At 39.5% G+C, this 57,671-nt stretch carries 47 protein-coding genes and 1 tRNA gene (1 of these 48 running past the window's edge); 37 read left to right on the top strand and 11 right to left on the bottom strand.

Annotation, left to right across the window (positions count from 1 at the left end; all coding sequences use genetic code 11):
* From GSF09_RS13795 to GSF09_RS10130, 21 genes are all read left to right on the top strand, one after another.
* A protein-coding gene (locus GSF09_RS13795) for a quinol:cytochrome C oxidoreductase (protein ID WP_236564879.1) crosses the window boundary here: on the top strand, nucleotides 1–978 show its 3' portion. The gene continues 549 nt to the left of window position 1, outside the view; 978 of the gene's 1,527 nt are visible here — the last part of the coding sequence; its start codon lies off the left edge, out of view; it ends in the stop codon at nucleotides 976–978.
* 19 nt (nucleotides 979–997) lie between these two features.
* The gene (locus GSF09_RS10225) at nucleotides 998–2,194 is read left to right on the top strand and encodes a cytochrome c oxidase subunit II (protein ID WP_159801026.1); all 1,197 of its coding nucleotides are present in this window, start codon (nucleotides 998–1,000) and stop codon (nucleotides 2,192–2,194) included.
* Nucleotides 2,195–2,225: 31 nt separating this feature from the next.
* Nucleotides 2,226–4,040 carry a cbb3-type cytochrome c oxidase subunit I gene (locus tag GSF09_RS10220; RefSeq protein ID WP_159801024.1) on the top strand — a complete coding sequence of 605 codons (1,815 nt, stop codon included), beginning with the start codon at nucleotides 2,226–2,228 and terminating at the stop codon, nucleotides 4,038–4,040.
* Between the two features lie 109 nt (nucleotides 4,041–4,149).
* Entirely contained in the window at nucleotides 4,150–4,446 is a 297-nt protein-coding gene (locus GSF09_RS10215) for a GNAT family N-acetyltransferase (protein ID WP_159801022.1), read from the top strand.
* Nucleotides 4,447–4,475: 29 nt separating this feature from the next.
* The gene (gene ruvB, locus GSF09_RS10210; RefSeq protein ID WP_159801020.1) at nucleotides 4,476–5,501 is read left to right on the top strand and encodes a Holliday junction branch migration DNA helicase RuvB; all 1,026 of its coding nucleotides are present in this window, start codon (nucleotides 4,476–4,478) and stop codon (nucleotides 5,499–5,501) included.
* A gap of 37 nt (nucleotides 5,502–5,538) precedes the next feature.
* Nucleotides 5,539–5,892, top strand: a complete 354-nt coding sequence (locus GSF09_RS10205) for a four helix bundle protein (RefSeq protein ID WP_159801018.1) — start codon at nucleotides 5,539–5,541, stop codon at nucleotides 5,890–5,892.
* Nucleotides 5,893–5,905: 13 nt separating this feature from the next.
* The gene (gene queG, locus GSF09_RS10200; protein WP_159801040.1) at nucleotides 5,906–6,832 is read left to right on the top strand and encodes a tRNA epoxyqueuosine(34) reductase QueG; all 927 of its coding nucleotides are present in this window, start codon (nucleotides 5,906–5,908) and stop codon (nucleotides 6,830–6,832) included.
* A 136-nt stretch (nucleotides 6,833–6,968) separates the two neighbouring features.
* Nucleotides 6,969–9,257 (top strand): NADP-dependent malic enzyme, encoded by a 2,289-nt coding sequence (locus tag GSF09_RS10195; RefSeq protein ID WP_159801016.1) that lies wholly within the window; start codon nucleotides 6,969–6,971, stop codon nucleotides 9,255–9,257.
* Nucleotides 9,258–9,313: 56 nt separating this feature from the next.
* A complete protein-coding gene (gene ruvA, locus GSF09_RS10190) occupies nucleotides 9,314–9,895 on the top strand; it encodes a Holliday junction branch migration protein RuvA (protein ID WP_159801014.1) in 582 nt (193 codons plus the stop codon).
* 87 nt (nucleotides 9,896–9,982) lie between these two features.
* Nucleotides 9,983–17,248 (top strand): cell surface protein SprA, encoded by a 7,266-nt coding sequence (sprA, locus tag GSF09_RS10185; protein ID WP_159801038.1) that lies wholly within the window; start codon nucleotides 9,983–9,985, stop codon nucleotides 17,246–17,248.
* A gap of 58 nt (nucleotides 17,249–17,306) precedes the next feature.
* Nucleotides 17,307–17,687, top strand: coding sequence for a glycine cleavage system protein GcvH (gene gcvH / locus GSF09_RS10180; protein ID WP_159801012.1), 381 nt, complete (start codon nucleotides 17,307–17,309; stop codon nucleotides 17,685–17,687).
* A complete protein-coding gene (locus GSF09_RS10175) occupies nucleotides 17,680–18,066 on the top strand; it encodes a VanZ family protein (RefSeq protein WP_159801010.1) in 387 nt (128 codons plus the stop codon). Before gcvH ends, GSF09_RS10175 begins: the two co-directional genes overlap by 8 nt.
* A gap of 41 nt (nucleotides 18,067–18,107) precedes the next feature.
* Entirely contained in the window at nucleotides 18,108–18,851 is a 744-nt protein-coding gene (gene deoC, locus GSF09_RS10170; RefSeq protein ID WP_159801008.1) for a deoxyribose-phosphate aldolase, read from the top strand.
* Nucleotides 18,852–19,116: 265 nt separating this feature from the next.
* Nucleotides 19,117–20,019: a heme o synthase gene (gene cyoE, locus GSF09_RS10165; protein ID WP_201309350.1), complete on the top strand. Its 903-nt coding sequence runs from the start codon at nucleotides 19,117–19,119 to the stop codon at nucleotides 20,017–20,019.
* A gap of 3 nt (nucleotides 20,020–20,022) precedes the next feature.
* A complete protein-coding gene (locus tag GSF09_RS10160) occupies nucleotides 20,023–20,601 on the top strand; it encodes a heme-copper oxidase subunit III (protein ID WP_159801004.1) in 579 nt (192 codons plus the stop codon).
* 45 nt (nucleotides 20,602–20,646) lie between these two features.
* Nucleotides 20,647–21,630: a cytochrome c oxidase subunit 3 gene (locus GSF09_RS10155; RefSeq protein ID WP_159801002.1), complete on the top strand. Its 984-nt coding sequence runs from the start codon at nucleotides 20,647–20,649 to the stop codon at nucleotides 21,628–21,630.
* Between the two features lie 24 nt (nucleotides 21,631–21,654).
* Entirely contained in the window at nucleotides 21,655–22,005 is a 351-nt protein-coding gene (locus GSF09_RS10150; protein WP_159801000.1) for a cytochrome C oxidase subunit IV family protein, read from the top strand.
* Between the two features lie 71 nt (nucleotides 22,006–22,076).
* Nucleotides 22,077–22,730 (top strand): hypothetical protein, encoded by a 654-nt coding sequence (locus GSF09_RS10145; protein ID WP_159800998.1) that lies wholly within the window; start codon nucleotides 22,077–22,079, stop codon nucleotides 22,728–22,730.
* A complete protein-coding gene (locus GSF09_RS10140) occupies nucleotides 22,730–23,356 on the top strand; it encodes an SCO family protein (protein ID WP_159800996.1) in 627 nt (208 codons plus the stop codon). The genes GSF09_RS10145 and GSF09_RS10140 overlap by 1 nt, the downstream gene beginning before the upstream one ends.
* Nucleotides 23,356–23,910 carry a DUF420 domain-containing protein gene (locus tag GSF09_RS10135; protein WP_236564878.1) on the top strand — a complete coding sequence of 185 codons (555 nt, stop codon included), beginning with the start codon at nucleotides 23,356–23,358 and terminating at the stop codon, nucleotides 23,908–23,910. The genes GSF09_RS10140 and GSF09_RS10135 overlap by 1 nt, the downstream gene beginning before the upstream one ends.
* A 25-nt stretch (nucleotides 23,911–23,935) precedes the next feature.
* On the top strand, nucleotides 23,936–24,172 hold the full coding sequence (locus GSF09_RS10130; RefSeq protein WP_159800994.1) for a hypothetical protein: 237 nt from the start codon (nucleotides 23,936–23,938) through the stop codon (nucleotides 24,170–24,172).
* Here the strand turns inward: GSF09_RS10130 and GSF09_RS10125 are convergent, their stop codons facing one another.
* Nucleotides 24,173–25,573, bottom strand: coding sequence for a DUF4403 family protein (locus tag GSF09_RS10125; protein WP_159800992.1), 1,401 nt, complete (start codon nucleotides 25,571–25,573; stop codon nucleotides 24,173–24,175).
* Nucleotides 25,574–25,712: 139 nt separating this feature from the next.
* Here GSF09_RS10125 and GSF09_RS10120 point away from each other — a divergent pair, with 139 nt between their 5' ends.
* The 3 genes from GSF09_RS10120 to tsaB are packed head-to-tail and all read left to right on the top strand — an operon-like array spanning nucleotide 25,713 to nucleotide 29,017.
* On the top strand, nucleotides 25,713–27,047 hold the full coding sequence (locus GSF09_RS10120) for a TolC family protein (protein WP_159800990.1): 1,335 nt from the start codon (nucleotides 25,713–25,715) through the stop codon (nucleotides 27,045–27,047).
* A gap of 2 nt (nucleotides 27,048–27,049) precedes the next feature.
* Complete coding sequence (locus tag GSF09_RS10115; protein ID WP_159800988.1) at nucleotides 27,050–28,333, top strand: efflux RND transporter periplasmic adaptor subunit; 1,284 nt, start codon at nucleotides 27,050–27,052, stop codon at nucleotides 28,331–28,333.
* 24 nt (nucleotides 28,334–28,357) lie between these two features.
* Nucleotides 28,358–29,017: a tRNA (adenosine(37)-N6)-threonylcarbamoyltransferase complex dimerization subunit type 1 TsaB gene (tsaB, locus tag GSF09_RS10110; protein ID WP_159800986.1), complete on the top strand. Its 660-nt coding sequence runs from the start codon at nucleotides 28,358–28,360 to the stop codon at nucleotides 29,015–29,017.
* 11 nt (nucleotides 29,018–29,028) lie between these two features.
* On the opposite strand, the gene GSF09_RS10105 is transcribed toward tsaB, so the two are convergent.
* Together GSF09_RS10105 and GSF09_RS10100 are read right to left on the bottom strand one after the other, a co-directional pair.
* On the bottom strand, nucleotides 29,029–29,871 hold the full coding sequence (locus GSF09_RS10105) for a mechanosensitive ion channel family protein (RefSeq protein ID WP_159800984.1): 843 nt from the start codon (nucleotides 29,869–29,871) through the stop codon (nucleotides 29,029–29,031).
* The gene (locus tag GSF09_RS10100) at nucleotides 29,861–31,900 is read right to left on the bottom strand and encodes a thioredoxin domain-containing protein (protein WP_159800982.1); all 2,040 of its coding nucleotides are present in this window, start codon (nucleotides 31,898–31,900) and stop codon (nucleotides 29,861–29,863) included. Before GSF09_RS10100 ends, GSF09_RS10105 begins: the two co-directional genes overlap by 11 nt.
* Before the next feature lie 177 nt (nucleotides 31,901–32,077).
* Here GSF09_RS10100 and GSF09_RS10095 point away from each other — a divergent pair, with 177 nt between their 5' ends.
* Nucleotides 32,078–33,178: a fatty acid desaturase gene (locus GSF09_RS10095; protein ID WP_159800980.1), complete on the top strand. Its 1,101-nt coding sequence runs from the start codon at nucleotides 32,078–32,080 to the stop codon at nucleotides 33,176–33,178.
* Between the two features lie 54 nt (nucleotides 33,179–33,232).
* Here GSF09_RS10095 and GSF09_RS10090 read toward each other — a convergent pair.
* Nucleotides 33,233–33,305, bottom strand: a tRNA-Phe gene (locus tag GSF09_RS10090).
* 99 nt (nucleotides 33,306–33,404) lie between these two features.
* Here GSF09_RS10090 and GSF09_RS10085 point away from each other — a divergent pair.
* The 7 genes from GSF09_RS10085 to GSF09_RS10055 all read left to right on the top strand — a co-directional run bounded on the left by GSF09_RS10085 (nucleotide 33,405) and on the right by GSF09_RS10055 (nucleotide 41,033).
* Complete coding sequence (locus tag GSF09_RS10085) at nucleotides 33,405–34,136, top strand: type III pantothenate kinase (protein WP_159800978.1); 732 nt, start codon at nucleotides 33,405–33,407, stop codon at nucleotides 34,134–34,136.
* Nucleotides 34,133–35,395: a hypothetical protein gene (locus GSF09_RS10080; protein WP_159800976.1), complete on the top strand. Its 1,263-nt coding sequence runs from the start codon at nucleotides 34,133–34,135 to the stop codon at nucleotides 35,393–35,395. The genes GSF09_RS10085 and GSF09_RS10080 overlap by 4 nt, the downstream gene beginning before the upstream one ends.
* A 17-nt stretch (nucleotides 35,396–35,412) precedes the next feature.
* Nucleotides 35,413–36,792 carry a lipopolysaccharide assembly protein LapB gene (locus tag GSF09_RS10075; RefSeq protein WP_159800974.1) on the top strand — a complete coding sequence of 460 codons (1,380 nt, stop codon included), beginning with the start codon at nucleotides 35,413–35,415 and terminating at the stop codon, nucleotides 36,790–36,792.
* Nucleotide 36,793: 1 nt separating this feature from the next.
* A complete protein-coding gene (gene lptC, locus GSF09_RS10070; RefSeq protein WP_159800971.1) occupies nucleotides 36,794–37,354 on the top strand; it encodes an LPS export ABC transporter periplasmic protein LptC in 561 nt (186 codons plus the stop codon).
* A 6-nt stretch (nucleotides 37,355–37,360) separates the two neighbouring features.
* A complete protein-coding gene (locus GSF09_RS10065) occupies nucleotides 37,361–37,552 on the top strand; it encodes a hypothetical protein (RefSeq protein WP_159800969.1) in 192 nt (63 codons plus the stop codon).
* 5 nt (nucleotides 37,553–37,557) lie between these two features.
* A complete protein-coding gene (locus GSF09_RS10060) occupies nucleotides 37,558–38,823 on the top strand; it encodes a hemolysin family protein (RefSeq protein WP_159800967.1) in 1,266 nt (421 codons plus the stop codon).
* A gap of 101 nt (nucleotides 38,824–38,924) precedes the next feature.
* On the top strand, nucleotides 38,925–41,033 hold the full coding sequence (locus GSF09_RS10055) for a peptidylprolyl isomerase (protein WP_159800965.1): 2,109 nt from the start codon (nucleotides 38,925–38,927) through the stop codon (nucleotides 41,031–41,033).
* A gap of 47 nt (nucleotides 41,034–41,080) precedes the next feature.
* Here GSF09_RS10055 and GSF09_RS10050 read toward each other — a convergent pair whose 3' ends face one another.
* Nucleotides 41,081–41,989: a GYDIA family GHMP kinase gene (locus GSF09_RS10050; protein WP_159800963.1), complete on the bottom strand. Its 909-nt coding sequence runs from the start codon at nucleotides 41,987–41,989 to the stop codon at nucleotides 41,081–41,083.
* Nucleotides 41,990–43,321 (bottom strand): hydroxymethylglutaryl-CoA reductase, degradative, encoded by a 1,332-nt coding sequence (locus GSF09_RS10045; RefSeq protein WP_159800961.1) that lies wholly within the window; start codon nucleotides 43,319–43,321, stop codon nucleotides 41,990–41,992.
* Nucleotides 43,322–43,484: 163 nt separating this feature from the next.
* Here GSF09_RS10045 and GSF09_RS10040 point away from each other — a divergent pair, with 163 nt between their 5' ends.
* From GSF09_RS10040 to GSF09_RS10025, 4 genes are read left to right on the top strand one after another with little or no spacing between them, the layout of a single operon-like run.
* Nucleotides 43,485–45,659 carry a S9 family peptidase gene (locus tag GSF09_RS10040; RefSeq protein WP_159800959.1) on the top strand — a complete coding sequence of 725 codons (2,175 nt, stop codon included), beginning with the start codon at nucleotides 43,485–43,487 and terminating at the stop codon, nucleotides 45,657–45,659.
* Entirely contained in the window at nucleotides 45,659–47,281 is a 1,623-nt protein-coding gene (locus GSF09_RS10035; RefSeq protein WP_159800957.1) for a peptide MFS transporter, read from the top strand. The genes GSF09_RS10040 and GSF09_RS10035 overlap by 1 nt, the downstream gene beginning before the upstream one ends.
* Nucleotides 47,282–47,309: 28 nt before the next feature.
* The gene (locus GSF09_RS10030; RefSeq protein WP_159800955.1) at nucleotides 47,310–49,067 is read left to right on the top strand and encodes a peptide MFS transporter; all 1,758 of its coding nucleotides are present in this window, start codon (nucleotides 47,310–47,312) and stop codon (nucleotides 49,065–49,067) included.
* Nucleotides 49,068–49,112: 45 nt separating this feature from the next.
* Entirely contained in the window at nucleotides 49,113–49,580 is a 468-nt protein-coding gene (locus GSF09_RS10025) for a thioredoxin fold domain-containing protein (protein WP_159800953.1), read from the top strand.
* 8 nt (nucleotides 49,581–49,588) lie between these two features.
* Here the strand turns inward: GSF09_RS10025 and GSF09_RS10020 are convergent, their stop codons facing one another.
* The 5 genes from GSF09_RS10020 to surE all read right to left on the bottom strand — a co-directional run bounded on the left by GSF09_RS10020 (nucleotide 49,589) and on the right by surE (nucleotide 55,197).
* The gene (locus GSF09_RS10020; RefSeq protein ID WP_159800951.1) at nucleotides 49,589–51,613 is read right to left on the bottom strand and encodes a ComEC/Rec2 family competence protein; all 2,025 of its coding nucleotides are present in this window, start codon (nucleotides 51,611–51,613) and stop codon (nucleotides 49,589–49,591) included.
* A 37-nt stretch (nucleotides 51,614–51,650) separates the two neighbouring features.
* Entirely contained in the window at nucleotides 51,651–52,346 is a 696-nt protein-coding gene (locus tag GSF09_RS10015) for a C40 family peptidase (RefSeq protein WP_159800949.1), read from the bottom strand.
* A gap of 70 nt (nucleotides 52,347–52,416) precedes the next feature.
* Nucleotides 52,417–53,529, bottom strand: a complete 1,113-nt coding sequence (gene lpxB / locus GSF09_RS10010) for a lipid-A-disaccharide synthase (RefSeq protein ID WP_159800947.1) — start codon at nucleotides 53,527–53,529, stop codon at nucleotides 52,417–52,419.
* 54 nt (nucleotides 53,530–53,583) lie between these two features.
* The gene (locus tag GSF09_RS10005; RefSeq protein WP_159800945.1) at nucleotides 53,584–54,354 is read right to left on the bottom strand and encodes a DUF2490 domain-containing protein; all 771 of its coding nucleotides are present in this window, start codon (nucleotides 54,352–54,354) and stop codon (nucleotides 53,584–53,586) included.
* 66 nt (nucleotides 54,355–54,420) lie between these two features.
* The gene (gene surE, locus GSF09_RS10000; protein WP_159800943.1) at nucleotides 54,421–55,197 is read right to left on the bottom strand and encodes a 5'/3'-nucleotidase SurE; all 777 of its coding nucleotides are present in this window, start codon (nucleotides 55,195–55,197) and stop codon (nucleotides 54,421–54,423) included.
* 138 nt (nucleotides 55,198–55,335) lie between these two features.
* Between surE and GSF09_RS09995 the strand changes: the two genes are divergently transcribed.
* Nucleotides 55,336–57,591: a carboxy terminal-processing peptidase gene (locus GSF09_RS09995; protein WP_159800941.1), complete on the top strand. Its 2,256-nt coding sequence runs from the start codon at nucleotides 55,336–55,338 to the stop codon at nucleotides 57,589–57,591.
* The last annotated feature ends 80 nt before the right edge of the window (nucleotides 57,592–57,671 follow it).

Raw genomic sequence — 57,671 nt, 5'->3', positions numbered from 1 at the left:
CAGGCAGGATGGTCTCCTGTATTGTTCAGGGTTATGGAAGGTATATCGGCCTACCTTATACCAGGAGCAATAATTTTCTTTGTATTGCTGCTACTGGGTGTTTTCCATGTTCACCACCTGTTTATATGGATGGATCCTGAAGTTGTGGCGGAAGACCACCTTATACAAGGAAAATCGGGCTATCTTAATGCAACGTTCTTTATTATAAGGGCTGTTATATTTTTAGGTGGCTGGATTTTATACCGCCAGTATGCAAGGAAAAACTCATTATTGCAGGATGACGCTAATGATAACCTATACTACAAGAAAAACTTTAAGGCTGCTGCCACTTTCCTTGTATTCTTTATTGTATCCGAATCTATAATGTCATGGGACTGGATAATGTCTGTTGACCCACACTGGTACAGTACATTATTCGGCTGGTATGTGTTTGCAAGTTTCTTTGTAAGCGGTATTACAGCTATTGCTATGGTTACTTTATACCTTAAGGCAAAAGGATATCTTGAGTTTGTAAACACAAGCCACATACACGATTTAGCTAAATTTATGTTTGGTATAAGTGTATTCTGGACATACTTATGGTTCTCTCAGTTCATGCTTATGTGGTATGCCGATATACCGGAAGAAGTAACCTACTTTGTTACACGTATAGAGCATTATAACCTGCCTTTCTTCGGCATGGTAGTTATGAACTTTGTATTGCCGGTTATAATCCTTATAAATACTGACTTTAAACGCCTTTCATGGATAGTTGTACTTGCAGGTATCATTATACTTTGCGGACACTATATTGATTTTTATAACATGATTATGCCGGCAACCGTGGGCGACCAGTGGTTTATTGGCGCAGGCGAAATAGGTGCAATACTATTCTTCTTTGGGTTATTTATATTCGTTGTGTTTACATCATTAACTAAAGCACCGCTACTTGCTAAGCATAACCCGTATATTGAGGAAAGTAAGCATTTTCATTATTAATATTTAAAGAAATAAACAAATGACAAGTTTATTGATAATTATAGTTTTAGTTTTATTAGGCATTGCAATATGGCAATTAACTAAAATATTCCACCTTACACAGATAGGTGCATCACAGCATGCTGATGACCATCAGGAGGTTGCAAATGACAGGGATAATAATGTTAATGGTTACCTAATGTTTGCATTTGTGGGCTTTATTTACCTGTTTACCATATACTCTTTATGGAAATGGGGTAAGGTTGCACTTGGCACACCAGCTTCAGAACACGGGCCGCAGTATGATAACCTAATGGCTACATCGCTTTGGCTTATATTTATAGTACAAACAATAACACAGTTTTTGTTACACTTTTTTGCATACAAATACAGGGGCAAAAAAGGTAGGGTTGCTTTTTACTATGCCGATAACGACAAACTTGAATTTATCTGGACAATTATACCGGTTATAGTACTTGCAGGTTTAATTCTTTACGGATTATATGCATGGACTAACATTATGTTTATTGATGAGGATAAAGAGGATGTAATGTATGTTGAAGTTTATGCCAAGCAGTTTAGCTGGGAAGTAAGGTATGCCGGTGAAGATGGTGTGCTTGGAAAGGCTAACGTTAGGTATATAGAAGGTGTAAATACTTTGGGTGTTGATATGTCTGACCCTAATGCACAGGACGATATTGCTTCAACAGAGCTTCACCTGCCAAAAGGGAAAAAAGTAATTTTTAAATTCCGTTCGCAGGATGTTTTGCACTCTGCATACTTTCCTCACTTCAGGGCTCAAATGAACGTTGTTCCCGGTATGGTTACGCAGTTCGGCTTTACACCAACCCTAACAACAGAAGAAATGCGCCAGGATCCGCAAATCATGGAAAAGGTTGCGAACATCAACACTATCAGGTCTAAGAAAAGCGCTGACCTTGTAGCTAAAGGTGAATCTGCTTTAGAGCCTTATACTTTTGACTATCTTTTGCTTTGTAATAAAATTTGCGGTGCTTCGCACTACAACATGCAGATGAAAGTAATAGTTGAAGATGAAGCAGACTTTAATAAATGGCTGGGCGAAAGGAAAACAATGGCTGCCGCTGTTAAAGAGTCTAAAGAGCAGGCTGCTGAGGCTGCCGCTGAGACAAAATCATCTGAAGTAATTGAGCCGGTTGCTGATTCAACTGCAACTGCTGCGCAAAACGCAGCCCAGGCCAACGTAGATAAAAAATAACATTGTTTAGTATATTTCAAATTAAAAAAATATGTCAGCAGTAGGACACGAAATACACGGTCACGAAGAACACGGTCATCACGATGCACATGATCACCACCATAAAGATACCTTCATTACAAAGTATATCTTTAGTATAGATCATAAGATGATTGCCAAGCAATACCTTTTAACAGGTGTTGTAATGGGTATTATTGGTATTATGATGTCAATATTATTCCGTATGCAGATTGCATGGCCTGAAGAGTCTTTCACTATTTTTAAAGTTTTATTAGGCGAAAAATTTGCTCCAAACGGAGTGATGCGTAATGATATATACCTTGCTTTGGTTACCATTCATGGTACTATAATGGTATTCTTTGTTCTTACGGCAGGTTTAAGTGGTACTTTTAGTAACCTGCTTATTCCGCTGCAAATTGGTGCCAGGGATATGGCATCCGGGTTTATGAATATGCTTTCTTACTGGCTGTTTTTCCTTTCGTCAGTAATTATGGTTATTTCACTATTTGTAGAGGCAGGCCCTGCTTCTGCCGGATGGACTATATACCCGCCATTAAGTGCATTGCCACAGGCAATTCCGGGCTCTGGTGCAGGTATGACGCTTTGGCTGGTTTCAATGGCCATATTCATTGCGTCATCGCTTATGGGGTCACTTAACTATGTGGTTACCGTAATTAATTTAAGGACAAAAGGTATGTCTATGACAAGGCTGCCGTTAACAATATGGGCTTTCTTTATTACTGCCGTTATTGGTATAGTATCATTCCCTGTATTACTTTCTGCTGCACTGCTTCTTTTGTTTGACCGTAGCTTTGGTACTTCGTTCTTCCTTTCGGATATTTTTATTGCAGGCGAAGTATTGCACTATCAGGGAGGTTCTCCGGTATTGTTTGAGCACCTTTTCTGGTTCCTTGGTCACCCTGAGGTTTACATTGTACTTTTACCGGCACTTGGTATTACTTCTGAAATTATTGCAACCAACTCACGCAAGCCTATCTTTGGTTACCGTGCGATGATTGCTTCTATATTAGCTATCGCATTCCTTTCAACAATTGTATGGGGGCACCACATGTTCGTTTCAGGTATGAACCCTTTCCTTGGTTCTGTATTTACCTTTACAACGCTTCTTATTGCAATACCATCGGCAGTTAAGGCATTCAACTACATTACTACATTGTGGAGGGGTAACCTGCAGATGAATCCTGCAATGCTTTTCTCTATAGGCCTTGTTTCTACCTTCATCACTGGTGGTTTAACAGGTATTATTTTAGGTGACAGTACACTTGATATCAACGTTCACGATACTTACTTTGTTGTAGCCCACTTCCACCTTGTAATGGGTATATCTGCCCTTTACGGTATGTTTGCGGGTATTTACCACTGGTTCCCGAAAATGTTCGGAAGAATGATGAACAAAACACTGGGATATGTACACTTTTGGGTAACTGCAGTTTGTGCTTATGGGGTATTCTTCCCAATGCACTTTTTAGGTATGGCAGGCTTACCGCGCCGTTATTATACCAACACTGCATTCCCTTTATTTGATGACCTTCAGGATGTAAACGTGTTGGTTACAATGTTCGCCATAATCGGTGCAGCATTCCAGTTGGTATTCCTTTGGAACTTCTTCTACAGCATATTTAAAGGTAAGAGGGCTCCAATGAACCCATGGAAATCTAATACGCTTGAATGGACAGCACCTGTGGAGCATATACACGGTAACTGGCCGGGTGAAATACCGGAAGTTTACAGGTGGCCTTATGACTACAGCAAGCCTGGGCATGAAGAGGACTTTGTTCCTCAAAATGTGCCAATGAAGGAAAATGAAGAACAATTACACCATTAATATTGGTTTTAAATACAAAAGCCCCTCACCAGAGGGGCTTTTTTGTTAATATTGCCTTAGTTTATTCACTGCTTTACTGCCTTTTAGTATCTTTAATAAAAATAGGATAATGAGCAGAGAAAGTAATTTTGAGATTAATGAATCGGAAAGCCAGTTTGAACTTCATTTAAATGATGGGCTGGCTTTTTTAGAATATCACAGAGAGGAAAATAAAATATTCCTTACGCACACAGAGGTGCCTGAGCAGTTAAGAGGTAAGGGTATTGCGGCTGAACTTGTAAAGCACACGCTGCAGTATTGCAGGCAAAATAATTTAATTGTGGTGCCTGCCTGCGCCTATGTTGCAAAATACATTGATAAAAATCCGGAGTGGAGGGATATCCTGTCTGAAGGTTATCAAATGTAATTATTGCTAAATTCAGTTATCTTTGCCAGATGAATGAAAACTTAAATCCTACTAACCAAAATTATAATGCCGAAGAGCTTGACCTTGAAAAAAAGCTCAGGCCATTATCATTTGAGGATTTTACAGGGCAGGACCAGGTGCTGGAAAACCTTCAGATTTTTGTGCAGGCAGCTAATTTAAGGGGTGAGGCGTTAGACCATACCCTTTTTCATGGCCCGCCCGGACTTGGTAAAACAACACTTGCCAATATCTTGGCTAATGAACTGGGTGTAGGTATCAAAATTACATCTGGGCCTGTACTGGATAAGCCCGGTGACCTTGCCGGCCTGCTGACCAACCTTGAAGAGCGGGACATTCTTTTTATAGACGAGATACACAGGCTTAGCCCAATTGTGGAAGAATACCTTTATTCTGCAATGGAGGATTTCCGTATAGATATAATGATAGAGTCAGGGCCCAATGCCCGTTCCGTACAAATAGGATTAAATCCTTTTACACTGGTAGGCGCAACTACACGTTCAGGGTTGCTTACTGCCCCAATGCGTGCCCGTTTTGGTATATCCAGCAGGCTGCAGTATTACACTACCGAATTACTTACCACTATTGTACAACGAAGTTCTGCAATACTAAAAATGCCCATTACCATGGAGGCGGCTATAGAAATTGCTGGTAGAAGCCGTGGCACACCACGTATAGCTAATGCTTTATTGCGCAGGGTTAGGGACTTCGCTCAGATAAAAGGCAATGGAAAAATAGATATAGAAATAGCAAGGTTCTCATTAAGGGCGCTCCATGTAGATGCGCATGGGCTTGATGAAATGGATAATAAAATATTAACCACCATTATAGATAAGTTTAAGGGTGGCCCGGTTGGGCTTTCTACATTGGCCACTGCGGTATCGGAAAGTGGGGAAACCATAGAGGAAGTATATGAACCCTTTTTAATACAGGAAGGCTTTATTATCCGCACACCACGAGGACGGGAAGTAACAGAAAAGGCTTATAAACATTTAGGCAGGGTAAAATCAGGTAATCAGGGAGGCTTGTTTGATTAATAAGTTAGAAGTCAGTAATTAGAAAGCAGATCAATTTATGGCTCAGGAATTAAAAGACAGGACTATGCAGTATGCATTATCCATTCTAAGCATTGTAGAGCAGTTATCTTTTAGTACATCCTCTAAAGTTGTGGCTTATCAACTTGCTAAAAGTGGTACTTCAGTAGGGGCTAATTACAGGGCAGCCTGCAGGTCAAGAAGTGATCGGGAATTTATTGCTAAAATGGAAATTGTATTGGAAGAAGCGGATGAAACGTTATATTGGCTTGAAATAATTGAAGCGAAAAATTGGCTTTCAGCTAATATAGTTAATACAGTTTGGAAAGAAGGTAATCAGTTAACCGCAATTTTTGTAACTTCACTAAAAACCGCTAAAGCGAAATTAAATTAGTTCTAACTTCTGAATTCTGAACTCCAAAATTAAATACTCGCAATTTATAAAAAGCGAAGCAAAACGCCTCGGCTTTTTATCATGTGGCATAGCAAAGGCCGGATTTCTTGAAGAAGAAGCCCCACGGCTTGAAAAATGGCTTAATGAAAGCAGGCATGGTAAAATGCAGTATATGGAGAATCATTTTGATAAGCGCCTTGACCCTACATTGCTTGTTGATGGAGCCAAAAGTGTTATATCGCTGCTGCTTAATTATTATCCTACCCACAAGCAGGTATCGGATAGCTACAAAATATCAAAATATGCCTACGGTCAGGATTATCATTTTGTTATAAAGAGTAAACTAAAGGAGTTACTTTATTCTGTAAACGAAAATATAGGTGAGGTAAACGGTAGGGCATTTGTTGACAGCGCACCTGTTCTGGATAAGGCATGGGCTGCCCGGAGTGGGTTGGGCTGGATAGGAAAAAACAGCAACCTGCTTAGTAAGCAGGTGGGCTCTTTCTTTTTTATAGCGGAATTGATTGTAGATATTGAATTGGAATATGACCTTCCGGTAACAGATCATTGCGGAAGCTGCACGGCCTGTATAGATGCCTGCCCCACACAGGCTATAGTACAACCTTATATAGTTGACGGTAGCAAATGCATATCATATTTTACTATTGAACTAAAAGATAATTTACCGCAGGAATTGAAGGGCAGTTTTAATGACTGGGCTTTTGGTTGTGATGTATGCCAGGATGTTTGCCCCTGGAACCGTTTTTCAAAACCTCATAGCGAACCGCTTTTCAGCCCAAACCCCGACCTGCTCTCCATGACAAAGAAAGATTGGGAAGAAATAACAGGGGATACTTTCAGCAAAGTTTTTAAAAACTCGGCTGTAAAGAGAACAAAATTTGAGGGGCTGAAAAGGAACATCAATTTTTTAAAAGAATAAATCCGCCCCGGGCACTATTGCTAACATTTTTCAAAATACTATTTACAAGCAACTACGCTTAATAAATAGTATTAAAAATTTCTTAATTACATTCATAGGTTTACCTTTGTAAACTTGTTATTTAATAATAATAAACATGAACAAGTATAGCAAAAGGCGTGAAGCACTGCTTTATCATGCCAAGCCGCATCCCGGGAAAATCCAGGTTATACCCACAAAAAAATATGCTACCCAAAGGGATTTGTCGCTGGCTTACTCGCCAGGAGTAGCCGAACCCTGCCTTGAAATAGCCAAAGATGTAAATAATGTTTATAAATATACTACTAAAGGAAACCTTGTTGCCGTAATATCTAATGGTACTGCTGTATTGGGGCTTGGGGATATAGGGCCTGAGGCATCAAAACCTGTGATGGAAGGTAAAGGCCTTCTGTTTAAAATATTTGCGGATATTGACGTTTTTGATATTGAGGTAGATACCAAGGATGTAGATAAGTTTATTGAAACAGTAAAAAATATTGCCCCCACATTTGGCGGTATCAACCTTGAGGATATTAAAGCACCGGAGTCTTTTGAAATTGAAAGAAGGCTGGTAGAGGAGCTTAATATACCGGTAATGCATGATGACCAGCATGGTACTGCAATTATCTCTTCGGCGGCATTGCTTAATGCAGTTGAACTGGCGGAAAAAGAAATAGATAAAGTTAAAGTGGTAGTGTCCGGCGCCGGTTCGGCGGCACTTGCATGTGCCAACCTTTACCTGCTTTTAGGTGTTAAGGTGGAAAATATTGTAATGTTTGATAAGGATGGTATGCTGACGCTGGAAAGGACAGACCTTTCGGAAGTGCAGCGCAGGTATGCAAAACCGGATAAACAATCACTAAGCGAAGCCATAAAAGGAGCCGATGTATTTTTGGGGCTTTCAGTAGGCAATATACTTACACCCGAAATGCTGCTGGCAATGAATGCAAATCCAATTGTATTCGCAATGGCCAATCCTGTACCTGAAATAGATTATGACCTGGCGGTTGCCACGCGTGATGATATTATTATGGCAACGGGCCGTTCAGACCATCCTAACCAGGTAAATAACGTATTAGGTTTCCCGTATATATTTCGTGGTGCGCTTGATGTAAGGGCTGCTAAAATAAATGAAGCCATGAAAATGGCGGCAGTAAGGGCACTGGCCGAACTTGCAAAGGCCCCTGTGCCTGAACAGGTAAATATAGCCTATGGTGAAACAAAACTAAATTTTGGCAGGGAGTATATTATACCCAAGCCTTTTGACCCACGTCTTATAGCCGTTGTAGCCCCGGCAGTTGCCAAGGCGGCTATGGAATCGGGTGTTGCACAGCAGCCGATAGCCGACTGGGATAAATATACAGAGGAGCTTTTAGAGCGTTTGGGTAATGATAATAAAATGGTTCGCCTATTAACCAACCGTGCCAAAACCGACCCCAAAAGGATTGTATTTGCAGAAGCTGACCACCTTGACGTACTAAAAGCCGCGCAGATTGTAATGGAAGAGAGGATAGGTATACCTATACTTTTGGGTAATAAGGAAATTATTACCGAATTGATGCAGGAAATAGATTTTGACGGCGAGGTTGAAATTATAGACCCCAAGATAAATGAGGAAAATGAGCGCCGTAACCGTTATGCCGATGTGTTTTGGAAGGCAAGGCAGAGAAGGGGCGTGAGCTACCTTGATGCCCAGAAATGGATGCGGGAACGCAACTATTTTGCCGCAATGATGGTTAATGAGGGCGAAGCTGATGCTATGGTAACAGGTTATTCAAGGAGCTATCCATCGGTGGTTAAGCCGGTAATGCAGCTTATAGGCAAAGCACAGGGCGTAACCAAAATTGCCACGACTAACATGATGCTCACCAAAAGAGGGCCTATTTTCCTTTCGGACACGGCAATAAATCCTGACCCTTCTGCAGATGACCTTGCAAAAATAGCACTTATGACAGCCCGTACGGTGCGAATGTTTGGTATGGAGCCTGTACTGGCAATGGTGTCATTTTCAAATTTTGGCTCATCGGAAGATAAAAGCGCAAGCAAGGTAAGGGAGGCTGTATCGTTTTTACATAAAAATTACCCTGACCTTATAGTAGATGGTGAAGTCCAGGCTGATTTTGCGCTGAACCCGGAAATGCTTAAAGATAAATTCCCGTTCTCCAAACTTGCAGGGAAAAAGGTTAATACCCTTATTTTTCCTAATCTTGAGGCAGCCAACATAACTTATAAGCTTTTAAAAGAGCTCAATAAGGTAGTGTCAATAGGGCCTATCATGCTGGGTATGGATAAGCCTGTGCATATTTTCCAGCTTGGTGCAAGTGTTGAAGAAATGGTAAACATGGCTGCTGTTGCCGTAGTAGATGCGCAGGAAAAGGAAAAGCGCTTTAAAATGGCTAAAAAGTAGATTTTAACTCAACTTTAAAGAATTTTACTATTTTTGAAAACGATTAATTTACAGCTATGATAGCACATCTTCAGGGAAGATTAGCAGAAAAATTGCCGACTGAGGTGGTGATAGATTGCAATGGGGTAGGATACCAGTTACACATATCACTGCATACCTATTCGCTGCTGCCGGATTCTGAAAATATAAAACTGTACACATTCCTGCAGGTTAAGGAAGATGCGCATACTTTATTCGGTTTTGTTGAAAAATCAGAGCGGGAGCTTTTCAAGCTGCTGATATCGGTTTCGGGCATAGGTGCGGGCACAGCACGTACAATGCTTTCCTCTATGGCCCCAAAGCAGGTTATACAGGCCATAGCGTCGGGAGATATTGCAACAATACAGTCAATAAAAGGAATAGGTAATAAAACGGCACAGCGCGTAATACTGGACTTAAAGGATAAAGTGTTAAAACTGTATGATTTGGAAGAAGTTTCTGTTTCTGCTTACAATACAAATAAAGATGAAGCGTTATCTGCGTTGGAGGTGTTAGGTTTTAATAAAAAGCTGGCAGAAAAAGCCATTGATAAAATTATTAAAGAAACCCCTGAAGCCAATGTGGAAACTATTATAAAACAAGCATTAAAAAATTTATAGTCCTTGAGAACAGAATACTCCAAGAATTTTATTTGCAATAAATTAAAATACGTTATTTCTGTATTGTTCCTGTTTTTTGGTTTTGCCATGCAGGCACAGGTGGACGAAGAAGATGAGGAATCACGCGATACTATAAAGGGATATGATGCAGGCAGGGTGGAAATACCCAATCCTAAAAGCATTGTAGAGGCGTATACCTATGACCCTGTAACCAACAGGTATGTATATACCAATAAAGTTGATGGCTTTAATATAAACTACCCTATTATACTTACACCCCAGGAGTATGAGGAACTGGTGCTTAGGGAATCAATGCGGGAATATTACCGCCAAAAATCAAAAGCTATAGATGGCAAGGGAACCGAAGAGGAACAAAAAAACCTATTGCCACGCTATTATGTAAATTCAAGCTTTTTTGAAACCATATTTGGCAGCAATACTATAGATATTAAACCCCAGGGTTCGGTTGAACTTGATTTGGGGGTTCGTTATACCAAGCAGGATAACCCTGCCCTTTCGCCACGCAACAGGAGTACCTTTACTTTTGATTTTGACCAGCGTATAAGCATGAGCCTGCAGGGTAAAGTAGGTACAAGGCTGGCGGTTAATGCCAACTATGATACTGAATCTACCTTTGCCTTTCAAAACCTTATAAAGCTGGAATATACCCCAACGGAGGATGATATACTCCAAAAAATTGAGGTGGGTAATGTTAGTTTCCCATTATCCAATTCACTTGTGCGTGGGGCGCAAAGCCTTTTTGGTGTAAAAATGCAGCTTCAGTTTGGTAAAACTACTTTTACCGGTATTTTCTCAGAACAAAAATCACAGACAAAAACAATTACGGCGCAGGGCGGCGGTGCGCTTCAGGACTTTGAGCTTTTTGCTCTTGAGTATGATAGCGACAGGCATTTTTTCCTTTCGCAGTATTTCAGGAACCTGTATGATTATTCCCTGCGTAACTACCCTTTGATTGACAGCAGGGTACAAATTACCCGGATTGAGGTTTGGGTTACCAACAGGCAGAACAGGATTAACCCGACCGAGAACAATTCAAGGAATATTTTGGCAATACAGGATTTAGGGGAAGGCCCGCTGACAAGATATACTGTTTCAGGTATAACAAGTGAGGACATAACTCCTGAAGCTGTAGGTTTTGCCAGTCCCGGCGGTGCACCTTCGGGATTTTTTAATGTAACACAAAACCAGCCACCGGATAACAGTAATAATAAACTTGACCCTACCCTAATTGGTACAGGTACAGGGTGGCTTGACCCTTCTGTTAGGGAAATAGTTACTGTTACCAACGGTAGTTTTACCAACGGGCTTGATGCTAATGAAGGGCGCGACTATTCCAAGCTTGAAAATGCACGTAAACTTTCGCCCAGCGAATATACTTTCCATACACAGTTAGGTTATATATCCCTTAACCAAAGGCTTAATAATGATGAAGTCCTTGCCGTAGCCTATCAGTACACCATAGGCGACCAGGTTTACCAGGTGGGTGAGTTTGGTACTGACGGTGTAGATGCAACGGTGGTTACTAATCCCGGGGATACCGGCACACAGCCTGCTGTTTCTACAAAAAGCCTTATACTGAAGCTATTAAAAGGTACTTTGGTTAACGTTAATGAACCTACATGGGACCTGATGATGAAAAACATCTACCAGATACCTAATGCGTACCAGCTTAGCCAGGAAGATTTCCGTTTCAATATTTTATATACCGATCCTTCACCGTTAAACTATATAACCCCCGCAGGTGGCGTGCCATTACCTGAGGATGTGGCGGATACCCCATTGTTGCGGGTGTTTAATGTTGACAGGCTTAATTACACCAATGACCCGCAAGAGGGCGGAGACGGTTTTTTTGACTTTGTACCCAACCTTACTATTGATACCCAGAATGGGCGTATAATATTTACAACCGCAGAGCCTTTTGGTGAGTACCTGTTTGACAAACTCTCCACATCGCCTACCGAGAATTATGACGACCAGAATGAAACCACTTATAATGCCAACCAAAAACGCTATGTGTACCGCAGTATGTACCAAAGCACACAGGCTGCAGCTTTGCAAAACAGCGAGAAAAACAAATTCCAGCTGCGCGGGCGTTTTAAATCAAGTGGTGGCGATGGTATATCATTAAATGCATTTAATATACCACAGGGCTCCGTTGTGGTTAAGGCCGGAGGGCGTGTTCTTGTGGAAGGTGTTGATTATACAGTTAACTATCAGATAGGCCGCGTGTATATATCAGACCCGTCACTGCAAAATACACCGATTGATGTTTCCCTTGAAAACAATAACGTATTCGGGCAGCAGACAAGGCGTTTTGCAGGTTTTAATATAGAGCATAAGTTTAACGACAAATTCCTTGTAGGGGCAACATTGCTCAATATGTCCGAAAGGCCATACACAAGCAAAACCAATTATGGGCAGGAGTCGGTTAACAATACTATTTTCGGCCTGAATACTATTTATTCTACAGAGGTTCCTTTCTTTACAAGATTGGTTAACAAACTACCTAATATAGATACTGACGCCCCTTCTAACTTCTCCTTCAGGGGTGAGGTGGCTTACCTTTTGCCGGGAGCTTCCAAAGCCGACCAGTTTAACGGTGAGGCTACTACCTATGTAGATGATTTTGAGGGTTCACAAACTAATATAGATGTCCGCGGCGCGCAATCCTGGTATTTATCCAGTGCTCCGGCAAGCCTATTTCCTGCAGATACCCCGCCCACTAATGACCTTTCGTATGGGTATAACAGGGCAAAGCTGGCATGGTACAGTATAGACCCTACATTTTATACCAGCCAAAGGCCGTCAGGCATTACAGACGGAGACTTAAGGTCTAACCGTACAAGGCGTATTTATTATGAAGAACTTTACCCTGTAACCGATGTTCCACCGGGGCAGTCAAGGGTAGTAAATACGCTTGACCTTTCCTACTATCCGCAGGAAAGGGGGCCTTATAACTTTAACCCTGTACTGGCTGGTGGTACCACTTTTACCGAAGCACAGGCTCCGGATAACTGGGGAGGTATAATGAGGGCAATAAACTCTACCAACTTTGAGCAGACAAATGTTGAATACATACAATTCTGGATGCTTGACCCTTATTATGGAAATGCTGATGATGTAACAGGTTCGGACAATACAGGCTTCCTTGAAATAAACCTTGGTGAAATATCGGAAGATATATTAAAGGATGGCCGTAAGCAATATGAAAACGGATTGCCGGAAGCTGGGGGCAACCAGCCTGTTTTTACTACAGCATGGGGAGATGTCCCTGTTTCGCAGTCGCTTATTTATGCTTTTGATACCAATACTGCCAACAGGAATGTGCAGGATGTGGGTCTTGATGGTTATACCGATGCGGAAGAAGCTATTGCTTTTCCTGAATTTGCAGGGCTTTCTGACCCTGCGGGGGATAACTACCAGTTTTTCCTGAGCGCAAGCGGAAATGTGCTTGACAGGTACAAGAATTATAACGGCATGGATGGTAACTCTCCTGTAGATGTAGGCAATACCAACAGGGGGGCAACCACATTGCCTGATACTGAAGATATAAACAGGGATAATACCATGAACACCATTGATGCCTATTTCAGGTATCGGGTGGCTATAGAACCGGGAGTACAGCCGGGGCAGGGGTACGTGGTTGACGAAAGGGAAGTACAGGGGCAGGTTCCCGGTGGGGGCACAACACCCGCAAGGTGGCTTTTATATAAAATACCGGTTGATTCGCCCAATATGCCAGAAGTAGGCGGTATTGCAGATTTCCGTTCCATAAGGTTTATGAGGGTATTTTTAACGGGTTTCCGCAGGGATGTAACATTACGTTTTGGTGCGTTTGACCTTGTTAGGGGAGAATGGAGGCGTTTTGTAAATTCTCTTGACCCTAATGAAGACACACCTACCAATGAGCTTGATAATACAGGGTTTGATGTTGTTGCATTGAATATACAGGAAAATGGCGACCGTGAGCCGATACCTTATAAATCGCCGCCGGGTGTACAGCGCGAGCAGCTTTATGCCAACAATGCAGTAATAAATCAAAATGAGCAGGCCCTTTCATTAAGGGTATATGCAACTGATGGCAGTGTAAACGGCGGGCTTGAGCCACAGGATTCGCGCGCTGTGTTTAAAAATGTAAATGTTGATATGCGCCAGTTTAAAAAGCTAAGGATGTTTTTACATGCCGAAGCTTTGCCAAGCCAGGTTAACCCAAGCCAGGAAGACGGCGGCCTAGAATCAGGGGAAATAAGTGGGTTTATCCGTTTTGGTAACGACTTTACTGAAAACTTTTACCAGGTAGAGAAGCGACTTTTAAAAACACCTTTCGGTGCAAAAAGGGAAGAGGATATCTGGTATGATGAAAACGAGATACTGGTAACGCTTTCTGCATTAACCAAACTTAAAATAAAAGTGTTGAATGGCGATGCCGACCTTCCGGCACCTGATGCCAATGGTATTGTATATATGCAGGCAAACCTGCTTGATTCTTCTTTAAGCGAAAATATGACCATAGGTATTAAAGGTAATCCTAATTTTGGTTTTGTGCGTACTTTAATGGTGGGCGTTAAAAACAACCTTCCGGCTACAAGCAACCGCAGTATAAGGGGTGAAGTATGGTTTAATGAGCTTCGCCTTTCGGATATGGATAATAAGGGCGGTATGGCAGCAGTAGCCAATATGGATACCAATTTTGCCGATTTTGCCACTGTTTCGGCAACAGGAAGATTAAGTACTATTGGTTTTGGTACTATTGAGCAGGGGCCTAATGAAAGAAGCAGGGAAGACACTAAACAATATGACCTTGTTACCAATGTTAATTTAGGTAAGCTATTGCCTAAAAAATGGGCTATAAACCTGCCGTTTAATTATGCTGTGGGCGAAGAAATTATTACACCCGAATATGACCCTTTTCAACAGGACGTAAAACTTGACCAGCTCATTGATGTAACACAGGATGAAGCCGAAAAGGAAAACCTGCGCCAAAGGGCAATTGATTATACTAAAAGGAAGAGTATAAACTTTATAGGTGTAAAAAAGGAAAGGTCGCCGGAGCAGAAACCTCATATTTATGACCCTGAAAATGTTACGCTTTCCTACTCCTTTAACCAGACGGAGCACCATGATTATGAAATTGAAGACCTGCTTGACCAGCAGGTAAGGGTAACGGCTGATTATAACTATACTTTCCAGAGCAAGCCCGTAGAGCCGTTTAAAAATACCGGCTTTATGAAAAAAAGCGAGTACTGGAAAATACTGAGGGATTTTAATTTTAATTACCTTCCTTCCAATCTGTCATTCAGCACCAATATAATAAGGCAGTATAACAGGCAGCAATACAGGAATGTTGATGTTGAGGGTATTGCCATAAGCCCGCTGTACAGGAGAAATTATTTCTTTAATTACCAGTATGGCTTCAATTATAATATTACAAAATCGCTTAAGTTTAATTACCAGGTGGCTACAAGCAACATTGTGAGGAATTACCTTGATGAAAACAACAGGCCGATACAGGAATATAATATATGGCAGGACTTTTGGAATACTGGCGAGCCTAATCAGCATACACAACAGTTTGTAGTAAATTACGACCTTCCGATTAACAAAATACCGGCACTTGCATTTGTAAAGTCGGCTTACTCCTATACGGCTAACTATAACTGGCAGCGTTCTTCCGATGCGCTTTCACAAATTGAGTCAGGCGGTATAATTTACCAGTTGGGTAATACCATACAAAACAATAACACCCATAAACTTAATACAACTTTCAATATGGATTTGTTGTATAAGTATATTGGTATCGGGGTAAAAAAACCGGCAGCAAGAAATGCTGCGCCTAAGGCACCGCCAAGGCCGGGGGAAAGGATTACTTCTGCACCCGCACAGCCGCAAAACGGCAATACATTTGTAGATGGTCTTTTAGGTGTGCTTACAAGTGTAAAAAGCATACAGGTGAATTACAGTGAAGTGAACGGTACTTTATTACCGGGCTTTTTGCCGGGGGTTGGTTTCCTGGGCACTACAAAGCCTACACTTGGCTTTATTTTGGGCAGCCAGGATGCCGATGTTAGGTATGAAGCAGCAAAAAGAGGCTACCTTACCAATTATGAGGAGTTTAACCAGAACTTTACCCAGACAAAAACACAAACGCTTGATTATAATGCTACAGTGGATTTATTCCCTGATTTTAAAATAGAGCTGATAGGGAACAGGAAATATACCAATAACTATTCTGAGCAGTATGATGTTAACTATTATCAGGACAGGGAATCTACTATCCTTACAGATGAACTTCACTACCACTCACGCTCCCCTTATGACTATGGTAACTTTGAAATTTCAACCATACTTATAAAAACTGCGTTCAGCACGAGCGATGTTAACGGTTCTGAAGCCTTTGATCAGTTTAGGGAAAACAGGCTTGATATTGCCAACAGGCTGGCTGCACAGCATTATGGCTCTACAAATTTCCCAAGGTACGGAGACCCTACATTACCCACAAACGAGTTTGCAACTGCTAATGCAGGATACCCTGTAGGCTTTGGTAAAAACAGCCAAAAGGTTTTATTGCCTGCATTTTTGGCGGCTTATACAGGGCAGGATGCCTCAAAAGTATCAACAGGGCTGTTCCGCAATATACCAATACCAAACTGGACAGTACAGTACACCGGCTTAATGCGCTATAAGTTTTTTAAAGACAGGTTTAAGTTCTTTACCCTGAAGCATGGTTATAAAGCAAGTTATAATATTAATGCGTATCGCTCTAATCTTGATTATGTAGCGGGAATTAATGACGATGTAGCACAGTTTTATGATAAGAACTTCTATACAAAAGATATCATATCAAATGTCAATCTTACGGAGATGTTTAACCCGTTGATTAAGGTTGATTTAGAAATGAAGAACTCTATAAAAATACTTGCTGAAATTAAAAAGGACAGGACTTTAAACCTTAGCTTTGATAACAACCTGCTTACCGAGGTGAAAGGAAATGAATATACACTGGGGCTTGGATACCGTATAAAAGACGTAACCATTAATTCGCGCCTTGCAGATAACCCTACCAATACAATAAAAAGTGATATAAACCTTAAGGCTGATTTTACCTTAAGGAAAAACGAAACTATTGTGCGTTACCTTGATTATGATAATAACCAGCTGGGTGGTGGCCAGGATATGTGGTCGGTTAAGTTTACAGCCGATTATGCCTTTAGTAAAAACCTTACGGCTATATTTAATTATGACCATTCTTTCTCTAAGGCTGTTATATCAACCACCTATCCTATAACCAATATAAGGGCATGGTTTACGCTGAGGTACATATTTGGAAATTAAGATAAAAACTTTTTTAAATAATCATATAAAACATACATTTGCCTAAAACAAACTAACAATGAATATTCCTGCAGATTTAAAGTACACAAAAGACCACGAGTGGGTTAAAATAGAAGGCGATACAGCTATAGTGGGTATTACAGATTTTGCCCAGAAAGAACTTGGCGATATTGTATATGTAGAAGTGGAAACGCTTGACCAGACATTGGCTAAAGACGATGTTTTTGGTACGGTAGAAGCGGTAAAAACTGTTTCTGACCTTTTCCTGCCTTTATCAGGTGAAATAATTGAGTTTAACGATTCGTTGGAAAGCACGCCTGAAAAAGTGAACAGCGACCCTTATGGCGAAGGCTGGATGGTTAAGGTAAAAATAAGCGACCCGTCTGAAGAAAGCGGGCTGTTAAGCAGCGACCAATATAAGGAGCTGATAGGTGCTTAACAGGTTTTTATGGCCGGCAGCACTTTGGACTGTATTGATTACGGTATTAAGCCTTATGAGCAATTCCCGTATTGAAAGTATAGACAAATTTGATCTTCCGGACGCAGATAAATTTGTTCATTTCATATTCTATTTTACCTTTACCATATTATGGTATCTTTTTTTACGCTCGGTAAGGGTGTTTAAAAGTTTAGCCAGGCTAAGGTTTTTAATCTTTATAGTTGCCGTTTTGTATGGTGCCTGTATTGAGGCCTGCCAGTTTTTGTTTACAGAAGGCAGGAGTGCCGATTTACTGGATGCATTAGCAAACAGCCTCGGCAGTGGTTCCGCTATACTTATTTTATGGCTTTTGGTAAAAAAGAAAAGAGATAATAATTAACTTTAATCCCCTGAACTATTCAGGGGATTATTTTTTGGACTATGGATATAAAACAATATTTAGATTCTACCTACTTAAAAACGGCTGCGCAGGCAGGGGTTACAGAAGAAGAAAACATTGAAACAGCAAAGCATTATATTAATGAAGCTATAGCAGAAAAGTTTAAGCTTATTATGATAAGGCCGGAAATGGTTAGAATAGCTTCATCGTTAACAGATGCTGCCGATTCTCTTGTTTTGGTAGGTACTGTTATAGATTTTCCTGAAGGAAGTGCCCCGCTGTTTGATAAGCTGAAGGAAGCACAGCAGGCTATTGACGATGGTGCTGATGAACTTGATTATGTTATAAATTATACTGCCTTTAAGGCGGGGGATATTGATAGTGTTAAAAAACAGGTTTATGAATGTACTGCTTTAGGGCTAAAAAATAATAAAACGGTTAAATGGATTATTGAAACCGCTGCCCTAACCGATAGTGAAATAGTAAGGCTGTGTGTGCTGATTAAAAATGTTGTGCTTTCCCATTTTGAGGAAAGATATTATGAGCGGGTTTTTGTAAAGTCATCAACAGGGTTCTATAAAACCGAAGGCGGGGCGCCTAATGGTGCAACCGTACCGGCAATAAAGCTCATGCTTGAAAATTCATTTCCTTTACCGGTTAAGGCTTCTGGTGGTGTGCGCACTTATGATGAGGCCATAGAGATGATTTCACTTGGCGTTAAGCGCATAGGTACATCTTCGGCAAAGGCAATAGCCTATGGTGGTTCGGCTGAAAGCAGTTACTAAATAAAAAACCTTCCCGGTTTAGGGAAGGTTTTCTCTTTCATAGCAATTTTGTAACGAATTTTTCTTTTTGGTAACAACTTTAAATTTTAAACAAAACCTTACGAAAGGGACGTTACATATAATAGATGCGCCATAAAAGGAAAGGTTGCGTCGGTACAGAAAAAAAATAATAAATAATCTGATGCTTCTTTTAAAGTTAATTCCTTTTGATAAATAGCATTTTGAAGTATCTTTGCGCCAGTTTTTGACAATAATGAAAATTATATTGAACGCTTCACAAAAACCGGTATCACTAAAAGCACTTTTTGCTGATTTTACTGCAATTACAAAAGCCAGGCTGGCAATAAGCGTGGTTTTTTCATCTGTTGCAGGATATTTGTTAGGTGTTTCCGGCGAGCACCCATTCAGTTGGGGTACACTTATTATGCTAACTATTGGCGGTTATTGCATGGTGGGTGCATCAAATGTGTATAACCAGGTTATAGAAAAAGACCTTGATATGCTTATGGACAGGACTAAAAACCGTCCTGTACCTTCGGGTAAAGTGTCGTCAAGAAATGCTTTTATACTGGGTTCACTGCTCACAATTATGGGTATAACAATACTATACAGTATTAACCCTAAAACGGCCATGTTTGGGGCTATATCTATATTTTTATATACCAGTATTTATACTCCTTTAAAAACTGTAACGCCACTTGCGGTTTTTGTGGGTGCCTTTCCCGGGGCTATACCTTTTATGCTGGGCTGGGTAGCTGCTACCAATGATTTTGGTATTGAGGCGGGAACACTATTCCTTATACAGTTTTTTTGGCAATTTCCTCACTTTTGGGCTATTGGCTGGTTTTTATTTGATGATTACAAGAAGGCAGGCTTCTTTATGCTGCCTACCGGTAAGCGCGATAAAAAAACCGCTTTGCAAACCATACTTTATACATCATGGCTTATACTTGCCTCGCTGCTTCCGGCTACGGGTTATACAGGTTCGCTTAAATTAAGTTTAGTTTCTGCTGTACTTGTTTTGCTGTTGGGGCTGTGGATGCTGTGGCATGCGGTGAAACTGTATAAGCAGATGGACGGGCCGGCTGCCCGCAGGCTTATGCTTGTAAGCGTTTCTTATATTTCGTTATTGCAGGTTATATATGTGTTAGACAAATTTATACGATAAAATATGGAAATGTCCTTAAAAGAACATAACGATAGAAAAGGCAGGTCATACAAAATGCTGCTTTGGTTTGGCATGATAAGTATGTTTATGATGTTTGCAGGGCTTACCAGTGCCTACGTGGTAAGCACCTCAAGGCCCGACTGGCTTAATGACTTTGTCCTGCCACCTGCGTTTATGGTAAGTACTGTGGTAATAATTGCCAGCAGTTTTACTTTTCACCTTGCAAAAATGGCAATAAAAAAAGGTGACAGGAATAATACAACGGTTTTTTTGCTGGCAACCCTTGCGCTGGGAATAGGTTTTGTGGTGTCGCAATTTTATGGCTTTGCTGAAGTAATTGCCAATGGCTATTATTTTACAGGTGCCGAAAGTACTGTAACAACATCTTTTCTTTACATAGTTACCATAGTGCATATGGCGCACCTGTTTGCAGGGCTTATTGTGCTGCTTGTGGTAATTTATAATCATTTTAAACAAAAATACACTCCTACACAAACGCTTGGAATAGAGTTAGGTGCAATGTTTTGGCATTTTCTTGATGTTTTGTGGGTTTACCTGTTTTTATTTTTCTATTTCTATTAAAGAAAAAAAATGTAAATTTGGAAACTTTTTAACTAATAACTCAATATGGCAGCGACAGTTACAACAACAGCTACTACTACCGAAAAAGTTTGGGGCGGCGGAAACGAGCCTATGGGAGCGAGTTACGGCAAAATGATGATGTGGTTCTTCATCGTTTCAGATGCACTTACTTTTTCAGGCTTTCTTGCTTCTTACGGTTTTTCAAGGTTTAAATTTATTGAAACATGGCCTATAGCCGATGAGGTATTTACACACTTTCCGTTTTTGCATGGTGTAGATGCCCCAATGTATTATGTGGCTTTAATGACATTTATACTTATATTCTCATCTGTAACTATGGTACTTGCAGTTGATGCGGGCCACCAGATGAAGAAAACCAAAGTTGCCATATACATGCTTTTAACCATTATAGGTGGTGCTATTTTCCTTGGCTCTCAGGCATGGGAGTGGAAAAACTTTATAAAAGGTGAATATGGTGCTGTTGAAACCAATGGTGGTGCCATACTGCAATTTGTAAATACAGATGGTGAAAGGGTTGCGCTTGCTGATTTTGCTGTTGATATGCCTGCTGAAAGGGTAAATAATGTTAGGAGTAAAGGTATTTGGTTCCAGGATTCTGCCCCTATGGGTAATTACAGCGTGCAGGAAGTAGTGGAAGGCTTTAAGGCAAACCCTGACCTGCTAATTAAAACAGAATTAATTGACCAGAATACAAAGCAAAAAATTGTACTGTCAAGGGAAGAGTCCTTAAAAAGGATTGAAGATTCTTATATAGTTGTAGAAGGTGCAAGCCTTATAAGGAATGAATACGGGCATAAGCTTTTTGCCGATTTCTTTTTCTTTATAACAGGTTTCCACGGTTTCCACGTATTTTCGGGTGTTATACTTAATATCATTATTTTCCTTAATGTGCTTTTAGGTACTTATGAAAAAAGGAGAAATTATGAAATGGTTGAAAAGGTTGGTTTATACTGGCACTTTGTAGACCTTGTTTGGGTATTTGTATTTACATTCTTCTATCTTGTTTAATTTATTTAAAAAGTTATAAAAACCATGGCACATTCTCACGAATCAAATACTAAGAGAATCTGGACTGTATTCGGCATATTATCTATAATAACAATTGTAGAGGTAGCTTTGGGTATAGAAAAGCCTGATTTTTTATTCATGACAAACCTGTTTAACCTTAACCTGTTAAACTGGATTTTCATTATTCTGACTCTTGTAAAAGCATATTATATTATGTGGGCTTTCATGCACCTTGAAGGGGAAAAAGCCAATTTAAGGTGGACTATAGTAGCACCGCTGGTATTCCTTATAATTTATCTTATATTCATAATATTGATAGAAGGTAATTATGTTTTTGAGGTTTTCCATAACTCACAATACAAATGGTTATTTTAAGAAAATACATTTAATAAAAAAGGCGGTTTTTTGAACCGCCTTTTTTATTTTTGCAAAAGGATATTTTCAAGATGAAAAAAAGGTTTCTTTTAATAGGGCTGCTGATACTGCCACTGGTTATTTACCTGTACTTTTCGCTGGCAAAGCATAATTCGCTTTTCCTGCCCATTATTTCCAAAAACATTAATGAACTGCCCGAGGGTAAAACCCTTGATGGTAAATTTGTACAGTTGGAAGACAAAATTTCTATTGTAGGGTATTTAGGCAACGACCTTGAAAAACGAAAAGAAAGTATTTTTAACCTTAGCCAGAAGATAAACAACAAATACAGGGGCTTTGCCGATTTCCAGATAGTTATGCTGGTGCCGGAGGGTAATGAAGAAAAAGTGAATAAAATGATTTCTGAACTTGCTGTAATGGCAGATATATCGGACTGGCGCTTTGTATTTACATCCCCTGAAAACATTGCAAGGTTTCATAAGTCTTTGGATGTTGAGGAACAGCTTGACGCACAGTATGGTTCTTATTATGTATTTATTGTAGATAAAGACCGCAATGTTAGAGGCCGTAATGGCAAAGGGAAAGACGGTAGTGAAGAATATAAGGAAGGGTATAACACCTTTTCGGCAGCAGAACTTCATAATGAAATGACCGATGATGTAAAAATCTTACTTCGCGAATACCGCCTTGCTTTAAAAAGGAATAAAAACAGGAGGGAAATTTAATGAAGAATAAATCATACATCGGGATATCTTTTATAGTGCTGCTTTTTGGTATTTGGGCAGTGCCTAAAATTGTAGCAAAATTCCAAAAATCAGACCTTGTTGAAATTGGCCCTGTGCCTTCATTTGAGCTGACTGACCAAAACGGAAAGAAAATTTCGGATAAAGATTACCTTGGTAAAGTTTATGTGGTAGAGTTCTTTTTTACTACCTGCCCAACCATATGCCCAAAAATGAACCAGAATATGCTGTTGCTGCAAAAAGAGTTTTACGGCAACCCTGAATTCGGGATAGCGTCAATTACCATTAACCCGGAATATGATACTCCGCAGGTGCTTAAGGAGCATGCCGAGCTTTTGGGTGTAAAGCATTATAACTGGCATTTTTTAACAGGGGATAAGGATTACATATACAGCCTTGCACAAAAAGGTTTTAACCTTTATGCAGGTGAAAATAAAAATGTTGCCGGTGGCTTTGAACACTCGGGGCTATTTGCGCTTATAGATAAAGAAGGCAAAATACGCTGCAGGAAAGACAAATTCGGTAATCCTATACTGTATTATGACGGCCTTGAAGACAGTGGTGTGCAGGCTATAAAAGAAGATATAAAAAAGTTACTTGAAGAATAATGGAAAAGGTAATGAACGGCAATGCTGCCGAAAAGAAATATAATAAATGGATAATAATTTTATCTGTTGCCATACCGGTAGTAGTTGCGCTTTTATTTGGGGTTAACCTTAGGAAGCTGGGTTATGATGTTAAGCCGCTTTCATTCCTGCCGCCTATATATGCTGCTATAAACGGGCTTACTGCAATTGTACTTGTGGTTTCGGTAATGGCTGTAAGGAGGGGAAAGCAAAAGCTGCATGAAAACCTAATGAAGTTTGCCATTTTCTTATCAGTATGTTTCCTGGCTATGTATGTAGCTTACCATATGACTTCCGACTCTACAAAGTTTGGGGGCGAGGGTGTTATAAGATATGTTTATTACTTTATACTTATAACACATATATTACTTTCGGTAATAATTATACCTTTTGTGCTTATAACTTATGTAAGGGCTATTACGGGTTCTTTCGAAAGGCACAGGAAACTGGCACGTATAACTTACCCATTATGGCTGTATGTTGCCGTTACAGGTGTAGTGGTTTATTTAATGATTTCGCCTTACTACGCACATTAAGTGCAGGGCATAATGCTGAATGATAATGAAGAAGTTTTTATTTGCACTTGTAGTTTTCTTGCTACTGCCCATATCAATCAATGCGCAATGTGCTATGTGCAGGGCAGCACTGGAAAGCAGTGATAGCGGTATTAAACCCGAAGCGGTAAATGATGGTATTGTATACCTCATGATTTTCCCATACCTGCTTGTAGGGCTTGTGGGCTATGCCATATATAAAATGCGCAAAAAGAAAAAAGAAGCCCAGGCAGCAGCAGAATAATTATTTCATTCCGTTTATTTTCAGGTCTATTTTACCTGTGCCTTTTAAAAAGGCAATTATCGCCTTATTGGTAACCTGTACTTTATCAAACTCCAGTTCGTTTATAGAGCCGTTAATAAATATGCCTTCCATTGGTGAATAATTGCTTATATACGGCATCAGGTTTTTCCTGCCTTCTTCAAGGTTATCCTTTATGGAATAGCGGCAGCTTTCTTCAATTTTTTTAAGTATGTAGCCTTCGGCCAGCCAGTTGGCTGTTTTCAGTAATACACTTTTAGTGTTCAGTACATAATCCAGCTGGTCAAAATAAATTTCTTTGGTGGCGGGGTTATAGCTTGGGTAGCCCGAAAGGTATATAGTGCCATTTATACTGCCTGTTAAATCAAGTGCAATAATTATTTTGCCTTCCTTGCCCCAAAGTTCCACTTTTTGAACAGTTACCTTTTTTTTACCAGAACCGAATTCCTGCCCTTTAAAGTTTTTGGTAATTATGCCCGAAGCACTTGCATAGGTTGAAACAGCGGCAATATTTACATTTACCTTATCCGGCATTTTGCTCACCGCTTTTAAAACCACATCTTCTTTTTTAAATGAGCTTTTCGGTTTTTGGCCTACCATTGTCTGCATAGTACACTTAAGCCCCATTTCCATTGTAATCTGTTTATTGGTAAGTACGGCATCAGTAACATAAAGTTCTACAGGGTTAAGCTTAAACCAGGTTTCATATTGTTCATTAGCCATAAAAGGATTGCTGATGGTTTGCAGTGCTTCAAGAACCTGTGGCTTAAAATCGGTAGCCTTATGTATAGCCTTGTCCAGTTCCTGTTCAATTTGTGATTTAAACAGCTTTACGGCAGGGTTTATAAGGTAAGTAATGGCTATTTTTTTTCCGCCTACTGTAACCGTAGGGCTTTCCTTCCATTCAAGAGATTCAATTGAGGTAACAGTAGTCATCTTCCAGTTGGATAAGCCCACTTTGCTATTAAACGTTACTACAGCATCAAGGTTTACCTCTCGGGTGTCATACAGGCTTATACCAAGCGCAGATGCCCCATATTTTACGTTTGCCGTTACTTTAATGGGAACAACTGTTTGCAGCCTGCCCTTTGTTTCGGTAAATTTTATAGGTGCTGTTTTCCACACTTTCATGGCAATATTATCATCATTAATATCCTTATCCTCATAAATCAGTCCGCTAAGGAATTTATTTAACTGTGTTTCAATATCGCCCAGTGTTATGGTAACAGGAACATTTATAAAAGAGGTAGAGGTTTCATATACAACAGGAGCGTTGTCTGAAGGTTCCGGCTTAAGGGCTTCTATGCGCTTCGCTGTAGAGCAGCCGGTAATAAATACTGCTGTTAGCATAAACAGCAGGCAGGATAATGCTATACGTTTCATACATTTATTGTGCAAAAATCGCAGTAAATGTAGTATATAAATTGTAACAAAAAACAGTGTATAGTGTCTAATGGGTACAATTAAATTCCTTTGTTTGGAATATTTAAATAACTTTGTAAAAAAACCTTTATTAACCAATATGAGAAGCAAACCGGTTGCATTACTCTTATTTGTGTATTTAAGCCTTTTTGCGGTGCAGTTGCAGGCACAGCAAAAAAAATGGACGCTGCGCGAGTGCGTGGAATATGCAATGCAAAACAATATTTCAGTACGCCAGTCTGAACTTGACCTTCAGTTATCAGAAATCAGTAAAAAAGATGCATGGGGTGCATTTTTACCCTCTGCCAATGCAAATATTACACATGGCTGGAGCATGGGTTTGAGCCCCAACCCCATAACCAACGTTAACCAGGAGCAGAACACACGTTTTACTAATGCAGGTATAAGTGCACGTATAGATTTGTTTAAGGGGCTTCAAAACCTGGCACAGCTCCGCAGGTCAAGAATGGCTGTTTTAGCAAGCCAGTACCAATTGCAAAAAATTAGGGAAGATGTTTCCCTTAACGTGGCAAATGCTTTTTTGCAGATATTATTCAATAAAGAAAACTTAAAGGTACAGCAGGAACAACTGCAAATAGATACTAAGCAATTTAACCGTACCCAGCAGCTTGTGGATGGCGGTATGGTGCCAAAAGGCGACCTTTTGGATATTGAGGCGACCGTTGCAGCCGATAACCAAAGGGTGGTGGCTGCAGAAAACCAGTTGCTGATTTCCAAACTAAGCCTTGCGCAGTTATTACAACTGGAAGATTTTGCCAATTTTGATATAGCCGATGAGGAATATGAGGCGGAATTAAGCGAGGTGATGGCTGAAACCCCTAAGTCGGTTTATGATAAGGCACGTACTTTAAGGACAGAAATAAAACTGGCTGAAGCCAACCGTGATGTTGCGGAACAGGATGTTAAAGTAGCCAGAGGTGCATATCAGCCGACACTTTCAGGTTTTTATAATCTCGATTCTAGGGTAACTTCATTACTGCCTTATCCTTTTTGGGACCAGTTGTGGGATTATAAAGGGCACACATTGGGCTTCCAGCTAAGCATCCCGATACTTAACGGTTTAAGTACCCGCAATAATGTACAGCGCTCCAAAGTGGCTTTTGAAAGGTCTAAACTTGCATTGGAGCAGCAGGAGCTTGACCTTGAAAGAAATGTTTATACTGCCTATACAGATGTACAGGGAGCGCAAAAGGCTTATGATGCTGCTGTTTCGGCTTCTGAGGCAAGAAAGCAGGCACTTACGTATGCACAGGCGCGTTATGAGGAGGGGCTTATTAATGTTTTTGACCTGAACCAGGCACAAACCCTTGCCGTAAACGCACAATCAGAAGTATTGCGCACAAAATATGACTTAATTTTCAGGATAAAGATTTTAGAATTTTATTTCGGTATACCAATTATTGAAAAACCATAGCTATGTCAAAAAGGAATATATATTTATTAAGCGGAGTCGTAGTTGTAATTATTTTACTTATAGTACTTAGCAAAAGTGGAGTAATAGGTAAAAAAGATGAAGGAAAAGAAGTTGAAACACAACAGGTAAAAGAAATTACACTGGTTGAAACGGTTTCTGCCACAGGAAAGGTACAGCCGGAGGTGGAAGTTAAAATATCTTCTGAAGTATCGGGTGAAATAATACAGCTGCCGGTTAAGGAAGGGCAGGCTATAAAAAAAGGCGACCTATTGGTAAAAATTAACCCGGATTTGTATGAATCGGGTGTAAACAGGAGTGCCGCAGCACTTTCAACAGCAAAAGCCGGGCTTAACCAGGCAGAAGCACAACTTAAAGAGGCCAAGGCGAATTATAACCGGAACAAGGCCCTGTTTGATAAAGGCGTTATATCTAAATCCGAATGGGATAAAATTATATCTGCTTATGAGGTGGCCCAGGCCTCACGCCAATCGGCTTACTTTAGTGTTCAAAGCGCTGCTGCTACAGTGAGTGAAGCAAGCGACAACCTGAACAGGACAACCATATATTCTCCTGTAGATGGTACCATATCAAGGCTGGATGCAGAACTTGGCGAACGTGTGGTAGGTACACAGCAAATGGCTGGTACCGAAATATTAAGGGTGGCAAACCTTAATAATATGGAAGTGGAAGTTGATGTTAACGAGAATGATATTGTAAAAATTGAAATTGGTGATGAAGCGGATATTGAGGTTGATGCTTACCTGAAAAGGAAATTTAAAGGAGAAGTTACCAGTATATCCAATTCCGCCAGCAGTGACCTTACTGCAGACCAGGTTACCAACTTTAAAGTTAAAGTAAGGATACTTAAAGAGTCTTACGAAGATATGATGAAAGGCAAGCCATCTAATTATTCTCCTTTCAGGCCGGGAATGACTGCAACTGTTGATATTATAACCGAAAGAAAAGAAAATATACTTGCAGTTCCAATCAGTGCAGTAGTGGTAAAGTCAGATACTACCTCCGTTAAAAGAGATGTTGTTAAAGAGCTTGAGCAAAAAGAAAAAGAACAAAAAACAGGTGTAACAGATAAAAGGTTTGAGTGTGTTTTTGTAAAAGAAGGTAATAAGGCAGTTTTAAAGCCAATTACTACAGGCATACAGGATGACACTAATATAGAGGTGGTAAAAGGGCTGAAAAAAGGCGATGTGGTTATTACAGGCCCTTATACAACCGTAACACGAGAACTTAACCCGGATGATATTGTAAAAGTAAAATCCAAGCAATAAGGTTTAGAAGACAGAAACAAGTTAATGGGCTTTATACTTAATATAGAAACAGCAACTAAAAACTGTTCGGTTTCATTATCTAAAAACGGGGATACTGTAAGCCTGAAAGAATATGCGGGGCAGGGATATACCCATGCCGAAAAGTTACACGTTTTTATAGATGAAGTTTTTAAAGAAGCAGGCTTAGCCTACAGTGACCTTAGTGCGGTGGCTGTAAGTAAGGGCCCCGGTTCTTACACGGGTTTGCGTATTGGTGTTTCAGCCGCGAAAGGTTTATGCTATGCATTGAATATTCCGCTTATTGCTATTGATACCCTGGAACTTCTTGCCCGTAAAATTTCAGTAAACGACGGGGTTATTATACCTATGATAGACGCCAGGCGCATGGAGGTTTACAGTGCCATATATACAAGCGATTATAGACAGTTGAGAGCTACACAGGCTGAAGTAATAACAGAGAGTTCTTTTACTGAAACAACAGGTAAAATACACCTTGTGGGCGATGGAGCCTTAAAATGCAAAGAATTACTTTTTGACAGCAGGTTTATATATCATGATGATGTTATATATCCTTCTACTGCCCAGATGGCTGAGTTATCTTATCTAAAATATAAAATAAGCGACACTGTTGATGTCGCTTATTTTGAACCTTATTATTTAAAAGATTTTATAGCCGGTAAATAGCGATTAGCTTGTTACTGTTGCGACAGTACATTTTTACCGTCAGTATTTTTTATTATGATATCGCGCTGAGGGAAAGGTATTTCAATGCCTTCTTTGTCAAATTCAATTTTGGTGTTTTCTTTTATGTCAGAAAACATTTGCCAGAAATCCTCATTGGTAGCCCATACAAAAACCTGAAAATTAACGGAATTGTCGGCAAGGTCTTTTATCCTTATAACCGGGGCAGGATCTTTAAGTATTTTTGGGTCTTTTTCAATTACACGGGTTAAAACGCTTTTTACGTGTTCAATATTGCTGTTGTACCCAACCCCTATAATAAACTCTGCTTTACGCAAAGGTTCTTTGGAGTAATTTTTAATATTGCCGTTAGATAATGCACCGTTAGGTATAAACACTACCTGATTGTTAGGGGTAAGCAGTTTGGTGTAAAGAATTTGTATTTCGACAACTGTACCGCCTTCGCCCTGCACTTCAATATAATGGCCAACACGGAATGGCTTGAAAAGTATTATTAATATACCTCCTGCAAAGTTGGATAATGAACCCTGCAATGACAGGCCTATTGCAAGGCCTGCGGCACCTATTACAGCTACAAATGCAGAGGTTTCTATACCCAGTGCACCAACTACCATTATAAATAACAACACCCTTAAAACCCATGTAAATATATCCATTAAAAACTTAATGAGCGTTGGGTCCATATCTTCCCTGCGCACCATCATGCGTTTCATGAACCATCGGAAAAACTTAATGATAAAAATCCCCGCAATTAAAATAAGTACAGCTTTAATCAGGTTGGGTAAAAACGTTATAAAATAATTTTGCAGCCCTTCAATGTAGTCGTTAAAATTCATTCTGTTCAATATTTATTTTTAATTGTTTTACAGCTTCATCAGCATCATAAACAGGCAAATTACAAGCCTTATTCTTACAAACATAAAACATTAAACTATTTTTAACAAAGCGGCCTTTTAAAAAAGGTATGGGTGATTTCCCGGTACATCCGGCTAATAATACATGAGGTATATATAGGCTGTTGATTTGTTTGGCAGCCTCGGCTGCATTTGTGCCGCATATAGCCAGTTCCCTGTTTTGGCCGGAAAAATTTAACCAAAGGTTAAGCCAGTTTGAAAAAGCAGAAGCATAATCAAAATTAGGAGTTATAAGCCGCAGCATGTTTTTAGCCCTAATTTCATAATGGCTGTTTTCAAATAATATGCTCAGTTTAAATAATGCATTAGCCATTACAGAGTTTGAAGCGGGAATAACATTATCTTCGGTTTCATAATGTGCGGCTATCAATGCTTTTTCATTAACCTGGTTGTAAGCAAAAAACTGTTTTTTCTCATCATAAAAATTATCCAGGCAATAATCGGCCAGTTGCTTTGCATAAAGTAACCATTGCTCGTGCAGGGTAGCTTCATATAGTGTTATAAAGGCATCTATAGTATGTGCGTAATCCTCAAGAAAACCTTTGATTTTTGCTTTATCATTTTTATAAGTCCGCCATAAAAAGCCATCAGCATGCCACATTTCCTTTACAATAAATTCAGCGTTTTTTATGGCAGCATTAATATACTCCTGTTTTTGAAAAGCTTTATAGCTATCAGCATAGCCTTTAAGCATTAACGCATTCCATGAGGTTAGCACTTTATCATCAAGCCCGGGTGAATGCCTTTTTTTTCGTTCGTTATATAATAGTTTTTCCCAGCCCTGTTTTTTGAGTTTCAACTCCTTAAAAGTTATGTGATATGTGTTTGCAATTTCCTCTAATGGACGGGTTTGTATAAGTACGTAATTTTTATGCTCCCAATAACCAAACTCGTTAATATTATAAACTGCTGAAAAAATTTCATAATCTTCTTTAATCAGCCTTTCAAGCTCATCTTTTTGCCACACATAAAAAGCGCCTTCCTCCTGTTTTCCATCTTCATTTATGCTGTCAGCATCAAGTGCACTGTAAAACGCCCCGTTTTCCATTGTAAGTTCTGCTTTTATAAATTCATGCGTTTTCTCAACCACTTCCTTATAAAGTGGCTTTTGGGTGCGCTTATAGGCTTCTGAATATAATGACAGGAGCTGCCCATTGTCATACAGCATTTTTTCAAAATGCGGCACATGCCACCGCATATCCACAGAGTAACGGGAAAAGCCGCCGCCAATAGTATCAAATAGCCCACCCCATGCCATACGGGTAAGGGTTAGGTCTACAAAATCCAGGATTTCATTATTTTGAGTCTGATAACCATAGCGCTGAAGAAAAAGATAGTTGTTGGGCATCATAAATTTTGGTGCGCGTGCATAGCCTCCATATTCTTTATCGAAACTTTTAGCCCATTTAGTTACCAGTTTTTCTAATTCCTTCATGGTAGGTAAAGCAGCCTCATTATCTACACTTACCAGTTCCATAGCCTGGATACCTGAAAGTAATTTTTCGGCATAATCATAAACTTTAGCAGGCTCGTTTTGGTATAGTTGCTGCAATTGCTGCAAAGCATCTATCCAGTTATTTTTCCTGAAGAAAGTGCCTCCCCAAACCGGCTTTCCATCCGGCAACAGCACAACATTCATAGGCCAGCCGCCCTGCCCGGTCATTAACTGTACAGCTTTCATATAAATACTGTCAATATCAGGGCGTTCTTCCCTGTCAACTTTTATGGAAATATAATGCTCATTCATTACCAGTGCCACTTCTTCATCTTCAAAACTTTCATGTTCCATAACGTGGCACCAGTGGCAGGCAGAATACCCCACGCTGAGCACAATTAACTTGTTTTGCTCTTTTGCCAGTGCAAGTGTTTTATCATTCCATGCTTTCCAGTAAATAGGATTTTTTGCATGCTGTAATAAGTAAGGGCTTGTTTCAAGGTGGAGTTCGTTCATAATTCAAGTTCAAAATTTTAATAAAATTAGGCAAATTAAAATACCTAACTTGTATTAGTTGAGGGCAATGTAATATTTTAATTTATGTTGTTAAAGGATTATTAAAAAGCTTTATTTTTATATCTAATTCATAAGGTATATTTAAATTTGATGAACCGTTATATAAAATAAATCACCATGTCCAAGTTAAAAAGGCCTGTATATCTTAAACCCGGAGCGGATGATTTTTTTAAAAAACTGCATAAGGAAGTAGAAGAAACTGTTTTAAAAAACAACCGTTACTACCGTTATAATGTAGCTAAATCTTTAGGACTATTAATTTTATATTTTACCTTTTACACTTGCATTCTTTTATTTGGCAGCAACACATCATTACTGTTCCTTTTCTATATACTTTGCGGCTTTACAATGATTGTGCTTTTTATAAACGGTTTTCATGATGCGGTGCACGGCGCACTTTTTAAAAAGCCCAGGCATAATGATATGTTTACTTATATATTGGAAGTCTTTGGCAGTAATAAATGGCTTTGGTCGCGCAGGCACATAAGCCTGCACCATGCCTACCCTAATGTGCCGGAATGGGATATAGATATTAAACAGAGTGACCTGGTGCGTATTTTTCCTACCAGCCCTTTATTAAAATTGCATAAATACCAGCACATATATATGTGGTTTATATATCCTTTTTACACTATCAACTGGCTGTTTATAAGAGATTTTAAAGATTTCTTTGGTGAAAAAGATAATTATGTAAAAAGGGTTGTGCAAATACCCAGGCACGAAGTGTACCGGCTTTTTGGTGCTAAAATATTTAACCTGCTTTATATGCTGGTTTTGCCGATTATAATTTTAAACCAGCCATGGCACATTATTTTTTCTGCGTGGATTGTAATGCACCTTTTGGCAAGTATGCTGGGGGTAATAGCATTGGTTTCAACCCATGTAGATGAGCATGCCAATTTTCCGGTTGCTGATGAAAACGGAAAAATTTCCACCACCTGGGCTATGCACCAGATGGTTGTTACTAAAGATTTTAGTACTGAAAGTAAATTTGCCAATTTCCTTTTTGGAGGGTTTACACATCATGTGGCACATCATCTTTTTCCGGGGGTTGGGCATACCTATTATCCATACATAACACCTATAATAAAAAAGTATGCAGCCGAATACAACCTGCCTTATACTAATTATCCTTTTCATAAAGCAGTACGCTCGCATTTCAGGATGTTGAAAAAGCATGGAATGAAGGAAAATATTATGATGACCGGGGAGATATGATTTTTAAGGCAGTGTAAAAAATAAAAAGCCCCTTAAAAGTTAAGGGGCTTTTTGTGGTACCTCCAGGAATCGAACCAGGGACACATGGATTTTCAGTCCATTGCTCTACCAACTGAGCTAAGGTACCGTTGCTATTGCGGGTGCAAATATAGAATCATTTTTACATTATCCAAAACAAAATTTAAAAAAAATCAATTTGTATCTTTGCCCAACAAACAAAGGGGAAATGCTTTTAGCTGTAGATGTTGGCAATACTAAAATTAAAGCTGCTGTTTTTGAGGGATATGGGCTTTTAAATAAAGCAGTATTTGATAAAAAACACTGGCTGGAAAATTTTGAAAAAATTTTTACGGGCTACTCCCAAATCCACACTCTTATTTTGGCTTCAGTGCAAAATGAAGATGAAACAATGCTTTCATGGCTTATACAAAAAGCAGGGGTAATTTTAATAAACCACACCAGCAGCTTCCCTTTTAAAAATAATTATGCAACCCCTTTAACATTGGGTATCGACAGGATGGTGCTTTCGGCAGGGGCTGTATTGCAGTTTCCGGGCAGCAACCGCCTTGTTATTGATGCCGGCACGTGTATTACTTATGACTTTACAGATGCGGATAATGTTTACCATGGAGGCGCAATCTCTCCCGGATTACAGCTAAGGTATAATGCCATGCATAATTTTACCGCAAAACTTCCGTTGTTATATCCTGAAATGCCTGATGATTTTGTCGGTAATTCCACTGCCGGTGCCATGCATTCGGGCGTGGTGAACGGGGTTTTGCATGAAATACAGGGCTTTATAAAACAGTATACGGAACAGTATCAGGATGTAAAACTAATATTGACGGGTGGGGATGCTGATTTTTTGGCTAAAAGATTAAAAAACACCATATTTGCCAATTCAAATTTCCTGCTGGAAAGTTTGAACCATTTATATTTATACTTAAATCAAAAATGATTAAAAAAATTATTGTGAGCTTTAGCCTGCTTGCGGCTTCGGTTGCCTTTGCGCAGGAAAACAATGCTTCCCCATATTCATATTACGGAATAGGTGATGTAAAATTTAAAGGTACTGCAGAAAACCGCGCTATGGGCGGGCTGGGCATATTGTCAGACAGTATCCACCTTAACCTGCAAAACCCCGCATCATACAGTGCGTTAAAATTTACAACATTCAGTATCGCGGCCAGTACGTCTTCCACAACATTTAAAACCAGTTCCGGTAATGACGATGCCAGCCGTACCACGGTGGATTACCTTGCGGTGGGCCTTCCCGTTAATAACCTTGCCTTTGCTTTCGGGCTTATGCCTTATAGTGCGGTTGGTTATAAAATAAGGAACTCTGTTATTGATGATAACGGTTTTGAAAGGGCAAGGCGATTTGAGGGAAGCGGCGGCCTTAACCGTGTGTTCCTTGGCGCATCCTATAATATAACTCCCAAATTTAGTTTAGGTGCAGATTTTCAGTATAACTTTGGTGATATAGAAACCAGGTCGGCTGTATCTATACCAGGCTTGGAGTACTCTACAAGGGAATTGAATAATTCTGATTACAGCGGTTTTTCATTTAACATAGGCGCAATTTATAAAACAAGGCTTAAGGAAAAATACGACTGGTACACCAGTGCCACTTATACCCCGGCAGGTACGCTTAACAGCTCTACCGAAAGGGAACTGGCAACCATATACTATTCCAGGTCAGGTAATGAAATTGTAGTGGAAAAGCTTGGGGTGCGCAGTTTTGATGGTGATGTAAAAACCCCTTCAAAAATTTCATTAGGTTCAGGAATAGGGCAAAACCTTAAATGGTTTGCGGGTGTAGAATATACATTTCAGGAAAGCAATGAACTGGGCAACAGGTTTGATAATATAACAAATGCGGGATTTGAGCAATCACATAAAGTTGCCGTGGGTGGTTATTACATTCCCCGTTACATGTCATTCAGCAGTTATTTAAGCAGGGTTACCTACAGGGCAGGTTTTAAATACGAAAAAACAGGGCTTGTAGTAAACGGCGAATCCATCAATGATTATGGGGTTTCTTTTGGCATGGGGCTCCCGTTAGGCAGCTATATCGGTTCATCTAACCTTAACATAGGTGTTGAGTATGGTAAAAGAGGCACAACAAATGCTAACCTGGTTCAGGAAAATTATGTAAATTTATTCGTCAGCCTTTCCTTAAACGATAAGTGGTTCGTAAAAAGGAAGTACGACTAAAGCCTAAAACCTGATATATGAAAGCTAAATTTATATTGCCGTTAATTTTTACAGTTGCTTTATCCCTAAATGTATTGGGGCAGGGCAGTGTTGACTGTGAAGCAGCCTTTAAGGCTTTTGAGCAGAAAATTACTGAGGGTAATTATAATGGGCTTTCGGTGCAATTGGCAGATATTTTAAAAGACTGCCCAAAGTTTAGCGAGAAGGTTTATATATATGGGGAAAGGGTTTTAAAAGCCAATATTACTTCTGAAAATAACCCCGAACTAAAATCACAATACATTAGCGACCTCGTGGCACTTTATGATTTGTATGAAAAGAATTTCCCGGTTAACAATTTTGCTGCCGGAATGCGCAAGGCAATGCTGCTTAAAAATAACGGGCTCGCTACCGAAGAAGAAGCATTTAAGTTAATGGATGCCTCATTTACAAAAAATAAAGAGGCTTTTAACGATTATGAAGCCTTACAGGAATACTTTATACTGTTCCAGAAACGCTATGAGCAAGGAAATAAGCAAATAACAGATGCGCAGTTTGTAGAAAAGTATGGAGAGGTAGCAGGGCAGGTTATGAAGGCTAAGGAGGAAGTAGTAGCCGAGCGCGACAGGATTACTGCAAAACAGCAAAACAAGGAGCAGTTAACTCCTGATGAGAAGTTTTATATAATGGATACGGAATTTTCACCCGATGCGCTGGATGGCGTACTTGATAATATAAGCCTTTTGGCGGCCAAACATTTTAACTGCCAGAAGCTGGAAGCTTATTATGGGGAAAAGCTGGAAGCGAATAATACAAACATTTCGTGGCTGGAAAGCATGGTTAATGTAATGTATAATAACAAGTGTTATAACGCGCCTTCATTATATAAAGCTGCACTTTCGCTGCATAAAGTAAAACCGTCTTCCAAATCGGCTGAACGCCTTGCTAATATTGAATTAAAGCTTGGCAATACAGAAAAGGCTATAGCATATTTTGATGAGTCGGCAGAAATGGAGGAGAGCGCAATCAAAAAATCCAATATATACCTTCGTGTAGCTACTATTGTAAGAAATATAGATAAAGCAAAAACCAAGCAGTATATTACCAAAGCAGCTGATTTAAACCCTAAATCAGGCCAGCCTTACCTTATGCTTGCAGAAATGTATTCTTCGGTTACACCAGGCGATTGCAAACTGACCGAATTTGAGCGTAAAGCTTTATTGTGGCTTGCTATTGATACGCTTAAAAAAGCCGAAATGGCAGAACCGAAATATAAATCTACTGTTGAAGCGATGGTGAAAAGCTATGGCAAAAGATTGCCTACAAAAGCCGAAGCTAAGGAGGCTAAAAAAGATAAGGGCGATAAAATTGTTTATGGCTGCTGGATAAATGAAACCGTTACTGTGCCTAAATTATAATATGGAGTTTAAATATACTGTAAGAATATTATTATTTGCGGCATGCGGCATGCTGATGTTATCCTGTGAAAGCAATTTTAAAGATGTGCAGCGCATTAACAAAGTGGCATTTATGCCATCTACCCGTGCTGAGGACATCAACCTGAAATATACAGATTCGGGTAGGGTAAAGGCTATTCTTGTGAGTCCGCTTATGCTGGACTATTCCAATCTTGAGTATGGTTTTAATGAATTTCCTGAAGGTGTACATGTTACACTGCTGGACGATAAAAGCAAGGAGAGCTATGTAGATTCTGACTACGCTATTTCGTATGCTAAGACCGATATAATAGATTTAAGGGGTAATGTAAAGATTACTTCGGCAGATGGAAAAGTGCTGGAAACTGAGCAGCTTTATTATGACCAGAAAAATGAGTGGTTTTATACGGAAGAATGGTTTAAATTTACCGATGGGCAGGGCAGCTTCCTGCAGGGGCCGGGGATAGACTTCAGCAAGGACTTTAAGGTTTTTAATATGCAGAGGAATACCGGCGAAAGGGCGATTGATGAAAATGAAAAATAAATAAAAATGGGATATTTAAAATTTGTAGCATACATATATCTTTTGGCAGGTGCATTCTTTATATATGAGGGTGTGGTTGCTATGCAAAATAATGAAAACAGCTTTTTGATGTTCCTTTTGGCCGGCTGTGCAATTTTCATGTTTTTTTTCAGGAGGCGTTTTGCCAAAAAATTTGAAGAAAGGAAAAAACAAAAGTAAATGTATTGGAAACCCTGATAATAATAGCCAGCCTGTTGCTTTCGGCATTCTTTTCGGGGATGGAAATAGCCTATGTCTCATCAAATAAGGTTTACCTTGGTGTGGAAAGCAGGCAGACTACATTTATTTCCCGCATTTTAACCCGCCTTACCGAAAACCCCATACAGTTTATTACCTCAATGCTTATAGGAAACAGCATTGCCCTTGTAGTATATAGTTACTATATGGGCGGTGTGGTAATGCGCTGGCTGGAAACGGCAGGATGGCAAATGCCTGTTTTTTACAATGTTTTGCTGCAGGTAGTTATTTCCATGTTTATACTGCTGGTTACTGCCGAATTTATACCTAAGGTTTTCTTCCAGATATATGCCAACACGCTTATAAAGTTTTTTGCTGTCCCGGCTTATGTTTTTTACCTTATATTTTCACGAATATCCCTTATTATAGTTGCAATATCAGATTTTATACTTGTAAAAATACTGGGCACTAAGGGCGATACGCGCCAGGCCTATTTCAGCAAAGGTGAACTGGGACATTATATAGCCGAACAGATGAACGGTTCTGACAGCCAGGAAGAAGTGGATTCGGAAATACAGATATTCCAGAATGCGCTTGAGTTTTCCGATTTAAAGGCACGGGATGTAATGACACCACGCACCGAAATTGCAGCGGTTGAAGTTAATGATTCGGTTACGGAACTGCGGGAGCTTTTTGTGGAAACGGGCTATTCCAAAATGATTGTTTATAAGGACACACTAGATAACATTATAGGTTACGTACATTCCTTTGAGCTGTTTAAAAAGCCGCAATCAATAAAATCAGTAATGATAACTATTGAATGTGTCCCCGAAACCATTTACATTAAAGAGCTGCTTAATATACTTACCCGCAAACGCAAAAGCATGGCGGTTGTAATGGATGAATATGGAGGTACATCAGGCATTATTACGGTTGAGGATATTATTGAGGAACTGTTTGGGGAAATAGAGGATGAACACGATGAGGAAGAGGAGAGGGTAGAGAAAGTGCTGGAAAACGGCAGCTTTGTGTTTTCGGCAAGGCTTGATGTGGAATATCTTAATGATGAGTATGATATAAACATACCCGAAAAAGATTCCTACACCACACTGGGTGGCTTTATAGTGCATTGTGCAAAGGAAATACCGCAAACAGGCGAAACGCTTACGGTTGATGAATTTGAAGTATATATAGAACAGGCCTCGGCCAAACGGATTGAGTTGGTTCGCATTACGCCAATCCGCAATAAATAGAAAAAAATATCACTTAATTGTAAAATATAGCTGCGCTTCTTTTATTATTTCGCAGATAATTGTATTTTCGCCCACTGAATTAAAAATTAACATTAAGTAAAATGGCAGTTTTATCAAAAATTAGGCAGCGTTCGCTCCTGTTGATACTAGTTATAGGTTTTTGTTTACTTGCTTTTATAATAGGTGATATTATAAACAGCGGTGGCTTTGGAGGGCCTTCAAGAAACGTGGGTAGCGTTAACGGTACCGATATTCCTGTTCAGGATTTTATGCAGAAAGTAAACGATTATTCCAGGATGCAGCAGGGTATAAGCAGTACCCAGGCTACAAACCTTGTATGGAACCAGGAAGTTGACAGGATAATTTTTGCTGAAAGGTTTGATGATGCAGGTTTAAGGGTAGGCCGCGACCATGTGATAAACATGTACAGCCAAAATCCTCAGGTGGGGCAAAACCCTCAGTTTTTAAATGCTGCCGGAAAATTTGATAAAGGCAAGTTTAATGAGTTCCTTTTAAATATGAAAACAGCCAACCCTGCACAATGGGAAATGGTTGAAAGGGAAAGGCCAAATATAGAAAACCAGGCTAAAAGGCAATTATATATAACCATGCTTAAGGCGGGTGTTGTTGCAACTGATGCTGATGGTATGGCCAAGTATAAAGCTGAAAACGACAAAGTTTCTTTTGATTATGTATATGTGCCTTACAGCACTATTAATGATGACCAGGTAAAGGTTTCTGACGATGAGATTATTGCCTACATGAAAAAGAATGAAAAGAAATATGAAGCGGAAGCTTCGCGCAGCATTGAATATGTTTTGATTGAAAACAAACCATCTACAGCAGATGAGCTGGAAATGAGGCAATCAATTAATGCGTTGCTTGCGCCTAAGGTTGTTTATAATGAAGATACCAAAGCCAACGATACTATACCGGGCTTTAGGAATGTGGAAAACATTGAGGAGTTTGTAAATGCAAATTCTGATGTTAAATATGATACTACCTATGTAGCTAAAAAAGACCTTCCGCTTGACCATGCAGAGCAGATTTATAATCTGGGCAAAGGTGAAGTTTATGGCCCTTATATTGATAATGGCTACTACAAGCTAACTAAAATGGTTGACAGGAAACAGGGTGCAAGCGCAAAGGTTAACCACATTCTTATTGCTTATAAAGATGCTATGAGGGCTGCCCCAACTGTAACACTGACTAAGGAGGAGGCCAAAGCCAAAGCAGATGAACTTTTAAGGAAAATAAACTCTAATCCGGGTTCTTTTGCAGAACTTGCTAAAGAAAACTCTGATGATCCGGGTTCTGCCAATAATGGTGGTGAATATGATAATGTTGTACCCGGGCAGATGGTTAAGCCTTTTAATGACTTTGTATTTAATAACCCGGTAGGTAAAACAGGAGTTGTTGAAACTGATTTTGGTTACCACGTTATAAAAGTAAGCGGTAAAAATGAAGCAGTAAGGCTGGCTACTATAGCACAGAAGATTGAGCCTTCAGAAAAAACAAGCGACGAATTGTTCACAAAAGCTACCAAGCTTGAAATGGATGCGCAGGACAAACCGTTTGAGGAACTGGTAAAAGCAGAAAAGCTTACTACAGTTCCTGTTAACAATCTTAAAGCCAATGATGAAAATGTTCAGGGAATTGGCAACCAGAGAGGAATTGTAAAATGGGCTTTTTCTGATGATACAAAAGTGGGCGACGTTAAGAAATTTGACATTCCACAGGGCCATGTTGTAGTAAGCCTTAAAGGCAGCTACGAAAAAGGGCTTTTACCGATAGAGGAGGCTAAAGAAACTGTATTGCCTATATTACGCGACCAGAAAAAAGCAGAGCTTGTAAAACAGAAAATGGCAGGCAGCACTTTGGACGAGGTGGCGCAAAAATCAGGTTCATCAATAGCTAAAGCAAGTGATGTTACCCTTGCAGCACCTATGATAACAGGTATAGGTTCTGAACCTAAAGTTGTAGGTAAGGCATTTGCTTTGGGAGAAGGAAAAACTTCTGACCTTATTGAAGGTAAAATGGGTGTTTTCAAAATTAAGGTTAACAGTATAGCGAAAGCTGCTGAACTGCCTAACTACAGCTCATACACAAGCAGGATGAAAACCCAGGGAAGGGGCGAGGTTCCTTCAAGGATTGCGATGGCTCTTAAAGACAAAGCTGATATTGAAGATAACAGGGCAGAATTCAACTAAGAAGACTGGTTACTTATAAATAAAAAATCCCGCAACTGCGGGATTTTTTATTTTATCATCTCTTTATAAGGTAATATTGTTTTAAAACCTTTCTCACTGAAATAAGGTAAAGGATTGGTTTCACTTATGGCAAGTACAAAATCGCCGCCCCATGCGCCAAGGCTCTTAATTGTACCTTTAAAATCAGGGAACAGTTGTTTTTTTACAGGGGTTATTTCCAGTATACTGGCCATTATATTTTCATGTTTTTCCAGTGCCGAAGTAAATTCCGTAACATTTTCGGCATTTAGTGCCTTTTGTGTGCATTGGTTTATAGCTTCAATTACGGCACTAATCTCTTTTTGTTTGTTGCGGTAAGCCTCAATTGCCGAACGGCTGTTTTGTTTTTTGTTGAGGTACACGAAATAAATCTTATCTGTAAAATCAGGGTTGAATGTTACTTTTTTAGTGGTGGGTTTTCCGTTTTCAATGGTGTAAAGTATTGGGAAGTCATTTTGGGCACAGGCAATATCGTAGCCACTCCCCCCAAAGCTTTCCCAAAGCAATGCATAAGCATCTATGCCGAACCACTGGGCTATATTATTAATTAAGGTAGAGGAGGAGCCAAGCCCCCATTCCCTTGGGAATGTCAACTCCGTTTGTATTTTATAACCTTCTGCATTATCAAGCACTGCCGGATTTTTTTTATAAGCACTATGTAATATGCCTATAAGTGTGTTCACTTCTGTACTGTATAACTGATCATTATAGATTATTGTATTAAAATCAATATCAACATTGAGCCAGCAGTTGCTTTCAACAGTATAGCTTTGCCATTTCAAAATTTTATCGCTGCCTTTGCTAATATGCAGGTACTGCCCGAATATAGTGGGCAATGCAAATGCCTGTGCACCATCCAGTACAGTATATTCGCCTGTTATAAGCAGTTTTCCATTACTGTAATATGTCTTTTCCAATCAGGCGGGTGTAGTGGTTTGTCGTATTGCTTTTATATAATCGGCTACTGCTGCATGGCTCACAGTATTAGTTTCAAAATATTTTGCGGCCTGCTGTTTTTCGCCTTCATTTGCACCAAGCTGGTTCAGTATATTCATCAGGTGCATTTTCATGTGCCCCTGTTGTATACCTGTTGTTGTTAGTGAGCGTAACGCAGCAAAATTTTGCGCCAGACCCGCTACTGCCACTATCTGCATAAGCTCTTTTGCAGAGGGGTTGCCCAGCATTTGCAGGCATAGCTTAACCAATGGATGAAGCGTGGTTAGCCCTCCCACTGTACCCAGTGCTAAGGGCACTTCTATCCAGTGTGTAAATATGCCGTTTTCTACTTTTGCGTGAGAGAGGCTTGTGTATTGTCCGTCTTTTGCTGCATAGGCATGTATGCCTGCCTCCACAGCCCTGAAGTCGTTTCCTGTGGCTACTACTACAGCATCAATACCATTCATTATGCCTTTGTTATGTGTAACAGCCCTGTAAGGTTCCACTTCGGCAATTTGCACTGCAGTAACAAATTTTTGGGCAAATTCTTCAGGGGGCATGCCATTGCCTTCATCAAGCTGCGCTACCGGGCAAGAAACCTCCGCACGCACAGTACAGCCAGGCACATAATTGGAAAGTATGCTCATTACCACCTGTATCTCTTTTTCCTCATCGGTAAAAACAGCATATTTTGCTGCTTCTTCCTTTAGTATTTTTGAAAAACGCTCCAGGCAGGAGTTTATAAAATTAGCCCCCATGCTATCCACTGTTTCAAAAGTGGCATGAAGTTGAAAATAACCCGGCAATAAAGCAGTCTTATCACGCAGTTCAATATCCAGGATACCACCGCCGCGCTTTTCCATATTGCGGGTAAGGTCGTGCGTTCCTGATATCAGTTTGTCTTTTATGTTTTTAAAAAAGGCAGTAAGTTTTCCGGTATCCCCCTTGTATATAAAATGTACCTGCCCAATTTTTTCCGTATTGATTACAGTAGCCTTAAATCCGCCACGCCTGGCCCAGAATTTTGCAGCTTTTGCAGCCGCAGCCACTACAGAGCTTTCTTCTACCGCCATAGGTATGGTATAATCCCGCCCATTAATACTGAAGTTAGGTGCAACACCCAATGGCAGATAAAAATTGGTGATTGTATTTTCTATGAATTCATCATGCAGTTTTTGCAGGGCTGCATCATCATTCCAGTATTTTTTTATTAATTCTATGGCTTCCGCAGGGTTGGAAAAGTATTCCCCTGCAATCCATTCAATCTTCTGCTCTTTGGCAAGTTTGGAAAAACCTGCTATTGCTTTGCTCATTTCCAAATGGTTATGTAATAATTAACGCAAAGATACGCTTTACACTCACCATTTACCAAAAAACTTGTCAATCGGGAGGAACTATAAAAATTCATTTAACAAAAAAAAGGGGTGCTAATTCATAAAATTTTATTAAAATTGGGAGTTTTTTACCATCTGCAAAATGAATTACATTAAAAAGTCAATTTTTTTATTTTTACTGATATCTGTGCCTGCTTTGGCACAAAAGCAAATAACACTGGAAGAGATATGGAGCGGGGCTTTCAGGCAACAGCAAATGGACGATTTGCAGGCCATGAAAAATACCAACCAGTACACCGTTTTAAATGCTAACTGGCGGGCACGCACTGCACAAATTGACTTATATGACTTTGCCACACTTAACAAGGTAAGCACAATTGTAAGTTCGCAGGATTTCAAGGAGCTTGAAAATGGTATTGACAGTTATACCTTTAGTCCTGATGAAAAAAAGCTTTTACTGGCAACAAATTCAGAGTCTATATACAGGCATTCATTTGTTGCAGATTTTTATATATATGACATTGGAAAGAAAACGCTTGTAAAACTGGCTGATTATAAAGTGCAGGAGCCTACCTTTTCGGCAGATAACTCTAAAGTTGCTTATGTGTACAATAATAATATATACCTATATGACTTGGCTTCAGGGACTACTAAACAGGTTACTGCTGATGGTAAAAAGAATGAAATTATAAATGGTATTACCGATTGGGTGTATGAGGAAGAATTTGCATTTGTAAGGGCATATGACTGGAATGCCACAGGTGATAAAATTGCCTTTATACGGTTTGACGAAAGACAGGTTCCGGAATTTTCGATGGATTTATATAACACAGGGCTGTATCCGCAGCAGTATGTTTTTAAATACCCAAAAGCAGGGGAAAACAATGCACAGGTTTCACTGCACATTTATGATGTAAAATCAGGGAGCACCAAAAAAATTGACTTTGGCAATATTAATTCCTACTATATACCAAGGATAAAATGGACAAATGAAGCGCAAACGCTCAGCGCCCAATTGATCAACAGGCACCAAAATAACCTTAACCTTGTATTTGTAAACGCTGATTCGGGTGCTGTAAGTAAAATACATAATGAAACTGATAAGGCTTATGTTGATATAACGGATAACCTTACTTTCCTTAATGATAACAGTTTTATATGGACAAGTGAAAAGGACGGATACAACCATATTTACCATTATAATAAAAATGGCAAGCTGGTAAACCAGGTTACAAAAGGCAACTGGGAAGTAACCGCCTATTACGGCTTTGATAAAAAAACAGGTAATATATTTTACCAGTCGGTTGAAAATGGTTCTATAAACCGTGATGTTTACCGTATAGGTATAAACGGTAAAAACAAGGTGAGGCTTACACCACAAACCGGAACCAACGAAGCAACTTTTAGCCCTGACTATAGTTTATTTATCAACTCATTTTCCAGTGCGCAAACTCCGCTTACCTATACTTTATGCAGTGCAAAAGATGGTAAGGTGGTGAAGGAGATTTTGGATAATAAAGCACTAAGCACGAAACTTGAAACATATAACCTGCCTAAAAAGGAATTCATGGTTTTAACAACCGAAAAAGGGCACCAGCTAAACGCCTGGATGATAAAGCCAGCCAGATTTGATGCTACTAAAAAATATCCTGTATTCATGTACCAGTACAGCGGGCCGGGTTCGCAGCAGGTTAATAATGACTGGAACGGCTATGATGATTACTGGTTTATGATGCTGGCACAGCAGGGCTATATTGTAGCCTGTGTTGACGGCAGGGGAACGGGATATAAAGGCGCAGAATTTAAAAAAACTACGTATAAAGAACTGGGTAAATATGAAGTGGAAGACCAGATAGATGCAGCTAAGGTTATAGGTAAATATAGCTATGTTGATGCTTCGCGTATCGGTATCTTCGGGTGGAGTTATGGAGGGTTTATGTCATCTAACTGTATATTGAAAGGGAATGATGTTTTTAGGATGGCTATTGCGGTAGCACCCGTAACCAACTGGCGTTTTTATGATACTGTCTATACCGAAAGATATATGCAGACACCGCAGGAAAATGCCTCGGGATATGATGATAATTCACCTATAAACCATGCTGATAAACTAAAGGGTTCTTATTTACTTGTACATGGTTCGGCAGATGATAATGTACATTTGCAAAATACCATGCTTATGGTAGAAGCACTTGTGCAGGCCAATAAACAATTTGACTGGGCCATTTATCCTGATAAAAACCACGGTATATATGGTGGGGCCACAAGGCTGCAGCTTTATACCAAGATGACTAACTTTATTAAAGAGAAACTATAATGAGCAACACGGCATCGCTGGAGCAAATCCAGAATTTTGAAGGGAAATACCCTAAGCAGCTATGGGGGCTGTTCTTTTCAGAAATGTGGGAGCGTTTCTGTTTTTATGGGATGAGGGGGGTGTTAACCTACTTTATGATTACCCATTTAATACTGGAAAACGGCGAACATATGCAGGAAAGCCAGGCAAACCTCCAGTATGGTGCAACACAGGCTTTTGTATATGCATTTACTTTTATAGGCGGTCTTTTTGCCGATAAGATACTCGGTTTCCGCAAATCATTATTCTGGGGCGGTATCCTTATGATAGTAGGTAGTGCTATATTGGCGTTTGACCCTTTTCCGGAAAAGAACTTTTTCCTGGGGATAAGTTTTACAGTTATAGGTACAGGTTTCTTTAAGCCTAATATCTCTACAATGGTAGGCTCATTATATAAAAAGGGAGACCCAAGGAGGGATGCAGGTTTTTCACTGTTCTACTCCGGTATTAATATCGGTGCACTGTTAGGCGGATATGCTTGTATTGCAATTGGTAAAGGACAGCTTTTTACAAGTTTTATACCTGCTGAATATACCTGGAATGTGGCTTTTGGACTTGCCGGTATTGTGATGACAATAAGCCTTATAACATTTGTGTTTACCCAGCGCACCCTTGGGCCAATAGGTTTATCACCTTTTAAGAGCGAGGATAATGAAGTTAAGAAAATACCGCAGATTGAAGGTATAGGGACTGTTGAGCCTGAGCCGACTGCTGTGCCGAGAAAAATAAAATCAGGTAAAAGCTGGTACGAATATGCGGTATATGCAGGTACACTGGCATTAATACCGGTTATTATGACAATGGTTGCCAAAACCGAGTATACTGACTGGTTTATGTACATAATAGGCCCGGTTACGCTTATTTACCTTATTTATGAAATGAGCAAGCATAGTTGGGAGGAAAGTAAAAAGCTAATTGCCGCTTTAATATTTATATTATTCTCTATTGTGTTTTGGGCATTTTTTGAGCAGAGTGGAGGTTCATTAAGCATATTTGCAGCGCAAAACCTTGATAATAATGTGCTAGGAACCTTGACCCTTGACCCTAATGGTGTAAATAACGCGGCAAACTCTGTATTTGTAATCATTTTTGCGCCTATTGTAGGGCTTGTATGGATAGCATTGGCAAAAAAGAAGATAGAACCTAACTCTGTAATAAAGTTTGGTTTAGGGTTTATTTTCCTTGCAGGCGGGTTTTACATTTTTTACCTGACACGCTTTTTTGAAGTTATTGCAGGCTCTGGTATTGCCAGCCTTGATGTTTTTGTTTTGGCCTATTTTGTAATTACCTTTGGCGAGCTTTGCCTTTCGCCTATAGGACTTTCATTAATGACAAAATTGTCGCCACAAAGGCTACAGGGTGTAATGATGGGGATGTGGTTTTTGGCAAGCGCATACGGACAGTATGTGGCAGGGATATTAGGAGCAGGGCTTTCGGAAGCAGGTGAAAATGATTCGCTGCCCCAAAAACTGGCTACCTATACAGATGGTTATAAACAACTGGCGATATATGCGCTGATTGCAGGTTTGGTACTGATAGTAATATCGCCAGTGGTTAAAAAGCTGATGCAGGACGAAAAATAAAATTAAATAGAAATCAATATAATTACTTATGTCGACAGCAACTTCGAATGACTTTTTTAAATCCAATGTTCTAGGACATCCGGCAGGTTTGTTTGTTTTATTCTTTACCGAAATGTGGGAACGTTTTTCCTTTTATGGTATGAGGGTACTATTGATAAACTTCCTTACCATGTCAATTATGAGTGATAATCCCGGTTGGGGTTGGTCTGCCGAAAATGCTGGCGCACTTTATGGTACTTATGCCATGCTGTTGTACATTACCCCTATTTTTGGAGGTATTATTGCCGACAGGTATATAGGCTATAGGTGGGCAGTGGTTGTGGGTGCTGTAATTATGACGCTGGGACATGCATCAATGGCTTTGGATACACCTTTTTATCTTTATCTTGGCCTTGCCTTACTGGTTATTGGTACAGGTTTCTTTAAACCGAACATGACTTCCATACTATCTGAAATGTATAAGGATTTCCCTGAAAAGAAAGACGGTGCCTATACTATATTTTATATGGGTGTTAATGCAGGTGCATTTTTTGGGATGATGCTATGCGGCTATCTTGCAGAGAATATTGGCTGGCATTATGGTTTTGGGCTTGCAGGTGTATTTATGCTTTTAGGTACATTACAGTTTTGGCTGGCTAAACCTTTATTCGGTACTATTGGCGAAGTGCCGTCAAAAGAAAAAAGACGGGCAGAGGAAGCTGCTGCAAAAACATCTCAAAACGCAGAAGACAGAAGAAACCCTTTTACATTTTTCGATAAAATACTGATACTTATAACTACTGTTGTAGGTTTGCTTTATGCTTTTAACGATCCGCTTTCAAAAATAGGCGGTATAAATATGTTCCCTTTTAAACTGGGCAGCCTTGATGGGCAAAATGCTATGGTACTGGGTGCTTTAATCTTATTCCTTATTTTAGTAATATCACGTATAGCACGCTATACGCCTGTTATAAGGGACAGGATGATAGCCGTAATTATTTTTGCCTTTTTTACAATCTTTTTCTGGATGTCTTTTGAGCAGGGTGCTTCTTCGCTTGTAATTTTTGCAAGGGATAATGTTGACAGAACGCTTGAAGGAAGCTCACTCACTATATTTAATATTGTAAACTCCCTGCTTACAATAGTGCCATTGGCTATTATTACATGGGTACTGATATTGCTTGCAAAACAAACCTGGGGAAAAATTCCAGGTTCAAATATTGTGCTTGCAGTATGTTTTCTGGGTGTATGGAGTATTGCCGGATGGATGCTGTATCAATATCTGATAGCCGAATCTTCAGAAATTACAGTTTCATGGTTCAGTATATTAAACTCTTTCTTTATTATCACATTTGCTTCAACTGTTTCTAAAATATGGGATAGTAAGTATAACCCGAGTGCTTCTGTAAAATACGGGCTTGGGCTTATTATAATGGCTATAGGTTTCGGACTGCTTGCATTTGGATCTTATGGTGTGGCCGAAGGCGTAAAGGTAAGCATGGTTTGGCTGGTTTTGGCCTATTTATTCCATACTTTAGGAGAACTTTGCCTTTCACCTGTAGGGTTGTCATATGTAAGTAAGCTCGTGCCGGGCAGGATGATTGCATTTATGTTTGGTATGTGGTATCTTGCAATAGCTATAGGCAATAAGCTTGCAGCTATAATTGGGGGGCAGATTGAAAATATTACTAAAGAGTATTCTCTTTCTACCTTCTTCCTGATATTTACTATTGTACCTATTGTGGCAGGGCTTATAGTAATGTCATTAAACCCGTTGCTGAAAAGGCTTATGCATGGTGTGCATTAATTTTCGGCATTGTTTTTGAAAACCATCTTTTAAAATTAATTATAAATGAAAAAATTACTTTTGATATTATTCATAGCCTTGGGAACAGTGGCTGCACAGGCACAGGAAATTAAATGGATGACGCTTGAAGAGGCACTGGCTGCCCAAAAGAAAGCTCCAAAACCAATTTTTATGGATATTTATACCGATTGGTGCGGACCATGTAAAATGCTTGATAAAAATACATTTCACGATAAAGCGGTGGTTGATTACATCAGCCAGAATTTTTATGCTGTTAAGTTTAATGCCGAAGGAAATTCTGAAGTTTCCTATAAAGGCAAGACTTATAAAAATCCGAACTTCCAGCCTGAAAGGAGGGGAAGAAATGCTATTCATGAGTTTACCCTGCTGTTAAAGGTAAGGGCATATCCTACAATGATGCTTTTTGACAGCAAAGGAGAAATTAATGAGCCTGTAGTGGGTTATTATACACCGGAGCAGTTACTGCCTTTGCTTAAATCAAAGCAGCTATAATATACAAATTAGTTTACCTTATAAAATCCCTTTTCGGCTGTTGCATGGAAAGGGATTTTTTGTTTCCTGCATGTTTCCTGCCAGCGGGCTATATAGCTTTTATAATTGGTAGCATCCGCAACAATTGTTTTTGGCTGTAACAGGCTTATTGCCTTTTCAAGATTAACTTTTGGCGATTGTGTAAGTAACAATATATCCGGTTTCGCTTTAATATCATATATACCCATACTGTCAATCACCAAAATTTTGTTTTTGTTATACCAAAGGGTGTTTTGCAGCGGCCTTATCATTACGTTTTCAATAAAATTCCCTTTTACATAAGCTGTAATATTCCTGTTGTTTAAAGGCAAGGTATCATTGGTATAAAACACGGCCTGGTTGTTTTCTTTCTGTACAATTAAAGAGTTGTTGTAATTGTGTAATACCAAAAGTTCTGATGTTGTCTTGTAAGCCTGTACTGTTGTAATATAAGCTATCTGGAATAGCGCCACAGTGCTTAATAAGGCGATGCTGCGTTTGTAGCTTTTACGGTAAAGCCACAGGGCAAAGCTTATTATAATTGTATATAAAAGTATGTTTAGCAATAAGGTAAATGGAATGTTTTTAATTACAAAACCTTTAAAAGATGCAACCCATTTTATAAAACCATTCATGCCTGTTATTAGTATATCCAGCAGTTTGCCAGTCATCAATGCTGCATCAGCCCAGATAAAGTTTAAGCAAAGTGTAATTAATGCTGTAACCAGGGCTATTGTTGAGAGGGGTATTACAAGAATATTTGCCAAAAGGAACAGTAGGGGGAACTGGTTAAAATAATATAGGCTTAATGGCAAAACCCCTATTTGCGCAGCGACTGAAACCGTTGCCAGGTCGTTAAAATAATTCAGGGCTTTATACCTGCTTTTTAACGCTTTGCTGAATACCGGATGCAGGACTACTATTGCTGTAACGGCTGCATAACTCAACTGGAATCCGGCATCAAAAATGAAGTTTGGCTTAACCAACAGAAGCAATAGTATGGAAACGGCTATAGTATTAAAAATATCTCTCCCGCGATTCAGGTAGATACCAACTCCTACAAAGCTGAACATAACTACCGAACGCACCACGGAAGCTGAAAGCCCCGACAGTAAGGCGAATAACCATAAGAAGGCAATGATAAATACCAGCTTTAACAGTTTTCCTTTTTTACCTGCCCTTTCAAGCGGTTTTAACAGGAATGCTGCAAACGCGAACAATATACCAATATGCAAACCAGATATTGCTAATATGTGTATAACACCAGCGTTAGTATAATCCTCATTTATTGCCTTATCCATATCCTGCCTTTGCCCAAGCAGTAAAGCCTTAATTACATTTAATGTTGCAGGGCTATAGTTGTGCTGCTTAAAGCTGTCCGCCAGTTTGTTTCTTAAGGCTTCTGTATAATAGCTGAAATTGTATTCACGCCCTGCCGTGATATAATTGTCTTTTAATTTAAGCTGGTGAAAAACATTTTGCTTTTTCATATAGTCAGCATAACTAAACTGGTAAGGGTTAAGGGCCGGGGTTATTGGTTTAAAATTGTCATATACTATAAGTACATCGCCTGCATGGAGTAAGTTGTTTGCACTGTCTTTTGGAACTGTAAGCAATACTTTACCTGTGGTTACTTTTTTATTTACTGAAACAATATCAAGGAAATATTTTTCATTATAATCATTTGGCTTTAGCCGTTCTGCTACAACACCTTTAATAAGCTGGGGTTTTGTATCCTCGACAAAATTGGAATAATGCAATTTATTTAAAGGGGCATAATGTATATTCTGCACCACTAAGCCCATTGCAAAAGAAAATACAAGTGCGGTTATCCCAAAAAAAGAATTAGATATTAATAACCTGTTTGCCCTTTTATAAGCAAAGAGTAATACTATAAAAACCAGGGCGGTAAATAAAAAAATAATATTCCTTTCAGGGAGCAGGTAATAGCCTGTTATTATACCGGCGGCAAAAAACAGTGTAACTGGTATAAGAGGATATTTCAATACCTTCATAAATTAGGTATTGGCAAGTGTGAAATTAATATGTGGATTAATCTTCAATAACCCTGTTGGCCTGTACAAAAGTCCTGTCATAATAAGGCTCGCTCAATGAAGATACTACAACGCCCAGTTGTAATGTAGAGTGTATAAACTTTATGTCGCCTTCAGGAGTAACTTCAGTTACCAGGCCCACGTGGTTTATTCTTTTTCTCCTTGGGTTATTATCAAAGAAAAGCAGGTCGCCTTTCTTCACATCTTTAATATCAATTTTACGCCCGGCCTTGGCCATTTGATAGGAGCTCCTGGGTAGTGTAACATCAAAAATGCGGAAAGTGGTATAAACCATACCTGAACAATCCATACCATCTTTTGTTGTGCCCCCGGTGCGGTAGTTTACACCTTCAAATTCCATGGCGTTATTTACCACCTGTTGTGCAAAATAATTTTCCAGCGGTTCAGGTTCGTAGTCAGGGTTTTCTTTTTCAGTTTCAGCAGGAAGCTTTATTTTTACAGGGTCATCGCCTTTGGCTGCAGTTTCGTTTTTACGCTCCCTGGCTTTATAGCTGCCGGCAAGTTTTTTAGCCTTTTTTTCTGAAATAACCGCATCACGGTTTTGTGCTTCGTTATCAGAATAGGCATAAACTCCTTTTTTTATCGCTTCTTTTTTGGAAGTTATAATCTGCGCAGACGATTTCCATGAAATCATTAGCAGCAGTAAAAAAGATATGGACAGGAGTTTTTTCAAAACTATTCTTTCAAATTCGGTATCGGTTTTTGCAAATATAAAAAAATAAATTTTAATTAAATTTAACTTCCTATGTTAAATGTTTGATTATAAGTGCGGCTGCTTTTTCACTCGCCCCCTCACCGCCAAGCTTTTGCTCCAGTACATCATAATCCTTAAGCATTTTTTCACGGTGTTCGGGGCTTAGTATTTTTTGCAGTTCTGCTTTTAAATTTCTTGTGTTCAGTTCATCCTGTATCAGCTCCTTTACCACTTCCTTATCCATTATAAGGTTAACCAGAGATATATATTTAAGCGTAATAATGCGTTTAGCAATCTGGTAGGAAATCCAGTTTCCTTTATAACACACTACTTCCGGTACTTTAAATAAGGCTGTTTCTAATGTTGCCGTGCCCGATGTTACAAGTGCGGCATGTGCAATGTCCAGCAGTGCATAGGTTTTATTAGAAACAAAATTCACGTTTTTGCTTGTCAGGAATTGTTCATAAAAATCAAAATCCTGGCTGGGTGCGCCTGCTATAACAAACTGGTAGTCCTTAAAATCGTCAACCACACTTAACATTATGGAAAGCATTTTTGCTATTTCCTGTTTGCGGCTGCCCGGCAGTAAGGCTATCACGGGCCTCTCATTAAGGTTATTTTCTTTCCTGAAAGCATCTGCATTTACTGCAGGCCGGCTATGTATGGCATCAATAAGCGGATGGCCAACAAACTCTACCTTGTATTGATGCTTGGTTTCATAAAAATCTTTTTCAAAGGGCAGGATAATATACATTTTATCTACATCGCGCTTTATGGCTTTAATCCGGTTTTCCTTCCATGCCCATATTTGTGGTGAAATATAATAGTGAGTTTTATAGCCTGCTTTTTTTGCCCATTTGGCTATACGCATGTTAAAACCGGGATAATCAATAAAAATAATCACATCGGGTTTAAAGGCTTCAATATCCTGCTTACAGAATTTTATATTGTTTAATATTGTCCTGATGTTTTGCACTACTTCTGCAAAACCCATAAAAGCCAGGTCGCGGTAATGCTTTACCAGTGTACCGCCGGCTTTCTGCATAAGGTCGCCTCCCCAAAAGCGTATTTCAGCACTGCTGTCAAGCTTAAAAATTTCTTTCATAAGGTTCGACCCGTGTAAGTCGCCCGAAGCCTCACCAGCTATAATGTAATATTTCATGCATAGTAGTTATAAAGCCAAAATTACTATTTATTCGGCTATCAATAATATACATCAAAAAATATCTTTCACAATAATATCCATTGCTATATAGCTTGAGTCCGATGTATCGTTACCATGGCCCTTTAAAATGTTTATATATCCTGCATCAATTATAACAGGCAGGTTTTTAAGATTGTGTGAGTAATACAGGCTGAAACGGCTTTCGCTGTATTTATAATTATCCCAGCCGGCTTGCTGTTCATGCCCAAGGGTAAATAATGATTCTGCAGTACCTGTAAGCTTATCACTATTATCATCTCTCAGGGGTATTGTAGCAGCAGCCTTTATGCGTGTACGTAATTGTGCATCTTCCCCCGCAGCATGAAAATCAGGTGTAAAAAAAGCGCGTGCTTCCTGGCGCAGTGTAAAAGCATACTTAAATACAGTTCCCTCAAGAGTGTGGCTTAACTTTCCGTAAAGCCTTGCTTCCCTGATAAATGAAGGGTGTGATGCCGGGTATAGCTCCCGGTCATCATATTTGTTTTGCTGCCTGTAGCTAAGCGAGTACCCATATTTCCACCCTTTGCTGAATTTGTGCCCTATTTCAGCATTAATAACCAGTGCAGAGTGTTTTTTAAAAGGGTTTAATGAGCCGGGAGTACTTATTCTTCCTGCGCCTATATAAGCATTAAGGCTGTTTTTGTCATCCAGCTTTTGTTTTACTCCAAAAGCAAGCCATGAGGCCGTTTGGGTATGCCCCATTCCCGGAGGTGTTATCTGCGCGAAACTGCTGGTTGTAAAACAAAAAGCAGCAATTGAAAAAAATAAAAATTTGTACTTCATAACCAGAACTATTTATTACAGGAACAAATATGTTATGGCAATCTGTAAAAAAACTGGATTCTAAAATTATGGGTTCAGTTTCCAGTTATTAATAATCTGCATGGCATGGTGGGCGGTAAGGTCAAACTGCACGGGTACCAGGGATATATAGCCATTGGCAAGTGCCCACTCATCGGTATCATTACCTTTGTCCAGGTTTACAAATTCACCAGTCAGCCAGTAATATTCCCTTCCCTGGGGGTTTTTTCTTTTATCGAAACGTTCCTCCCAAATGGCTTTCGCCTGCCGGCATACTTTTATGCCTTTAATATCTTTTTCTTTAAGCTTGGGGAAGTTTACATTTAATATTACCCCTTCGGGCAGTCCATTGTTTAAAACTTCAAGCGCAATTTTTTTAATAAAAGGCTTTGTAGGCTCAAAATCAGCATTCCAGTCATAATCCAATAAGGAAAAGCCTATGGCGGGTATGCCTTCAATGCCTGCTTCTACAGCTGCACTTAAGGTGCCTGAATATATAACGTTTATTGATGAGTTGGAACCATGGTTAACTCCCGAAACACATAAATCTGGCTTGCGTTTTAAAATTTCGTGTACTGCAAATTTAACACTGTCAACAGGTGTGCCGGAGCAGCTGTATTCCTGCTCCACATCTGGGTCTATGTCAACCTTGTTTATAAACAGGGTGTTGTTTATGGTAATAGCATGCCCTGTTGCCGATTGCGGGCTGTCGGGTGCTACTACCACAACATCGCCTATTTCTTTCATTACCGAAATAAGGGCCCTTATGCCGGGAGCCGATATACCATCATCATTAGTTACAAGTATAAGGGGTTTTTTGTTCATTGTGTATTAAAATAAAAATAAGAATTGTACTTTTACGTTTGCTAAAATACGCATTTTGCCCTGATGCCTTAAGTGGTTTGCTGAACAAAATAGGTGTAAAGGAATATTTGGCACAGTTTTTTATATAATTAAAATCTAATGAAAGCCGTATTAAGCTATATGAAAAGAAATTATAAAATATTATTGCTGGTAGCACTGCTTGCAGGCTGCCTGTGGAGTTTTAGGGGGTCTATTGCACCAATTGATGTTAGTGCGCAGGATGACCCGGATAAGGATAAGCTGCTTATTGAGCTGTTAACTTTTGTTATTGAAAGGGGACATTATGACCCTGCAGCAATAGATGATAATTTTTCCAAAGGGGTTTATAAAAGTTATATTGAAAGCCTTGACCCTTCTAAAAGATTTTTCATCCAGTCGGATATTGACGAGTTCTCAAAATATGAAACCCGTATTGACGATATGATAATGGAGCGGGATTTAAGCTTTTTTGACTTAACCTACCAAAGGCTTTTGCAGAGGATAAAAGAATCTGAAGATTTGTATAAAGATATACTGGCAAAGCCTTTTGACTTTACTTCCGATGAAAGCTTTGATACTGATTATGAAAAGCAGCCTTACCCTAAAAACAAGGCAGAGCTTAAGGAACGCTGGAGAAAACAGTTAAAGCTTTCGGTGCTTTCAACGGTTTCTGACAAGCAGAAGCTTGAGGAAAACCCTGAAAAGATAAAATCAGGAGATAAAGTGGCTGATGAAAAAGCCAACAAAAGCTTTGATGCCGAAAAAAAACCTACAGATAAAAAAGACGCTGGCAAAAAGAAAACTTTTGATGAGTTGGAAAAAGAAGCGCGTGAATCGGCAAGGAAATCGCTGGATGAATATTTCAGCTTTATTGACGACCTTAAACGTGATGAGTGGTTTACCATATACCTTAACGCAATAGCCGAACGTTTTGACCCGCATACATTTTATTTTGCCCCTGATGATAAAGAGAAGTTTGATACCAGCATGAGGGGGTCTTTAGAAGGTATAGGGGCAAGGCTTCAAAAGAAAAATGACTATGTGGAAATATCAGAGCTTATTCCCGGTGGGCCGGCATGGAGGGGCAAGGAACTTGAGCAGGGCGATATAATAATGAAAGTTGCCCAGGGGGATGATGATCCTGTGGATATTGCTGGCCAGCGCCTTGATGATGTAGTTAAAAAAATAAAAGGCCCTAAAGGAACCGAAGTTAGGCTTACAGTTAAGAAAGTGGATGGTACTATAAAAGTTATTGCTATTACCAGGGAGGTTGTGGAAATTGAAGAAACATACGCAAAATCCAGTGTGGTTAATAAAGATGGCAAATTGTATGGTATAATATACCTGCCTAAATTTTATATCGACTTTGAAAATAAAGATAACCGTGATGCTGCCAAAGATGTGGCCCTTGAAGTGGAAAGGCTTAAAAAGCAGGGCGTGGAAGGTATTATTATGGATTTAAGAAATAATGGCGGTGGCTCACTTAAAACAGTAGTGGATATAACGGGGCTGTTTATACCGGAAGGCCCTGTAGTACAGGTAAAATCTACGGGCAGGAAAAAAGAGGTGCTTTCAGATACTGACCCTAAAGTGCAATGGGACGGGCCGCTTGTGGTGCTGGTGAATAATTTTTCTGCTTCTGCCTCAGAAATTTTTGCGGCTGCTATACAGGACTATAACAGGGGACTTATTTTAGGCAGCAGGCATACTTATGGTAAAGGTACTGTTCAAAATGTTATTGACCTTAACCAGTTTGTAAGGAATAATTCCTTTGGCGATTTAGGTGCCTTAAAAACCACCACGCAAAAATTCTACAGGATAAATGGGGGTTCTACACAACGTGAGGGTGTGTACAGCGATATTGTAATGCCGGATCGTTACTCTTATATTGATATGGGTGAAAGGGATATTGATAATGCTATGCCTTGGGATAAAATAGATGCTGCGCAGTTTAGCCCTGTCAGGAATAATTTTGATAATGTTATACAAAAGAGCAAACAAAGGATGGCTGCCAATCAGCAATTCAGGCTTATTGATGAAAATGCGCAATGGATTAATGAGAAAAAAGACGATAATAAATATAGCCTGAATATTGAGAAATTTAAAGCTGAGCTTGCCAAAAATGAGGCTATAACCAAGAAGTTTAATGCGCTGACTGAATATAATAACAATCTTAAATTTGAAGCGTTGCCTTATGAGCAGGAAATATTTAAAAAGGACCCTGCCCTTGCAGAGAAAAAGCAAAGATGGTATGAAAGCCTTTCTAAGGATGTGTATGTAGAGGAAGCATTAAATATCCTTGATGATATGCAACCAAAATCATCAGGCAAGAATGCAATCAGCATTTCAAAGAAAGAAAAGCTGGTTAAAACATAAATTGTAAATTGAATGGATAATACCAATCAATCGCTTACAGGCTTGGCGCTCCGGAAATTCAAAAAGAATTTCTGGGGCGT

The organism is Flavobacterium sp. MK4S-17 (assembly GCF_009848495.1).
In the GTDB taxonomy this organism is placed as follows: Bacteria; Bacteroidota; Bacteroidia; order Flavobacteriales; family Flavobacteriaceae; genus Flavobacterium.
This window is presented reverse-complemented; position numbering and strand designations above follow the sequence as displayed.

Coding starts and splice junctions, on each gene's coding strand:
- GSF09_RS10225 (WP_159801026.1), top strand. CDS start 998: ATGACAAGTTTATTGATAATTATAGTTTTAGTTTTATTAGGCATTGCA.
- GSF09_RS10220 (WP_159801024.1), top strand. CDS start 2,226: ATGTCAGCAGTAGGACACGAAATACACGGTCACGAAGAACACGGTCAT.
- GSF09_RS10215 (WP_159801022.1), top strand. CDS start 4,150: ATGAGCAGAGAAAGTAATTTTGAGATTAATGAATCGGAAAGCCAGTTT.
- ruvB (WP_159801020.1), top strand. CDS start 4,476: ATGAATGAAAACTTAAATCCTACTAACCAAAATTATAATGCCGAAGAG.
- GSF09_RS10205 (WP_159801018.1), top strand. CDS start 5,539: ATGGCTCAGGAATTAAAAGACAGGACTATGCAGTATGCATTATCCATT.
- GSF09_RS10195 (WP_159801016.1), top strand. CDS start 6,969: ATGAACAAGTATAGCAAAAGGCGTGAAGCACTGCTTTATCATGCCAAG.
- ruvA (WP_159801014.1), top strand. CDS start 9,314: ATGATAGCACATCTTCAGGGAAGATTAGCAGAAAAATTGCCGACTGAG.
- sprA (WP_159801038.1), top strand. CDS start 9,983: ATGCAGGCACAGGTGGACGAAGAAGATGAGGAATCACGCGATACTATA.
- gcvH (WP_159801012.1), top strand. CDS start 17,307: ATGAATATTCCTGCAGATTTAAAGTACACAAAAGACCACGAGTGGGTT.
- deoC (WP_159801008.1), top strand. CDS start 18,108: ATGGATATAAAACAATATTTAGATTCTACCTACTTAAAAACGGCTGCG.
- GSF09_RS10160 (WP_159801004.1), top strand. CDS start 20,023: ATGGAAATGTCCTTAAAAGAACATAACGATAGAAAAGGCAGGTCATAC.
- GSF09_RS10155 (WP_159801002.1), top strand. CDS start 20,647: ATGGCAGCGACAGTTACAACAACAGCTACTACTACCGAAAAAGTTTGG.
- GSF09_RS10150 (WP_159801000.1), top strand. CDS start 21,655: ATGGCACATTCTCACGAATCAAATACTAAGAGAATCTGGACTGTATTC.
- GSF09_RS10145 (WP_159800998.1), top strand. CDS start 22,077: ATGAAAAAAAGGTTTCTTTTAATAGGGCTGCTGATACTGCCACTGGTT.
- GSF09_RS10140 (WP_159800996.1), top strand. CDS start 22,730: ATGAAGAATAAATCATACATCGGGATATCTTTTATAGTGCTGCTTTTT.
- GSF09_RS10135 (WP_236564878.1), top strand. CDS start 23,356: ATGGAAAAGGTAATGAACGGCAATGCTGCCGAAAAGAAATATAATAAA.
- GSF09_RS10130 (WP_159800994.1), top strand. CDS start 23,936: ATGAAGAAGTTTTTATTTGCACTTGTAGTTTTCTTGCTACTGCCCATA.
- GSF09_RS10125 (WP_159800992.1), bottom strand. CDS start 25,573: ATGAAACGTATAGCATTATCCTGCCTGCTGTTTATGCTAACAGCAGTA.
- GSF09_RS10120 (WP_159800990.1), top strand. CDS start 25,713: ATGAGAAGCAAACCGGTTGCATTACTCTTATTTGTGTATTTAAGCCTT.
- GSF09_RS10115 (WP_159800988.1), top strand. CDS start 27,050: ATGTCAAAAAGGAATATATATTTATTAAGCGGAGTCGTAGTTGTAATT.
- tsaB (WP_159800986.1), top strand. CDS start 28,358: ATGGGCTTTATACTTAATATAGAAACAGCAACTAAAAACTGTTCGGTT.
- GSF09_RS10105 (WP_159800984.1), bottom strand. CDS start 29,871: ATGAATTTTAACGACTACATTGAAGGGCTGCAAAATTATTTTATAACG.
- GSF09_RS10100 (WP_159800982.1), bottom strand. CDS start 31,900: ATGAACGAACTCCACCTTGAAACAAGCCCTTACTTATTACAGCATGCA.
- GSF09_RS10095 (WP_159800980.1), top strand. CDS start 32,078: ATGTCCAAGTTAAAAAGGCCTGTATATCTTAAACCCGGAGCGGATGAT.
- GSF09_RS10085 (WP_159800978.1), top strand. CDS start 33,405: ATGCTTTTAGCTGTAGATGTTGGCAATACTAAAATTAAAGCTGCTGTT.
- GSF09_RS10080 (WP_159800976.1), top strand. CDS start 34,133: ATGATTAAAAAAATTATTGTGAGCTTTAGCCTGCTTGCGGCTTCGGTT.
- GSF09_RS10075 (WP_159800974.1), top strand. CDS start 35,413: ATGAAAGCTAAATTTATATTGCCGTTAATTTTTACAGTTGCTTTATCC.
- lptC (WP_159800971.1), top strand. CDS start 36,794: ATGGAGTTTAAATATACTGTAAGAATATTATTATTTGCGGCATGCGGC.
- GSF09_RS10065 (WP_159800969.1), top strand. CDS start 37,361: ATGGGATATTTAAAATTTGTAGCATACATATATCTTTTGGCAGGTGCA.
- GSF09_RS10055 (WP_159800965.1), top strand. CDS start 38,925: ATGGCAGTTTTATCAAAAATTAGGCAGCGTTCGCTCCTGTTGATACTA.
- GSF09_RS10045 (WP_159800961.1), bottom strand. CDS start 43,321: ATGAGCAAAGCAATAGCAGGTTTTTCCAAACTTGCCAAAGAGCAGAAG.
- GSF09_RS10040 (WP_159800959.1), top strand. CDS start 43,485: ATGAATTACATTAAAAAGTCAATTTTTTTATTTTTACTGATATCTGTG.
- GSF09_RS10035 (WP_159800957.1), top strand. CDS start 45,659: ATGAGCAACACGGCATCGCTGGAGCAAATCCAGAATTTTGAAGGGAAA.
- GSF09_RS10030 (WP_159800955.1), top strand. CDS start 47,310: ATGTCGACAGCAACTTCGAATGACTTTTTTAAATCCAATGTTCTAGGA.
- GSF09_RS10025 (WP_159800953.1), top strand. CDS start 49,113: ATGAAAAAATTACTTTTGATATTATTCATAGCCTTGGGAACAGTGGCT.
- GSF09_RS10020 (WP_159800951.1), bottom strand. CDS start 51,613: ATGAAGGTATTGAAATATCCTCTTATACCAGTTACACTGTTTTTTGCC.
- lpxB (WP_159800947.1), bottom strand. CDS start 53,529: ATGAAATATTACATTATAGCTGGTGAGGCTTCGGGCGACTTACACGGG.
- GSF09_RS10005 (WP_159800945.1), bottom strand. CDS start 54,354: ATGAAGTACAAATTTTTATTTTTTTCAATTGCTGCTTTTTGTTTTACA.
- surE (WP_159800943.1), bottom strand. CDS start 55,197: ATGAACAAAAAACCCCTTATACTTGTAACTAATGATGATGGTATATCG.
- GSF09_RS09995 (WP_159800941.1), top strand. CDS start 55,336: ATGAAAGCCGTATTAAGCTATATGAAAAGAAATTATAAAATATTATTG.